This is a genomic window from Nonomuraea sp. MTCD27 (assembly GCF_041950495.1).
Taxonomy (GTDB): Bacteria; Actinomycetota; Actinomycetes; order Streptosporangiales; family Streptosporangiaceae; genus Nonomuraea.
In genome coordinates this window covers 721,986-777,145 of the sequence record NZ_JBGNUW010000004.1, presented here as the reverse complement: position 1 = coordinate 777,145, position 55,160 = coordinate 721,986, and the positions used below count along the sequence as shown (strand labels likewise).

At 71.5% G+C, this 55,160-nt stretch carries 48 protein-coding genes (1 of these 48 only partly in view); 19 read left to right on the top strand and 29 right to left on the bottom strand.

Annotated features, from left to right (window positions below; all coding sequences use genetic code 11):
* Nucleotides 1-102: 102 nt before the first annotated feature.
* Nucleotides 103-2,010 carry a hypothetical protein gene (locus ACBJ59_RS15790; protein ID WP_375110925.1) on the bottom strand — a complete coding sequence of 636 codons (1,908 nt, stop codon included), beginning with the start codon at nt 2,008-2,010 and terminating at the stop codon, nt 103-105.
* A 175-nt stretch (nt 2,011-2,185) separates the two neighbouring features.
* Here ACBJ59_RS15790 and ACBJ59_RS15785 point away from each other — a divergent pair, with 175 nt between their 5' ends.
* Nucleotides 2,186-3,412: a cytochrome P450 gene (locus tag ACBJ59_RS15785; protein ID WP_375110924.1), complete on the top strand. Its 1,227-nt coding sequence runs from the start codon at nt 2,186-2,188 to the stop codon at nt 3,410-3,412.
* Between the two features lie 12 nt (nt 3,413-3,424).
* On the opposite strand, the gene ACBJ59_RS15780 is transcribed toward ACBJ59_RS15785, so the two are convergent.
* The 6 genes from ACBJ59_RS15780 to ACBJ59_RS15755 form a co-directional block, all read right to left on the bottom strand.
* Complete coding sequence (locus tag ACBJ59_RS15780) at nt 3,425-4,345, bottom strand: RNA polymerase sigma-70 factor (RefSeq protein ID WP_375110923.1); 921 nt, start codon at nt 4,343-4,345, stop codon at nt 3,425-3,427.
* 94 nt (nt 4,346-4,439) lie between these two features.
* On the bottom strand, nt 4,440-5,609 hold the full coding sequence (locus tag ACBJ59_RS15775; RefSeq protein WP_375110922.1) for a serine hydrolase domain-containing protein: 1,170 nt from the start codon (nt 5,607-5,609) through the stop codon (nt 4,440-4,442).
* Nucleotides 5,610-5,653: 44 nt separating this feature from the next.
* Nucleotides 5,654-6,031, bottom strand: coding sequence for a hypothetical protein (locus tag ACBJ59_RS15770; RefSeq protein ID WP_364122915.1), 378 nt, complete (start codon nt 6,029-6,031; stop codon nt 5,654-5,656).
* Nucleotides 6,032-6,185: 154 nt separating this feature from the next.
* Complete coding sequence (locus tag ACBJ59_RS15765; protein ID WP_375110921.1) at nt 6,186-6,785, bottom strand: TetR/AcrR family transcriptional regulator; 600 nt, start codon at nt 6,783-6,785, stop codon at nt 6,186-6,188.
* Nucleotides 6,786-6,857: 72 nt separating this feature from the next.
* A complete protein-coding gene (locus ACBJ59_RS15760) occupies nt 6,858-7,715 on the bottom strand; it encodes a helix-turn-helix transcriptional regulator (RefSeq protein WP_375110920.1) in 858 nt (285 codons plus the stop codon).
* Between the two features lie 204 nt (nt 7,716-7,919).
* Nucleotides 7,920-10,247 carry a DUF4132 domain-containing protein gene (locus ACBJ59_RS15755; protein ID WP_375110919.1) on the bottom strand — a complete coding sequence of 776 codons (2,328 nt, stop codon included), beginning with the start codon at nt 10,245-10,247 and terminating at the stop codon, nt 7,920-7,922.
* Between the two features lie 109 nt (nt 10,248-10,356).
* Here ACBJ59_RS15755 and ACBJ59_RS15750 point away from each other — a divergent pair, with 109 nt between their 5' ends.
* The 6 genes from ACBJ59_RS15750 to ACBJ59_RS15725 all read left to right on the top strand — a co-directional run bounded on the left by ACBJ59_RS15750 (nt 10,357) and on the right by ACBJ59_RS15725 (nt 19,282).
* Complete coding sequence (locus ACBJ59_RS15750) at nt 10,357-11,016, top strand: TetR/AcrR family transcriptional regulator C-terminal domain-containing protein (protein WP_375110918.1); 660 nt, start codon at nt 10,357-10,359, stop codon at nt 11,014-11,016.
* Nucleotides 11,017-11,078: 62 nt separating this feature from the next.
* A complete protein-coding gene (locus ACBJ59_RS15745; RefSeq protein WP_375110917.1) occupies nt 11,079-13,583 on the top strand; it encodes an ABC transporter ATP-binding protein/permease in 2,505 nt (834 codons plus the stop codon).
* Nucleotides 13,580-15,289 carry an ABC transporter ATP-binding protein gene (locus tag ACBJ59_RS15740; protein WP_375110916.1) on the top strand — a complete coding sequence of 570 codons (1,710 nt, stop codon included), beginning with the start codon at nt 13,580-13,582 and terminating at the stop codon, nt 15,287-15,289. Before ACBJ59_RS15745 ends, ACBJ59_RS15740 begins: the two co-directional genes overlap by 4 nt.
* 80 nt (nt 15,290-15,369) lie before the next feature.
* The gene (locus tag ACBJ59_RS15735; RefSeq protein WP_375110915.1) at nt 15,370-16,206 is read left to right on the top strand and encodes an ABC transporter ATP-binding protein; all 837 of its coding nucleotides are present in this window, start codon (nt 15,370-15,372) and stop codon (nt 16,204-16,206) included.
* An 11-nt stretch (nt 16,207-16,217) separates the two neighbouring features.
* Nucleotides 16,218-17,198, top strand: a complete 981-nt coding sequence (locus tag ACBJ59_RS15730) for an ABC transporter substrate-binding protein (RefSeq protein ID WP_375110914.1) — start codon at nt 16,218-16,220, stop codon at nt 17,196-17,198.
* Nucleotides 17,195-19,282 (top strand): iron ABC transporter permease, encoded by a 2,088-nt coding sequence (locus ACBJ59_RS15725; RefSeq protein ID WP_375110913.1) that lies wholly within the window; start codon nt 17,195-17,197, stop codon nt 19,280-19,282. Before ACBJ59_RS15730 ends, ACBJ59_RS15725 begins: the two co-directional genes overlap by 4 nt.
* A 33-nt stretch (nt 19,283-19,315) precedes the next feature.
* Here ACBJ59_RS15725 and ACBJ59_RS15720 read toward each other — a convergent pair whose 3' ends face one another.
* The 7 genes from ACBJ59_RS15720 to ACBJ59_RS15690 form a co-directional block, all read right to left on the bottom strand.
* Nucleotides 19,316-20,110 (bottom strand): hypothetical protein, encoded by a 795-nt coding sequence (locus tag ACBJ59_RS15720; RefSeq protein WP_375110911.1) that lies wholly within the window; start codon nt 20,108-20,110, stop codon nt 19,316-19,318.
* Entirely contained in the window at nt 20,107-20,931 is an 825-nt protein-coding gene (locus ACBJ59_RS15715; protein WP_375110910.1) for an inositol monophosphatase family protein, read from the bottom strand. The genes ACBJ59_RS15720 and ACBJ59_RS15715 overlap by 4 nt, the downstream gene beginning before the upstream one ends.
* A gap of 7 nt (nt 20,932-20,938) precedes the next feature.
* Entirely contained in the window at nt 20,939-21,931 is a 993-nt protein-coding gene (locus tag ACBJ59_RS15710; RefSeq protein WP_375110946.1) for an NAD-dependent epimerase/dehydratase family protein, read from the bottom strand.
* 392 nt (nt 21,932-22,323) lie between these two features.
* Entirely contained in the window at nt 22,324-23,151 is an 828-nt protein-coding gene (locus ACBJ59_RS15705; protein WP_375110909.1) for a glycerophosphodiester phosphodiesterase, read from the bottom strand.
* Nucleotides 23,152-23,309: 158 nt separating this feature from the next.
* On the bottom strand, nt 23,310-24,143 hold the full coding sequence (locus ACBJ59_RS15700) for a discoidin domain-containing protein (RefSeq protein WP_375110908.1): 834 nt from the start codon (nt 24,141-24,143) through the stop codon (nt 23,310-23,312).
* Nucleotides 24,144-24,155: 12 nt separating this feature from the next.
* The gene (locus tag ACBJ59_RS15695; RefSeq protein WP_375110907.1) at nt 24,156-25,742 is read right to left on the bottom strand and encodes an alkaline phosphatase D family protein; all 1,587 of its coding nucleotides are present in this window, start codon (nt 25,740-25,742) and stop codon (nt 24,156-24,158) included.
* A 93-nt stretch (nt 25,743-25,835) separates the two neighbouring features.
* The gene (locus ACBJ59_RS15690) at nt 25,836-26,573 is read right to left on the bottom strand and encodes a DeoR/GlpR family DNA-binding transcription regulator (RefSeq protein WP_375110905.1); all 738 of its coding nucleotides are present in this window, start codon (nt 26,571-26,573) and stop codon (nt 25,836-25,838) included.
* A gap of 259 nt (nt 26,574-26,832) precedes the next feature.
* Here ACBJ59_RS15690 and ACBJ59_RS15685 point away from each other — a divergent pair, with 259 nt between their 5' ends.
* The 4 genes from ACBJ59_RS15685 to ACBJ59_RS15670 are packed head-to-tail and all read left to right on the top strand — an operon-like array spanning nt 26,833 to nt 33,363.
* Nucleotides 26,833-28,137, top strand: a complete 1,305-nt coding sequence (locus ACBJ59_RS15685; protein WP_375110903.1) for an extracellular solute-binding protein — start codon at nt 26,833-26,835, stop codon at nt 28,135-28,137.
* Nucleotides 28,134-29,012: a carbohydrate ABC transporter permease gene (locus ACBJ59_RS15680; RefSeq protein WP_375110902.1), complete on the top strand. Its 879-nt coding sequence runs from the start codon at nt 28,134-28,136 to the stop codon at nt 29,010-29,012. The genes ACBJ59_RS15685 and ACBJ59_RS15680 overlap by 4 nt, the downstream gene beginning before the upstream one ends.
* On the top strand, nt 29,009-29,821 hold the full coding sequence (locus ACBJ59_RS15675; RefSeq protein ID WP_375110901.1) for a carbohydrate ABC transporter permease: 813 nt from the start codon (nt 29,009-29,011) through the stop codon (nt 29,819-29,821). Before ACBJ59_RS15680 ends, ACBJ59_RS15675 begins: the two co-directional genes overlap by 4 nt.
* Nucleotides 29,818-33,363 carry a hypothetical protein gene (locus ACBJ59_RS15670; protein ID WP_375110900.1) on the top strand — a complete coding sequence of 1,182 codons (3,546 nt, stop codon included), beginning with the start codon at nt 29,818-29,820 and terminating at the stop codon, nt 33,361-33,363. Before ACBJ59_RS15675 ends, ACBJ59_RS15670 begins: the two co-directional genes overlap by 4 nt.
* Here the strand turns inward: ACBJ59_RS15670 and ACBJ59_RS15665 are convergent.
* From ACBJ59_RS15665 to ACBJ59_RS15635, 7 genes are all read right to left on the bottom strand, one after another.
* Nucleotides 33,360-34,253, bottom strand: a complete 894-nt coding sequence (locus ACBJ59_RS15665) for a sugar phosphate isomerase/epimerase family protein (RefSeq protein WP_375110899.1) — start codon at nt 34,251-34,253, stop codon at nt 33,360-33,362. The genes ACBJ59_RS15670 and ACBJ59_RS15665 overlap by 4 nt on opposite strands.
* Nucleotides 34,254-34,261: 8 nt before the next feature.
* Nucleotides 34,262-36,364 (bottom strand): PQQ-dependent sugar dehydrogenase, encoded by a 2,103-nt coding sequence (locus ACBJ59_RS15660; RefSeq protein WP_375110898.1) that lies wholly within the window; start codon nt 36,362-36,364, stop codon nt 34,262-34,264.
* A 191-nt stretch (nt 36,365-36,555) separates the two neighbouring features.
* Nucleotides 36,556-37,770 (bottom strand): S1C family serine protease, encoded by a 1,215-nt coding sequence (locus tag ACBJ59_RS15655; protein WP_375110897.1) that lies wholly within the window; start codon nt 37,768-37,770, stop codon nt 36,556-36,558.
* Nucleotides 37,771-37,918: 148 nt separating this feature from the next.
* Nucleotides 37,919-38,233: a hypothetical protein gene (locus ACBJ59_RS15650; RefSeq protein WP_375110896.1), complete on the bottom strand. Its 315-nt coding sequence runs from the start codon at nt 38,231-38,233 to the stop codon at nt 37,919-37,921.
* Nucleotides 38,234-38,395: 162 nt separating this feature from the next.
* The gene (locus ACBJ59_RS15645) at nt 38,396-39,064 is read right to left on the bottom strand and encodes a response regulator (RefSeq protein WP_375110895.1); all 669 of its coding nucleotides are present in this window, start codon (nt 39,062-39,064) and stop codon (nt 38,396-38,398) included.
* Entirely contained in the window at nt 39,061-40,269 is a 1,209-nt protein-coding gene (locus tag ACBJ59_RS15640) for a sensor histidine kinase (RefSeq protein WP_375110894.1), read from the bottom strand. The genes ACBJ59_RS15645 and ACBJ59_RS15640 overlap by 4 nt, the downstream gene beginning before the upstream one ends.
* Nucleotides 40,270-40,292: 23 nt before the next feature.
* Nucleotides 40,293-40,895, bottom strand: coding sequence for a hypothetical protein (locus ACBJ59_RS15635; RefSeq protein WP_375110893.1), 603 nt, complete (start codon nt 40,893-40,895; stop codon nt 40,293-40,295).
* 159 nt (nt 40,896-41,054) lie between these two features.
* Here ACBJ59_RS15635 and ACBJ59_RS15630 point away from each other — a divergent pair, with 159 nt between their 5' ends.
* On the top strand, nt 41,055-42,257 hold the full coding sequence (locus ACBJ59_RS15630; protein WP_375110892.1) for a serine hydrolase domain-containing protein: 1,203 nt from the start codon (nt 41,055-41,057) through the stop codon (nt 42,255-42,257).
* A 333-nt stretch (nt 42,258-42,590) separates the two neighbouring features.
* On the opposite strand, the gene ACBJ59_RS15625 is transcribed toward ACBJ59_RS15630, so the two are convergent.
* Entirely contained in the window at nt 42,591-43,280 is a 690-nt protein-coding gene (locus ACBJ59_RS15625) for a hypothetical protein (protein WP_375110891.1), read from the bottom strand.
* Between the two features lie 306 nt (nt 43,281-43,586).
* Between ACBJ59_RS15625 and ACBJ59_RS15620 the strand changes: the two genes are divergently transcribed.
* On the top strand, nt 43,587-44,645 hold the full coding sequence (locus ACBJ59_RS15620) for a trypsin-like serine peptidase (RefSeq protein WP_375110890.1): 1,059 nt from the start codon (nt 43,587-43,589) through the stop codon (nt 44,643-44,645).
* A 7-nt stretch (nt 44,646-44,652) separates the two neighbouring features.
* On the opposite strand, the gene ACBJ59_RS15615 is transcribed toward ACBJ59_RS15620, so the two are convergent.
* Nucleotides 44,653-45,489 carry an alpha/beta hydrolase family protein gene (locus tag ACBJ59_RS15615; RefSeq protein WP_375110889.1) on the bottom strand — a complete coding sequence of 279 codons (837 nt, stop codon included), beginning with the start codon at nt 45,487-45,489 and terminating at the stop codon, nt 44,653-44,655.
* 153 nt (nt 45,490-45,642) lie between these two features.
* On the opposite strand from ACBJ59_RS15615, the gene ACBJ59_RS15610 reads away from it, so the two are divergent.
* From ACBJ59_RS15610 to ACBJ59_RS15600, 3 genes are read left to right on the top strand one after another with little or no spacing between them, the layout of a single operon-like run.
* On the top strand, nt 45,643-46,092 hold the full coding sequence (locus ACBJ59_RS15610; protein WP_375110888.1) for a hypothetical protein: 450 nt from the start codon (nt 45,643-45,645) through the stop codon (nt 46,090-46,092).
* Nucleotides 46,093-46,105: 13 nt separating this feature from the next.
* Nucleotides 46,106-46,705 carry a cell wall protein gene (locus ACBJ59_RS15605; protein ID WP_375110886.1) on the top strand — a complete coding sequence of 200 codons (600 nt, stop codon included), beginning with the start codon at nt 46,106-46,108 and terminating at the stop codon, nt 46,703-46,705.
* Nucleotides 46,706-46,716: 11 nt separating this feature from the next.
* A complete protein-coding gene (locus ACBJ59_RS15600; RefSeq protein WP_375110885.1) occupies nt 46,717-47,472 on the top strand; it encodes a MauE/DoxX family redox-associated membrane protein in 756 nt (251 codons plus the stop codon).
* On the opposite strand, the gene ACBJ59_RS15595 is transcribed toward ACBJ59_RS15600, so the two are convergent.
* The 4 genes from ACBJ59_RS15595 to ACBJ59_RS15580 are packed head-to-tail and all read right to left on the bottom strand — an operon-like array spanning nt 47,469 to nt 51,363.
* A complete protein-coding gene (locus ACBJ59_RS15595) occupies nt 47,469-48,305 on the bottom strand; it encodes a sugar phosphate isomerase/epimerase family protein (protein WP_375110884.1) in 837 nt (278 codons plus the stop codon). The genes ACBJ59_RS15600 and ACBJ59_RS15595 overlap by 4 nt on opposite strands.
* A 12-nt stretch (nt 48,306-48,317) precedes the next feature.
* Nucleotides 48,318-49,154: a carbohydrate ABC transporter permease gene (locus ACBJ59_RS15590; protein ID WP_375110883.1), complete on the bottom strand. Its 837-nt coding sequence runs from the start codon at nt 49,152-49,154 to the stop codon at nt 48,318-48,320.
* The gene (locus ACBJ59_RS15585) at nt 49,148-50,035 is read right to left on the bottom strand and encodes a carbohydrate ABC transporter permease (protein ID WP_375110882.1); all 888 of its coding nucleotides are present in this window, start codon (nt 50,033-50,035) and stop codon (nt 49,148-49,150) included. Before ACBJ59_RS15585 ends, ACBJ59_RS15590 begins: the two co-directional genes overlap by 7 nt.
* Before the next feature lie 11 nt (nt 50,036-50,046).
* A complete protein-coding gene (locus ACBJ59_RS15580; RefSeq protein WP_375110881.1) occupies nt 50,047-51,363 on the bottom strand; it encodes an ABC transporter substrate-binding protein in 1,317 nt (438 codons plus the stop codon).
* Between the two features lie 263 nt (nt 51,364-51,626).
* Between ACBJ59_RS15580 and ACBJ59_RS15575 the strand changes: the two genes are divergently transcribed.
* From ACBJ59_RS15575 to ACBJ59_RS15565, 3 genes are read left to right on the top strand one after another with little or no spacing between them, the layout of a single operon-like run.
* Nucleotides 51,627-52,631, top strand: a complete 1,005-nt coding sequence (locus tag ACBJ59_RS15575; protein WP_375110880.1) for an SIS domain-containing protein — start codon at nt 51,627-51,629, stop codon at nt 52,629-52,631.
* A gap of 3 nt (nt 52,632-52,634) precedes the next feature.
* Entirely contained in the window at nt 52,635-53,504 is an 870-nt protein-coding gene (locus ACBJ59_RS15570) for a PfkB family carbohydrate kinase (protein WP_375110879.1), read from the top strand.
* Between the two features lie 30 nt (nt 53,505-53,534).
* Nucleotides 53,535-54,626 carry a LacI family DNA-binding transcriptional regulator gene (locus ACBJ59_RS15565; RefSeq protein ID WP_375110877.1) on the top strand — a complete coding sequence of 364 codons (1,092 nt, stop codon included), beginning with the start codon at nt 53,535-53,537 and terminating at the stop codon, nt 54,624-54,626.
* 30 nt (nt 54,627-54,656) lie between these two features.
* Here the strand turns inward: ACBJ59_RS15565 and ACBJ59_RS15560 are convergent, their stop codons facing one another.
* The gene (locus ACBJ59_RS15560) at nt 54,657-54,995 is read right to left on the bottom strand and encodes a chorismate mutase (protein WP_364122992.1); all 339 of its coding nucleotides are present in this window, start codon (nt 54,993-54,995) and stop codon (nt 54,657-54,659) included.
* Between the two features lie 48 nt (nt 54,996-55,043).
* Nucleotides 55,044-55,160 carry the 3' portion of a 4-hydroxybenzoate 3-monooxygenase gene (locus tag ACBJ59_RS15555; RefSeq protein WP_375110876.1) on the bottom strand. 1,056 nt of this gene lie beyond the right edge of the window, so the window shows 117 of its 1,173 coding nt (coding positions 1,057-1,173); the start codon falls outside the window, past its right edge — the gene reads right to left on this strand; it ends in the stop codon at nt 55,044-55,046.

The window sequence follows — 55,160 nt, the reverse complement described above, 5'->3', positions numbered from 1 at the left end:
TGTCGTCGAGGCGGCCGTCCCCCTGACCAGCCTCGGCCTCTCGCCGGGGCAGCGGCTCAGGATCGGCTTCATCCGGAACAACTCCGCCACCGCCCGCCTGCCTCAGACGTCCGGAACCCTGCCCGCCATGGACTCGGGGAAGACGTGCTCCCTGGCGAACTCCAGCTCCGCCCGGTTGCCCGACTGCACCACCCGTACGGGCCATCCCCGGTTCGCCGGCGAGCCCGTGCTGGAGAACCGGAAGACGTCGCCCTGACCGGCCCCCGCGTGCGGCAGCAGGTACGCCTGGTTCAGGGACTCCAGGTAGACCCGCGCGTCCGGCGAGGTCGGCCACCACGGCTGCCACCCGGACGGCCCGTCCCGGTCGTGGTCGAAGTAGATCATCTCCTGGGCCAGGTTGAGCGCCTGCCTGGCCTCGACCATCATGAAGAACCGGTCGCCGACGAACCTGGTGAAGACCTTGGTGATCCCCTTGCCGTTGGCGCCGGCCGGGTCGTTGAAGACCGGGGTCTGCGCGGACCACTCGCCGAACGAGCCGTCCGCCAGGAAGCCCCCGTACAGGTCGGTGGGGTGCGCCCCCGCCTGGCCCGGCGCGGTGAGCCCCTGGGCGTCCAGCCAGTTCCTGGCGTCGTCGTAGATCGCCGAGTTGAAGTGGTTGGCGCCGCTGACGTCGTAGCCGAGGTAGCCGCTGCGGGTCACCACCTCGTTCATCCACTTGTGGGTGCCGGACGCGGGCACCCGGAAGTCGATGATGACCACGTTGAAGCCGTCGGCGGCGCCGGCCTGGGCGTTGACGTAGTCCTTCCAGAAGCCGCCGAAGTTGTCGCGGCTCCGGTACGTCGGCGAGCCCGGGTCGGTGTTCCAGTTGTCGGCGTATCCGGGGCTGGTGTCGTAGAAGCCCGGTATGTAGGTGTTGTAGTACCAGGACTCGGTCACGAAGACGTTGATGGCGTGGCGGTAGCGGGCGGCGAACTGGGAGGTGCCCTCGTCGGGGTTGAAGTACCAGTAGCCGCGGTTGGCCGCCACCACCTTCGACGGATCCACCGCCTTGATCTTCTCCACGAGCTCGACCATGCCCTTGGCGGTGAACCCGAAGTTGCCCCGCGGCCCCCAGGACACCGACGGCCCGGCCCCGCCGACCGGGTCGGGGGTGTCGACGGTGTCCAGGAACACGCCGTCGTACTCGCCGTCGTGCACGATCTTGTCCACCTGGTACGTGACGAACCGCTGCCACGCGGGATCGCCGCCGTTGATGTACCCGCCTCCGTACGTGCGGTTGACGTCCACGACGCCGTCGCCGTCCTTCCAGTAGCCGCCGTACGGGTAGCGCGCGTCGGTCACCCAGGTGCCCTGCTGGTCGAGGTACCAGGGCATGACTCCCTTGCCGGCCCAGCGCAGCCGGTTGCCCCAGGAGGAGTGGTCAGCGGCGATGGAGACGCCCTGGTAACCGGCGTAGTCGTCGCCGTAGGTGCCGTCGGGCGTCGCGCCGTGCTCGACGTCCACGTACCCGCCGGAGGCGGTGTAGTTCCACGGGTTGGGGCCGTGCAGCGGCCCCGACGGGCCCTGGTAACCGGCGGGCAGCAGGCCCAGCTCGATGCCCTTGGCGACGGTCATGTGCCCGGACGACCCGGGGATGATCGTGGGGAGCATCTCGCCCACCGAGAGGTAGCCGAGCACGATCACGTCGTCCGCCGTGCCGAGCGCGCCGTCCAGGCCGCGCTTGATCTCCTGGACCTGGGCGCTGGTGACCGACTCGAAGTAGAAGTGGTCGGCGGTCACGTTGAGCACGCGGAGCGTGGGTTCGAGCACGACGAGGTCGTAGCCCTTGAGCTGGTTGGTCTTGGCCTGGTCGAGCTGGCCGTACCAGAAGGCGACGCGGCTGTTGCGGTCGAGCGTGGGGACCTTGCCGTGGAACGGCGTGCGGCCGAGCTCGAACTGCGCCGCCGAGGCGGTCTGCAGCGGGAACAGGATCGCGGCGACGAGGAGGAGTAACAGGGGCAGGAGTCTCATGGGGGCTCCTCAGGGGCTGGATCTTGAGCTTAATAATGGAGTCCATGGAAATTAAGTCAAGACCTCAGTGCGCCGATCAGGCTGATCGGTCCTGATATCAGGGAAACCTGGATAAATATCCATTACGGGTTATAGTCAGGGCAAAATTGCCAACCTCCGGGCAAAGGTGATGGGCATGTCCCTGGGCGATCTCTACGACCCGCTCCGTACGCACCTGAACGATCCCTATCCCTTCTACGAGCGGGCACGGCGCGAGGAGCCGATGTTCTTCTCCCCGGCGATCGGCGCCTGGGTCGTGACGAAGATGGCCGACGTGCGCAAAGTGCTGCGCGACGGGCAGACCTACTCCTCGGCCAACACCCTGCGGCCGTACGCGCCGTTCCCCCCGGCGGTCCTCCAGGAGCTGGCCAAGGGCATACCGCCGCGGGAGAACTTCATCACGATGGACGGCGAGCCGCACCGGCGGCTGCGGGCGCCCGGGGCGGCGGCCCTGTCCCCCGAACGCGTCACCGCGGCCGAGCCGTACATCACCGAACGCGCCGGGCAGCTCATCGACGGTTTCGCCAAGGACGGCCGCGTCGAGTTCATGGCCGGGTACGCCAACCGGCTCCCCGTCGACGTGATCGCCCGGCTGACCGGCTTCGCGGAGGAGGACAGCACCGCGTTCGGGGACGACAGCCGGGCCGGGGCGGCCATGAGCATGGGGCACCAGTTCAGGTCGGACGAGGAGCAGATCGAGTGCGCCCGGGCGTGGGTGCGCTTCCAGCGGCTCATCGAGCGGTACGTGACCGATCGCCGCGCGGCGCCCCGGGACGACCTGATCAGCGACTACATCGCCGCGTACGCCCCGGGCGACGGACCGCTCACCGACGATCAGATGGCCGGACTCGTCGGCCTGGTCCTGGGTGTCGCCCTGCCGGGCCACATCACCACCTCGGCGCTGCTCGGCAACGGCCTGCTCCGGCTGCTGTCGCACCCCGAGCAGTGGCGGCTGCTCCGCGAACGGCCCGACCTCGTGCCGAACGCGGCCGAGGAGATCGCCCGCTTCGACACCCCCACCCACATGTTCCTGCGGGTGGCGACCGCCGACACCAGCCTCGGCGGACGAGACCTCCCGGCCGGCACCGAGGTCGCCCTCTGCCTGGCCTCCGCCAACCGCGACGAGGAGGCCTTCGAGCGGGCCGAGGAGTTCGACATCGCCCGGCCGCTGCGGGCCAACGTGGTCTTCGGCCAGGGCGCCCACTACTGCCCCGGTGCCGGGCTGGCCCGCCGCCAGGTCGAGATCTCGCTGCGCCTGCTCACCGAACGCCTGCCCGATCTGCGCCTCGTACCGGACCAGCGCGTCGAGTACCGCGGCACGCTGGATCACCGTGGCCCCTTCGAGCTCCACCTCCAGTGGTGAGCCCGCGCCCGGTCAGCCGGGCGCGGCGGCCGGACGCGGGCGTGACCGTTCGAAGGCGTCGAGCTTGACCGGGTTGACGATCCACATGACGTGATGGATGCCCTGCGGCGAGGCCTCGACGGTGAGCATCGTGACCCCGCTGCGGCCGCGCGGGACGATCGCGGCGGTGAGCCCGTTCACCTCGACCCACTCCATCTCGGCGCCCGGCCAGAACCTCGGGGCGAACGCGGCCAGGAACCGCGCCACCCGGAGGCTGCCCAGCAGCGGGAAGCGGGCCGCCCCTCTGAGCCCGCCGCCGTCGGAGGAGCTGACGACGTCCGCGGCGAACAGGTCCTCCAGCGCGGCGATGTCCCCCGTCCGGGCGGCGTCGATGAAGGCCCGCAGGAGACGCCGGTGCTCGCTCTTGTCGATGGGCTCGCGCCGTGCGGCGGTCAGCCGCTTGCGGGCGCGGCTGACGAGCTGGCGGACGTTGACCGGGGTGAGCTGGAGGATCTCCGCGATCTGGTCGTAGGGGTAGACGAAGGCTTCGCGCAGGACGTACGCGGCCCGCTCGGTGGGGTTGAGCCTTTCCAGCAGGAGCAGGAAGGCGAGCTCGAGCGCCTCCCCGCGTTCGGCGCCGAGCGCGGGGTCGAGGCTGGTGTCGACCGGCTCGGGGAGCCAGGGCCCGATGTAGGTCTCGCGGCGCGCGCGGGCGGAGGTGGCGACGTTGATGGACAGGCGGGTGGTGATCAACGCCAGGTAGGCCGAGGGATTGTCGACGGCCGCCCGGTCGGTGCCCTGCCACCGCATCCAGACCTCCTGCAGGACGTCCTCGGCCTCCGACGCGCTGCCCAGCATCCGGTAGGCGATGCCGAACAACCGCGGGCGCAACTCGACGAAGGCGGACGCGGCCTCGTCGAGCGCGCTCGCATGGTCCAGGAATTCTGTCTGCATGTCCACCCGTACCTTCGCCGACCCCGTCGTCAGCTAAGACAAGGCAGACTCCCCGCTTTGTGACGGTTTTGGGGAAATTTCTTCGCCGCCGATCTCAGAGGGCGCTCCGGACCGCGTCGAAGAGCCTGGCCGCCCTCGGGTCCGGCACGCCTTCCTGGATGTGGTTCATGACATAGCCGAAGGCGAGGCCGGTGGCCGGGTCGGCGAAGCCGAGCGAGCCGCCGTAGCCGCCGAACCCGAAGGCGGTCGGGCTGTACCAGAACATCCCGGGTGTGGGCAGGCCGAAGCCCGTGCCGATCCGGACCGGCATGCGCAGGACCCGGTCGACGCCGCTGACCTGTTCGGCGGTCGCGGCCGCCAGCGTGCCGGGCGACAGGATGCGGTGCCCGTCGACCTCGCCGATGAGCGCGGCGTAGAAGCGGGCCAGGGCGCGGGCGGTGCAGATGCCGTTGGTCGACGGCAGCTCGGCGTACTGCTCGGCGGGGTCGTCGTGGTTCAGCGGCGGCGTGACGACGCTCATCGCGCGTACGGTCAGCGACGTCGGATCGGCGAAGGCGGCCATCACGTCGCGCGTGGCCTCGGGGAGGGTGTCCAGGTCGGTCCCGGTCAGCGCGTCCAGGTCGACCTTCGGGACGACGAGCCGGCTGACCCGGTGCTGCTCCGCTTCCGGCAACCCGATCCACAGGTCCAGGTCGAGCGGTGCGGCGATCTCCTCGGCGAGGAACGTGCCGATGCTGCGGCCGGTCACCCGGCGGACGACCTCGCCGACGAGCCAGCCGTACGTGAGCGCGTGGTAGCCGTGCTCGGTGCCCGGCTCCCAGCACGGCCGCTGGGCGGCCAGCGCGGTCACCATCGGCTCCCACGCCAGCGCCTCGGCCGGGGTGATCGGCCGGTCGAGCACCGGCAGCCCGGCCTGGTGGGTGAGCAGCCAGCGGACCGGGAGGCGCTCCTTCCCGTTCGCCGCGAACTCGGGCCAGTAGTCGGTGACGGGCGCGTCGAGGTCCAGCTCGCCCCGCTGGGCCAGCAGGTGCGCGCACGCGGCGGTGACGCCCTTGGTGGTGGAGAACACGACCTGGAGGGTGTCGCGCTCCCAGCGGCGGCCGGTGCCCGGGTCGGCGACGCCGCCCCACAGGTCGACGACCTTGCGGCCGTGCAGGTAGACGCCGACCGCGGCGCCCACCTCCTGGCCGCCGGCCAGATTGGCCGCGAACGCCTCCCGCACCCCTTCGAACCCCGGTGCGGTCTCCCCGCCGATTTCGAGCATGCGTCATCGCCTTCCGTTGCAGCTGTGGTGTGCCGCCGGAGGCGCTAGCCGCGCCAGTGCCCGATGAGCCAGGCGCAGACCTCCGGCTCGGTCATCTCGGGAAATTCCTCGGTGAACGTGGCGAGCGCGCGCAGGGCCTCGTCCCGGTCGAGGCCGCGGATGGCGGCCGCCTTGAGGTATTCCTGGCGCGCGGCGGTAGGACGGCCTCCACCGGCGCCGCGGCCCGGCAGGCTGTCGCGCCACCGGACGATTTCCGGCAGCCGCTCGGGCCGCCAGCCGGGAGCCCCGTCGATCTCGACGTCGGGCTCGGGAAACGGGTGAGTCGAATCACCCGGGTGGCGGGAGCGCCACTTGTGCACCGCGTGCCGGCTCACCCCCAGCGCTTCGGCAATGCCGAGCACGCCGAGGTAGGACACGGTCATGGCGCACCAACTTGTCTGTCTGGCCTCCTCAGGGATCTCATTACTACCACGCCGCCGGCAGACGATACGTGGCAACGTCGTCTCGACTAGAGACGACGTTAGTGGTCCCATCAAAGGTCGTCAACAACGTGGACAAAGATTCAGCGGGCACCCGTCAGAGCAGGCGCCGCTGCACGACGTCGGCCATGACCGTGGCGACGACCCGGTCGACGGCCCCGGTCTCCGGCGGGGCGCCCTCCCGACCGGCGAAGAGCAGGTGGGCGGCGCCGATCAGCGTGAGGGCGAGCGTATCGACGTCGGCGTCGGCGGCGATGCGGCCCATCGCACGCTCCTCGGTGAGATAGGAGGCGATCATGGCCGCCCCCTCCGTCAGGATGGGAATGCCGGCCGGCGTGGTCTGGCGGAGCCGGGCGCGCAGCTCGTCCCGGAAGATCAGCAGGCCGACGATCGCCACGCCGACCGACTCGAACAGGTCGATCAGCGCGCCGGTGAGGTTGGCCGTGACGGTGCCGGTGCCGGCCGCCCCGCGCAGGGCGATCGTCCGGGCGTCGATCCGGCCGATGCGATCGCGTACGAGCTCGGCCAGGAAGGCGTCGAAGTCGGCGAAGTGCCGGTGCAGGACCCCCTTGGCGCAGCCCGCCTCCGTGGTGACGGCCCGGCTGGTCAGGGCGTTCGGCCCGTCGCGGAGCAGGACCCGCTCGGCGGCCTCGAACAGCTGCCGGCGCGCGTCGCGCATGGCCACCCCTGTCGGCATACGCGCCTTCCTTCTCCTGCCGTGCCCGTTGACGAGTGGGCGCACGCCCACTAAGGTGGGCACACGCCCACCCTAACCGAGAACGGTCCTGGGTATGTCCGGCGTGCGCGCCCAGGTGGCCGGCAGCCGGACCGCGGCCTCGGTGGTGCCGCCCTCGACCGGCACGAGCACGGCCAGCCGCTGCCGGGAGTCGCCGGTCGGGATGAAGTGCTCATAGGCGAACGTCACGGTGCCCAGGGCGGGATGCCGGAAGCTCTTCACCCCGTGCGTACGCACGCTGACGTCGCGGGCGCTCCACAAGCCGCGGAACGCCTCGCTGCCGTCGTGCAGCTCGCCGATCAGCTCGGCCAGCTCGGTGTCCCTCGGGTACAGCCCGCGCGTGACCCGCAGCTGCCCCGCGGTCAGGGCGGCCATCTCCTCCCACTCGACGTAGAAGTCCTGGCCGGCAGGATCGAGGAACAGCCGCCTGGCCAGGTTCGGCCGCTGCCGTGTGCCCTCCAGGGAGAACAGGCGGGCGGCCACGGCGTTGGCCGCGAGGACGCCGAACCGGTCGTCGATCACCATGGCGGGCGTGTGGATCAGGTGCAGCATCCGCACCAGGTCCGGCCGGACGTCCTCGGCCCGTGAGCCGGGCGCCGGGAGGGGGCGCTCCCGTACCGCGAGAGCCAGCGAGCGCAGGTGCTCGCGTTCCACGTCGTCGAGGCGGAGCGCGGCGGCGATGGCGTCGAGCACCTCGGGCGACGGATGCGCGGCCCGCCCCTGCTCCAGCCGCTGGTAGTACTCCACGCTGATCCCGGCGAGCTGGGCGACCTCCTCCCGGCGCAACCCCGCCACCCGGCGTCGCGCCCCGCCGCCGGGTCCGGCGTTCTCGGGGGCGACCCGCCCCCTACGGGAGCGGAGGAATCCGGCCAGCTCGTGTCGATCTGCCACGAGGCCCAGTATGTCGGGTTTCATCGACTATGGGCAGCGCTGACCACCACCTTCCACCGGGCCGGCAAGCCCTATGAGGCACACGTGTACGAGGGCACGCCGCACGCGTTCCTCGACCGCCTGGCACCGCGTCCCCGCCTGCACCGGCAGCCGACGGCGTGAACGGAGAGGCGACGTCGGCGACCAGCCGCGTGCGGGGGGTGGTCAACCCTTGATCTGCCTGACGATGCTCTCGTCGGTGATCTCGGTGTCCCTGGCGAGGAGCAGGGCCTTGCTGAGGATGAGCGCCAGCCGGTCGTCCTCCTCGAAGGGCAGGAACAGCCGCTCGTCGCGGTCGCGTGCGGACACGATGCACAGGTAGACGTCGCCCGGCTCCATGAGGATGTTGCCGCTGCCCAGATGGATCTTGTAAGTGCGCAAGTCACCACGCACGACCAGGAACCGATCGCCCAGGACGCAGCGGTCGGCGACGGACGTGCGCGGCAGGATGCGGGCCAGCGCGTCGCGGCGCACCTCGCCCGAGGGCTGCAGCGGGCCGAAGGAGGTCTCACGCCAATAGTCGAGATGGCGGTCGTGCCCGCGATCGGCCCACTCCGGATCGGCCGCGATCGAGGTCACCGCCACGAACAGGTCCACGTCGCGCATCGCCTCGCTGAACACCAGCGGGGGCACCTCCGCCAGCGGCGCCTCCTGCCAGCCCTCGGCGCCGCGCCGGTGGAAGCGCACCTGGTCGGTGGTGGCGTATTCGCCCGGTTCGTCGTACAGGTAGTCGTGGTAGAACGACACCCGCCACCGGCCCTCGGCCAGCACCCGCCTGGCCTCCCCCGCGTCGCCGCCGTCCCACGGGCCGAGCATCCGCGTCTCCCAGGCGCGTGCCTTGAACATCGCGTACAGGCGGCGGTAGTCGACGACGTGGGCGGCGAACCGGTTGGAATAGGCGGCCGTCTCCTCCTCCGCCGGGGTCAGCGGGTAGACCTCGCGGAACGCCTGCTTGAACGGCTGCCTGAGCCGCCTCTCGGTCACCGCCTCCCGCCAGCGGCCCACCTCCGCCACCGTCGCGCGCGCCGGATGCCACAGCCGCACCCGGTCGCCGGTCACCTCCAGCGCTTCCGGGCCGCCCAGCACGGCCCGCCACTGGCCGGGCGCCACCTCGACCTCCCAGATCAGCCGCGCCGCCATCGAGCCGGCGATCGGATGCTCGGCCACCTGCCCCCGCCACATCGCGTACGGCAGCGCGCTCTCCCCCGCGAACCCCGCCTCCAACGCCCTGGCCAGCGTCGTCAGCTGCCGCCGCATCTGCTTGACCAGCTCGCGCAGTCGCTTGACCTCCTCGGGATGCTCCTTGCGCACCGCCGCGGGCACGCCCTTGAGCTGCCGGTCGCCCTGCCACCAGGTCAGCGCGAACTCGCCGCCCTCGCCGGGCGCCACCACCGCCCGGTGCTCTCCCAGCGGCACCTCCAGCCGCCCGCCCGGCCCGAACCCCAGGTCCGGCATGCGGAAGGCCACCTCGACGCGGTCGGCCAGCCCCGGCTCGGCCCGCTTGATCATGCGGTCGAGCTGCTTGACCACCCCGGCGTGCCGGGTGGCCGCGCGGGCCGCGCGCAGCGCCGTGAGCGCCTCCGGGGTCGGGAACCGCTCGACCGCGCGGCCGATCTCGAACAGCAGCGCCTGCGACGGCAGCGTCTTGGCCGCCGTCGGCGCGACCGCGACCCGGCTCAGCAGGCTGCCGATCAGCTCGGGCAGCCATGGCTCGTCGCGGAACAGCGCCAGCCGTGCGGCCCGGCCGAGCGCCGGCACCTCCGCCGCGGTGAACGCCTTGTCGGCGCGGTAGGGCAGCTCGCCGGCGTGGATCGCGGCCAGCCTGGCCTCGGCGGCCTCCAGCGCGGCGCGGGCGAAGCTCACGTAGGCGGGCAACTCCGTCAGCCGCTCCCAGGCATCGGGGAGCTCGGGCGGCGACCCGTAGGAGCGGGGCCCGATCTCCGCGACCAGCGCCCGGCCGGCCGGATCGAGGCCCAGCACCAGGTCGCGCTCGGCCACCGCCAGCGAGGCGGGCTGCTCGTCCGTCATCACCGTCACCTCTTCCATCCCGGCCACCCCGGCCACGGCCAGCAGCGCGTACGGCGTCTCGAGCCGCTCGTTCGCGACCATGAATTCGGTCAGGACGCGCGCGAGACCGGCCAGCTCTCCGGTCTCCTCCCCGCCCGGCGTCCGCAGCAGCGCCCCCGCCGCCAGGCACATGTCGGCCCACTTGCGTTTCTCCAGGCGGTCGACCAGGGCTTCGTAGAGCGCGCGGCGCGACTCCCGGGTGAACTCCGGCTGCCGCTGCCTGACCTCGTCCTCCACGGCGCACCGCATCGAGAAGGCCGGGCTCCCGGTGCCCGGTGTGCGGTAGGCGAGGGGCAGCAGGTGGCCCAGGTCGGTGGCGGTCAGCCGGGAGGGCTGCGGCCACGGGTCGGGATGGCCGAGATCGGGCTCCGTCAGATAGCGGTGCACCCGCCGGGCCTCGGGGGAAAGCGCGTGTGTCACGTCCACGGGTCAGCAGCCTGCCGCATGCCACCGACAAATCCCAGGGGCGCGCGACCCTTGCGCCCCCCGGATCGTTCTTCTAAGTTAGGGCCCGTAACTAAGGGAAGGCTAACCAATGAAAACCGGCGGACGCACGGCCAGTTTCACGCTCCAGGACGTGATCGAGGCGGGCGTGCGGATCGGCCTGACCGACCTGTCCATGCAGGGCGTGGCCGACGCGCTCGGCGTCACGGCCGCCGCCGTCTACCGCCACGTACGGAGCCGCGCGGCGCTGGAGAGCCTGATCGGCGAGGCGATCCTCGAGGACCTGCACCTGGTCGACGACCCGGCGGAACCGGCCGCTCGCCACCTGGTCGGCTTCGCCGTGCAGCTGCGCGGCTTCACGCTCGCCCACCCGGGCACGGCCCGCTATCTCCAGCGGCTGTTCCCGCGCGGGCCGTCCGGCATCCGGCTCCTCGAGCACGAGATCACCGCCCTGGGCAGGCGCGGCTACGACCCGGCCGCGGCCACCGCGCTCACCTCCGCCGTCGCCACCCTCACGATCGGCGCCACCGTGGCCGAGCAGGAGCGCGCGGCGGCCCACCTCGAGACCGAGGCCACCGACGCGGCACTGGCCGCGATGGCGGGCTCGGCGCTCATCCGGCAGGCGCAGGCGGGCATCCCGGCACACACCCCGGAGGACTACTTCGTGTTCATGCTCACCGCGACCGCCGAGGGGCTGGTCGCCCAGCTGCCGCCCGGCAAGCCGATCACGATCCCGAGGATGTCGTCCTGAACGCCAGAGGGTACGGCGGCGCGATCGCCAAGGCGTTCGGGGCCCAGGATCACACGATCACCGTGGCGGCCGTCCGGGACGTCACCCCGCACTTCCGCCGCATCACGTTCGACGCGCCGACGTTGTTCGACGAGCATCCGATCGAGCCGGCCGCCTGGGTACGCCTCTGGGCGCCCGACCCGGACCGCCCGGGCCGCGAGCACCAGCGGGGCTACACGCTCGTCGACCCCGATCCGGACCTGCGGCAGGTCACCCTGGAGTTCCTGCTGCACGAACCGGCGGGCCCGGCCTCGGCGTGGGCGCGCGGGGCCGGCGTCGGTGACACCGTCTCCGTGACGAGATGGGCCTCCACCCACTTCGCCGCGCCCGACCCGGCCCCCGAGGGTTACCTGCTGATCGGCGACGCGGCCTCGCTGCCGGGGATCAACGCGATCCTCGCCGCCGTACCGGACACGACACCGGTCGAGCTGCTGCTGGAGCAGTTCCACGAGGAGGACCGGGAGATCCCGATCACCCCGCACCCGGCGTGCGCCGTCACGTGGTTACCGTCCGGCGGCGACCCGGCCACGCTCGCCCGCGCGATCGGCGAGCGGGACTGGTCGAACTGGTACGCCTGGGTCACCGGCGAGACGGCGACCACCAAGCAGGTCCGGGCCCGGCTGAAGGAGCTCGGCTTCCCCAAGCCGGACGTGCACGGCCGGGCGTACTGGACCAGGGGCAAGGCCATGGGCGTCGACCGCGAGCGCCCCGCCGAACCGGAACGCGCCGTGCTCGGCACGCGACCGGACGAGCAGGCTCGCCCTGAGGAGCGGGGTCGGCCTGAGGAGCGGGGGCCCTCGCGGAAGCCGGGCTCGGGCCGGTGGCGGTCGCGGGCGGGGGCGCGGCTGCTGGCCCCGCTGCGGACCCGCCTCCTGGCGGCCGGCCTCCTCCAGGCCGTGATCTCCCTGCTCCAGCTCGCCCCCTACGTCCTGCTGGCCGAGCTGTGCCGCAGGCTGCCGGCCGGCGAGGGCGGCCTGTCGGAGCTGGGCGTCCTCGCCCTGATCCTGATGGGCGCGGGGACGACCCTGGCGGGCCTGCTGGTCGTGGCGATGCACGTGCTGGACGCCCGGTTCGGCCACCAGGTACGCACGCAGGTGGTGAACAAGCTGTCCCGCCTCCCCCTGGGCTGGTTCAGCGCCCGCAGCTCCGGCCGGATCAAACAGGCCGTCCAGGACGACGCGGCCGACCTGCACTACCTGGTGACCCACGCGGTGCTCGACGTCGTGGCCGCCCTGGTGACGCCGCTGGCCGTGCTGGCCTACCTGTTCTCCGTCTCGGGCTGGCTGGCGGCGACCCTGCTGGTCCCGCTGCTGGTCTTCTTCGTCCTGACCGCCCGCATGGTCCAGAGCTCGACCGCGCAGCTGGCCCGGTTCACGGAGTGGGAGGCGCGGGTCGGCTCGGAGGCCATCGCCTATCTCGACGGCCTGGCCGTGGTGCGGGCCTACGACTCCGGCCCGGCGGGCGGGTTCCGCGCCACCCTCGCCGAGCGGGCCCGCTTCCTGGACGCCTGGCAGCGACCGCTGTCGAGCCGCAAGACGCTGGTCGAGCTGGTGACCCGCCCACTCACCTCGCTGGTGCTGATCATCGTGGCGGGCGGGCTGATGCTGGCGGGCGGCCTGCTGACGGCGGTGGACCTGCTGCCGTTCCTGCTGCTCGGGGTGACCTTCGGCAGCCAGTTGCTGGCGGCGGCGTACGGGATGGGCTCGGTCCGGGAGGCGCAGGCGGCCGCCCAGCGGATCGGCCTGCTGCTGGACGCGCCCGAGCTGACCGAGCCGGACCGGCCCCGCTCCCTGGCGGGCGATCGCCACACGGTCCGGTTCGAGAACGTCGGGTTCGGTTACGACGGGCGGCCGTCCGTACTGGAGGGCATCGACCTGGAGCTGGCGCCCGGCACGGTGACGGCGCTGGTCGGCCCGAGCGGCGCGGGCAAGTCCACCCTCGCCGCGCTGCTGGCGCGCTTCCACGACCCGGCCGAGGGCCGGATCACGCTCGACGGCGTCGACCTCGCCGACCTTCCCCTGGCCGAGCTCTACCGCAAGGTCGGCTTCGTCTTCCAGGACGTCTCCCTGGTCCAGGGCAGCGTGTACGACAACATCGCGCTGGCCCGGCCCGGGGCGAGCCGCGAGGAGGTGGAGCGGGCGGCCAGGGCGGCCGGGATCCACGACCGGATCACGCGGCTGCCCGAGGGCTACGACACGCACGCCCGGCTGTCCGGCGGCGAGGCGCAGCGCGTCACCATCGCCCGGGCGCTGCTGGCCGACCCCAGCGTGCTGGTGCTGGACGAGGCGACCGCCTTCGCCGACCCGGAGTCGGAACACCAGGTGCAGCGGGCACTCAGCCACCTGGTGGCCGGCCGTACCGTCCTGGTCATCGCGCACCGCCTGCACACGATCGCCGGCGCCGACGCCATCGTGGTGCTCGACGGCGGGCGCGTGGTGCAGCGGGGCACGCATCCCGAGCTCCTCGCCGTGCCGGGGCTCTACCGCGAGCTGTGGCTGGCCGCCCAGCCGAGTGAGGTTTCCACGTGATCCTGGACCTGATCGACGACCGCCGTACGGTCACCCGCTACGCGGCCCTGCTCGCGGCGAGCGCCGTGATCCGGGCCGGGGCCATGCTGAGCCTGGTTCCGCTGCTGTCCGCGCTCTTCTCCGGCGGCGCCGCGCTGCCCTGGATCGCCACGCTGGCGGTGCTGGTGGCCGCGGGCTGGGTGCTGGACCACCGCGTGGCGGACGCCGGGTTCACCATCGGGTTCCAGCTGCTGGGCGGCCTGGAGCAACGGCTGGTGGACCGGCTGCGGCGGACGCCGCTGGGCTGGTTCACCGCCGAGCGGAAGGGGGAGGGCCGGCGGGCGCTGACGTCGTCCGGCCGCGAGCTGTGCCAGGCGATCGCCTGGCTGGTCACCCCGGCCGCCAACGCGCTGCTCACCCCGGCGCTGATCGGGCTCGGCCTGCTGCTGGTCGCCCCGGCCCTGGGGCTGGTCGCGCTGGCGGCGGTGCCGCTCCTGCTGGGCACGCTCTGGGCGAGCATGCGGCTGGTCCGGGCCGCGGACGACTCCTACGCCGCGGCCTCGGCGGAGGCGGGGCAGCGCATCGTCGAGCTGGCCCTGGCCCAGCGCGCGCTGCGGGCGGCCGGCCGGGCCGGCACGGAGGGGACGGCCATCGGCCGCGCCCTGGCCAGGCAGCGCACGGCGGCGCTGCGGCTCGTCGGGTACGGCGTGCCGGGGCAGCTCATGTTCGGCCTGGCCACGCAGGCGGTCCTGCTCGGCCTGGCCGCCACCGCCGTGCTGTCGGAGCTGACCGCGCCCGAGGTGGTCGGCCTGGTCATCGTCGCGGTCCGGTTCATCGAGCCGTTCACGACCCTGGCCGAGCTCTCCCCGGCGCTGCAGAACCTGCGCGGCACGCTCGCCCGGGTGCGGGCCCTGCTCGGCGCGCCCGTGCTCGACGGCTCGGTGCTCGCCCCCGATCCGGGCGCGCCCGCGCTGGAGCTGCGCGACGTACGGTTCGGCTACGAGCCGGGGCCCGCCACGATCGACGGCGTCTCCTTCACCGTGGAACGCGGGACCACCACGGCCGTCGTCGGCCCGTCCGGCGCGGGCAAGAGCACCCTGCTGGCGCTCATCGCCCGCTTCCACGAGGTGGATGCCGGCGCCATCCGGGTCGGCGGCCACGACGTGCGCGACTACGACCCGGGGGCGCTGATGGCCCAGCTCGGCATCGTCTTCCAGGACGTCTACCTGTTCGAGGCGAGCCTCCTGGACAACGTCCGGCTGGGGCACGCGCGAGCGAGCGACGAGCAGGTCCGGGCGGCGGCCTCGGCGGCCCGGCTCGACGAGCTGGTCGAGCGCCTGCCCGACGGCTGGGAGACCCGGGTCGGCGAGCGGGGGGCCACCCTGTCCGGCGGTGAGCGCCAGCGGGTCAGCATCGCCCGCGCCCTGCTCAAGGACGCGCCCGTCCTGCTGCTGGACGAGGCCACCGCCGCGCTGGACACGGGCAACGAGCGGGCCGTCGTGGGCGCTCTGGAGGCCGGCGGGAAGGAGCGGGCGACGCTGATCATCGCGCACCGGCTGAGCACCATCGCGCGCGCCGACCGGATCGTCTTCCTGGAGGGCGGGCGCGTGGTGGAGTCGGGGACGATGGCCGAGCTGCTGGCCCAGGAGGGCAGGTTCGCGGCCTACTGGCGGCAGCGCGAGCAGGCGGCTGGCTGGACGCTCACCGAGGTCCCCGTCGCCGAGTAGGAGGGCCCGCCGGACTCGATCCGGCCGATCGGGCATACCCGCCATAGCGTCCGAAGCAAGGTTAGCCTAACCTAAGCTCCATGACCGAGGAGATCTCCCTCCGCGGCACGGAGCTCTGCCTCAGTTACCACGGCACCACCGTGGTCGAGGACGGCCGCATCGCCCTGCGGCCGGGCCACGTGACCGCCCTCGTGGGCCCGAACGGCAGCGGCAAGTCCACGCTGCTGCGCGCTCTGGCCAGGCTGCACCGCCCCGACAGCGGCGCCGTGACCCTGGGCGACGGCGCCGGCGCGCTGGACCTGTCGGCGCGCGACTTCGCCCGGCGGGTGACGCTGCTGGCGCAGAGCCGGCCCACGCCCGGCGGCGTGCAGGTGCGCGACGTCGTCGAGTACGGCCGCCACCCCTACAGGCGGCGGTGGAAGGCCGCGGACCCCGCGGGCGCCGCGGCCGTCGCCAGGGCGATGGAGCTCACCGGCGTGACCGCGATGGCCGACCGGCCCGTGGACGAGCTGTCCGGCGGCGAGCTGCAGCGCGTCTGGCTGGCCACCTGCCTGGCCCAGGACACCGGCGTCCTGCTGCTGGACGAGCCCACCACGTTCCTCGACCTGCGTTACCAGGTGGAGCTGCTGGAGCTCGTCCGCGACCTGGCCGACGACCACGGCGTCGCGATCGGCGTCGTCCTGCACGACCTCAACCAGGCCGCCGAGATCGCCGACCACGTCGTCCTGCTGCACCGGGGCCGGGTCCGCGCCGACGGCCCGCCCGCGCAGGTCCTCACCGAGAGCCTGCTCACCGAGACCTACGGCCTGCGGATCGAGGTCAGCCAGGACCCCCGGACGGGCACCGTCATCACCCGCCCCGTAGGCCGCCACACCAGAAGCATTTCCACCAGTTCGACCGTCCCAGCAACAACATGACAGGAACCAGCATGCGCAGTGCCCTGACGGCCATCGCCGCAATCGTCGCCCTCGCCGCCTGCGGCACGACCGAGGCACCCGTACCCGAGCAGGCCCCGTCCAGCGGCACGGCGTCGGCCGCGCCCGCGGCGGTGACCGTGACCGACGGCCGCGGCAAGGAGATCAAACTCGACGCCCCGGCCACCCGGGTGGTCAGCCTGGAGTGGGGTGAGACCGAGATGCTGGTCAGCCTCGGCGTCATGCCCGTGGGCGCGGCCGACGTGAAGGGGTACGCCACCTGGGTCACCGCCGCCGGGCTCGACTCCTCGGTCAAGGACGTCGGCACCCGGCAGGAGCCGAGTGTCGACTCCATCAGCGCGCTCCAGCCCGACCTGGTCGTCATGGAGTCCGACGACGAGGAGCTGGCCGCCCAGCTCGAGAAGTTCGTGCCGGTGCTCGTGGCCAAGGGCAGCGACGCCACCGACAACCTCAAGCGCATGCGCGACGACCTCACCATGATCGCCACGGCGGTCGGCAAGACGGACGCCGCCGCCAAGCTGATGTCCGACTTCGACGCGGCGATGACCGCCGGCAAGGAGAAGATCGCCGCCGCGGGTGCCGCGGGCAAGCCGTTCGTCATGGCCGACGGGTGGAAGCAGGGCAGCACGATCTCCGTCCGCACGTTCGGCGAGGGCTCGCTGGTCTCCGAGGTCGCCACCCGGCTCGGCCTGAAGAACGCCTGGACGGGCAAGGTCGACGACCAGTGGGGCCTGGGCACCACCGACGTCGAGGGCCTGTCCGTGCTCAAGGACCCCGACATCCGCTTCTTCTACAACGCCTCGGACGGGGTCGACGTGTTCGCCGACGGGCTGGCGGGCAACGCGATCTGGAAGTCGCTGCCGTTCGTGAAGAACCAGCAGGTCACCAAGATTCCGAACGGAATCTGGACCTTCGGTGGCCCGCTGTCCTGCCGGCAGTTCGCCGACGTGATGGTGAAGGCGTTCACGGGTTGAGCACGGACGTCCTGGCCCCGGCACCGCCCGGGACGCCGCTGCGGCGGCTGGGTACCGCCGGGGTCTTCCTTCTCGCGCTGGCCGCCACCCTCCTGGTGGCCGCCGTGCACGTGACGCAGGGGACGTCGTCGGTCGGCGCGCTGGACCTGCTGGCGCTGCCGTTCGGCGGCAGCGACGAGGCCGCCCGCGTGCTGCTGGCCTCCCGGCTGCCCCGCCTGCTGGCCGGCGTCTGCGTCGGCGTCGCGCTCGGCGTGGCGGGCGCGCTGCTGCAGGCCATCGCCCGCAACGCGATGGCCTCGCCGGACACGCTGGCCGTCAGCTCGGGCGCCTACCTGGCGGTCGCCGCCGCGGCCGCGTTCGGGCTGACGCTGCCGGTGCCGGTGTCGGGCGCGCTCGCCCTGGTGGGCGGGCTGGCCGCGGCCGCGCTGGTGATGGCGCTGTCGGCGGGCGGGCGTACCGGGACGACCCGGCTGATCCTGGCCGGCTCGGCCACCGCCCTGGCGCTCAGCTCCCTGACGAACCTGCTCATGATCCTCTTCGAGCAGGAGACCACCGGGCTGTTCGCCTGGGGCAGCGGCTCGCTCGTGCAGAGCGACCTGGACGCCGTCACCCAGCTCGGCCCGTTGATCGCGCTCGCGCTGGCCGCCGCGATGGCGGCCGGGCCCCGGCTGGACATCCTCGGCCTGGGCGACGACACCGCCACCGTGCTCGGGGTGAACGTGCGGCGGCTGCGCCTGTGGCTCACCCTGCTGTCCGTGCTGCTGGCCGCCGCCGCGGTGACGATCGCGGGGCCGATCGGGTTCGTCGGGCTGTGCGCGCCGGTGATCGTCCGGCTGCTGCCCAGGTCCGTCCCCGGCCTGCACCGGAGCCGCACGATGGTGCCCCTGTCGGGCATCGCGGGCGTGCTGGTCGTGCTGGGCTCCGACATCGCGCTGCGCGCCGCGCTCGGCGCGCAGGCGGGGGTGGAGGTGCCGCCCGGCGTGGTGACCACGGTGCTCGGCGCGGCGGTGATGATGTGGCTGGCCCGCCGCTATCGCGACGCCGGGCCGACGCGCCGGCCACCGGCCGTGCGTACGGGCGCGACCCGATCGCGTACGGCCTTCCTGTCCGTGGTCGCCGTCTGCGCCGCCCTGCTCGCCGGCGCGCTGCTCCTGGGCCTGCTCGGCGGGGACCGGTGGCTGCTGACCGGCGACGTGGTCAACTGGCTCCAGGGGCGCAGCGGGCGGGCCCTGACCTTCGTGCTCGACCAGCGCTGGCCGCGCGTGCTCGCCGCCGTACTGGCCGGGGCGGCGCTGGCGGTGGCCGGGTCGGCCGTGCAGGCCGTGTGCCGCAACCCGCTCGCCGAGCCGGGCGTGCTGGGCGTCACCGCCGGTGCGGGCGTGGGCGCGGTCCTGCTGCTCACGCTGGTGCCGCTGGCCGGCATCTGGCCGATGTCCGTGGCGGCCGGCCTGGGCGCGCTGATCGCGTTCGCCGTGGTGTACGGGCTGTCCTGGCGCGGCGGGCTGGACTCCGACCGCCTCGTCCTCATCGGGGTCGCGGTGCAGGCCGCCTGCACCGCCATCACCGTCCTGATCATCGTGCTGTCCGACCCCTGGAACACCGCCAAGGCCCTGACCTGGCTGTCCGGCTCCACGTACGGCCGCGTGCCGGCCCAGCTCGTCCCCGTCGCCCTGGCGCTCCTGCTCACCGTCCCGCTGCTGGCCTGGCTGCGCCGGGACCTCGACCTGCTGTCGCTGGACGAGGACACCCCGCGCATCCTGGGCGTCCCCCTGGAGCCGGTCCGGCTCGGCGCCCTCGCCTGCGCCGTGCTGCTCACCTCGACGGCGGTGTCGGCGGTCGGCGTGATCGGGTTCGTCGGCCTGGTGGCCCCGCACGTGGCCCGCGCGCTGGTCGGGACCCACCACGTCAGGGTCCTGCCGGTGGCCGCACTGCTCGGCGCGCTCCTGGTGAGCCTGGCCGACACCCTCGGGCGCACGGTGATCGCCCCCGCGCAGGTGCCGGCGGGGCTGGTGACGGCGCTGCTCGGCACGCCGTACTTCGTCTACCTGCTGTGGCGCGCCCGCGCCCGGAGCGAGGCGAGCTGAACCCGGCGACTGCCGGCCCGGCGAAAAGGGGAATCATCTCGCTTCTTCGCGCCTCCGCAACGCCTGACCGAAAACGAGACGCACTTCCGTGCACTCCCCTCGCGAGAACCTGGCCGAAACGATGACCACGAAGGCACGAGAGCGCCGCGCGCACCGGATCCCGGTGCGTTTGACGAACTTCCGCGTGGACAGCCGAACCAGGTCGCCGAACAGATAGTCCGCGGTCGCCGCTGTGCCATATGTGGTGAACCCTGCGCACAGGATGGACCGGTAACGCCGGCCACTCTGCCCATAGTGGTACGTGACGATGATCAAGCCGTGGTCGGTGGCCGGATATCCGTCGGCGATGTGCGGATCGAAGTCCTTGACCTCGAACCTTCTTCCGTCGTGGTCGGCGATCTCCAGGGTGTCGGCCACGTCGTCGAAGGAGAAGCGCTGTAGATCGTGCACCAGCAGGAAGTCGTCCAGCATGGCCACGGCCGCCTCGTTCTTGGCCGGTCCTCCGAGGATCACGAGGTCCCGGTCGAGCCGGTTACGGATGAACCCGCTGAGATGGATGTTCACGTTCTTGCGAGGGTAGAGCGAGGCCAGCGCACGTACGCAGCTCGCCACCGCACGCACCTGTCCATATCCCGTCAGCGGGCGACTGGCGGGCACCCCGTGTACGGCCTCGGTCACCGACGAGGTCGTCAGGACCAGATCGATGGGCGCGGTACGGGAGAACTGCAGGAGCCTGCGCCCCCGCTGGAAGCGCTCCAGCCAATACCAGACCGCCGCGGCGACAGGTAAGACGCCGAGCACGGAAAGGATCAGGCTGGCAGTGGTCATCGCCCCTCACGCATGCCGTCCTGCGGCCGGAGGTTGACCGCGGTCATGACTTCCGCGAGCAGTTCCGGTGTCCGGGCCACCACGAGGTCGAACTCGATGGGGACGATGTCCGCCGGGCCGGTCTCGCACGGAACGGCGTACACCGAACAGCCGGCCTCCGATGCGACCAAGGCCGCGGCCGCGAAGTCCCAATACATCAACCCGTACTCGAAGAAGGCCGCCCAGGACCCTGTCGCCACCCGGCAGATGTCCACGGAGGCAGCGCCCTGCTGCCGAGTGACCCAGCCCGTGGCGAAAAGGTTGTGCAGGGCGTCGGACATGCGGCGGGCCACCGCCTGCCCGTCTTTGGGAACTCCGAATGCGGCAATCCGTTGAACGGCGGGCGGACTCTCGCCGACGATGGCGCGTTTGTCCAACAAATCGCCGTTCTGGTATGCACCCTCACCGGCCACGGCCTTGAAAAGCTGCGTCAAACGAGGCAGGTAGACCATGCCGATCAACGACTGCAGGGTCGCCGCGTTCACCAACGACACGCAGATCGCGAAATCCCCGGCCCCGGCGATGACATTGATGGTCCCGTCGATCGGATCGACGATCCAGCACAGACCCGAACGCCCCAGAACCCTGCCCGGATCCTCTTCGGACATTATCGGCACATCCAGGATCGCCGGCAGCGCTTCGGCCAGGTAGGCGTCTATGCTCTTGTCCATATTGGTCTGTGGATTGTCGGTCGCCCGCGTCACCCGCACATCGGCCACCCGGCCGGTGGGCGCCTCGGCCAGCACCTCTTCCAGTTCCTTCGCGATCCGCAGCAAGTTCATCGTTGCTCTATCTCCGTCGTTTCCCTGCAAGAACCTGTCGTGTATCCGCGGCACTCGATTGACCTACCTGATCGTGAATCCACCGGTACGTGAATCGAATGCCGTCCAGGAGAGAGACCGAAGGCTGCCAGCCCAGCCGCCGCGCTGCACGGGAGATGTCGGGGACTCGGGCGTGTACGCCAGTGGGTTGCGCTTCGTCGTACCGAAAGGGCGCCTCCAGGCCGGCCACTGCCGAGACGAGCTTCGCCAGCTCCGCCACGGTCACGAGTTCGCTGCTCGCCAAGTTCGTCGGTTCGGCATCGCCCGACTCGGCCGCCGCGGCCAGCCCACGTACACAGTCGTCGATATAGAGGAAGCTCCTGAGCTGCGCACCCGTGCCCCACACCACAACGTGGTCCGACCTTCCCAGGGCCACTTCGGCGACCTTACGGCAGATGGCGGCCGGAGCCTTCTCCCTGCCTCCGCGCCAGGAGCCGTGCGGTCCGTAGACGTTGAACAGCCGGACCATCCTGACTCCGAGATCGCTGGATCGGGCCGCATAGCGACATAATCGCTCGGAGAACAGCTTCTCCCAGCCATACCCTCCTTCCGGGTCAATCGGATGCGCCAGCTCCTCGCTCAGCGGCGACGGGGTGAGGCCCTGCAGTATCGCGGGATAGACGCAGGCGGAGGAGGCGTAGACGAAAGACCGCACCTCGCCTTCGATGGCAGCCCGCAACAAGTTGACCGTCATCACCACGGATGAGGCGCAATCCCAGTCGTTTCTGCTGATGTAGGCGATGCCACCCATGTCGGCAGCGAGATGATAAATCACATCGACGTCACGAGCGAGGTCCCTGCACACGGCCGGATCTCTGAGATCCGCCACGACATTGCGAATGTCGAACCGTTGCCACCAATTCGCCAGCGGCTTGATGTCGGCCCCTGTTACGGAGTAACTGGAATCCAGTAGCCTCCTGACCATATGTCCACCAATGAAGCCTCCAGCCCCTGTGACCAAGGCTTTTCCGCTCAAGGTGGGCCCCGTCCTCGTCGTCTGCCACGCGACCGTACCGCCAGCATACGCCGCACAGTGAAGCCGTCCAATTTTCGCGATCAATTGGACGGGATACCGCTTTTCGGAGGGTCCGCATAATCATCGGCAATCCGAATTAAAGGACCGATCGGGGCGGGCTTTGGGGTGGCGGATGGCATGGTCCAGCCGTCGGACGAGCGCGTCAGCTCGAGGGCTACCGCGCTCACCTCCGCGAAGAGCTCGTCGCTGGCTCACCGGCCGATCTACCTGTCCGGCCGACGAACACGGGCGAACTCCAGCGGGGCCGCGACGAGGATCTGCTCCTGCTCCTCTTCGCCGGGTGGCAGCCTGGCAATCGGCGCAAGATTGTCAGAGTGTCAAAGGGCGTACCGCTTGACGTCGGCCAGGCGGTCGGGCCGGTTGGTCATGATGCCGTCCACCCCGTACGAGATCAGGCGCCCCATGACGGCCGGGCGGTCCGCCGTCCAGGTGTAGACCCGCATGCCCCGGTCGTGCACCTTCTTGACGTATCGCGTGGTCAGGCCGTCGTGCGGGAGGGTGATCCCGTCGGCGTAGCGGGCCAGCTCGGCCAGCCGGGCGGCGGGCGGCTTGCCGAGCAGCGCGATCGGGACGTCGGGCACCATGTCGTTCAGCACCCGCATCGACGGCCAGCCGAACGCCTGCACGGTCAGCCGGTCGGCGCTCCACGACTCGCGGTTCTCCTGCAGCTCGGCGGCCACCCGCCGGTCGATGTCCGGGCTGCGCGGGGCGTGCTTGATCTCCAGGAGCAGCCTGGCCCCGGTGCCGCGGACCTTCTGGAGGGCCTCCAAAAGGGTGGGCACCCGCTCGCCCCGGTAGCGCTGCGAGAACCACGAGCCGGCGTCCAGCCGCTGGATCTCCGCGAGCGTGAAGTCGGAGACCCGCCACGGCGACCGGCGGGGGAAGACCTTCTCGACGTCGGTCGTACGGGCCAGCGTCTCGTCGTGCATGAGCACGAGCCGGTGGTCCTTGGTCTGCTGGACGTCGAACTCGCACACATCGGCCCCCCGCTTCCGGGCCACTTCGCAGGCCGCGATAGTGTTCTCTGGCGCGAGCGCGGAGCCGCCCCGGTGTGCGATGTTGTCGACCTGCGGCGGCGCGGCCCAGGCGGGCCGCGCCATGACGGCCAGGGTCGCGATGACGGCGATGCCGAGCGAGCGGTACATGTTCCTCCTCAGGCGGGGCCCGACCCGACAAAGACCTCTTATGTCGGAGTTATGGAGAAAAGTGCCCACAAGGGATAGCAACGACCGTTATCGTCCGGCGTGTCGGTCCTTTTGCGACGAACATTTTGGCAGCCGGAAAGAGCCGTTTGGCGTAGCCGTCAGCGGACCTCCACCTCGATGATCCGGGTGTAGTCGTTGGCCCCGTTCGAGGCCAGGGCGACGATGCGGACCGCGTCGGCGCCGACGGGGGCGAAGTCGGAGCGCGCGTTGCCCGCGGTGTTGCCGCGTACCTGCGCGACCGTCTGCCACTGGCCGCCCACCTGCGCCTGCACGTCCCAGTCCCGCAGCCCGAAGGTCGCGGCCGGATAGCGTTCGGTGTCCAGCGTGTACAGGTCCACCCGGGAGACCTGCCGGGTCCCGCCCAGCGCGATCGCCACGGTGTCCGGCCAGGCCCGGCCGGTGGCGTCGTTCCAGCCGTTGCCGCCGGCCCAGCCGTTGGACGAGCGGTCGCCGTCGGCGATGCTGCAGGGCGGGTAGTTGGCGTTGACGTGCTGGGAGGAGGCGGTGACCGGGCGGCGGAGCGCGAAGTTGCCGCCGTTGTCGAGCCGGTCCACGGGCACGACCTCGACCGGCACCGACAACGTCCGGGCCGGGGTGCGCAGGCGCAGGCCGTACTCTCCTTCCGTGGCCCCGGGCGGGACGGCGACCAGCAGCTTCGCGCCGAGCTCGTAGCCGGGCGGCAGGTAGCTGGTCAGCATGGAGCGGGAGGCGGTCAGCGGCGGGTCGATCTCCACGTTCATGGTGGCGTACTGGGGCTTCTTCGCGTCGCTGCGCATGCCGATCTCGATCTTGGCGGGGCAGGCGGGGTCCACGCCGAGCGGGGCGATCAAACGGTCGGCCCCGGCGATCGGGGTCACGTCCCCTGGCCTGGCGGCGCCGGTGGTGGCGATGACCAGGGCGGCCATGGCGAGCGCGGCGGTGAGGTGGCGCATGGTCGTTCCTTCCTAGAGCGCTTGCAGGCCGGGGACGCCGTCGAGGGTGACCAGGCTCGCCCTGGTGGAGACCGGGGCGCCGGGCCGGTCCACGTACGGGACGACCTTGAAGTCGGCCCGCCACTGACTCCTGGTGACCTCGCACGAGACGTAGCCGCGCTGATAGCTGGAGAACCGGAGATGCGGGTTGACCGGGTCGCTGCCGCCCGGCGGCAGGCCCGTGTTCGCGTTGCCGTTGCCGCCGCTGCTGACGGACGTGCCGACGAACTCCACGCCGATCGCGGGCGAGGCCGGGTCGTCGAAGTTCGTCCGCAGCTCGCCGGCCAGGTTGTAGTGGAGGTCGCCGGTGAGCACCACGGGATTGCTCACCTGGCGCTCGACCATGCCGTTGAGCACGCGGTCCTTGGCCGCCTTGTAGCCGTCCCAGAGGTCCATGCTGAGCCGCTGCGCCGGGCCCGGGTCGTAGTCGAGCTGGATCATGGCGATCTGCTGGGCCAGGACGTTCCACCTGGCGCGGGAGGCGTCCAGGCCGTCGAGCAGCCACTTCTCCTGCTCGGCGCCGAGCATCTGCCTGGCCGGGTCGAGCCGCTCGGCGCAGTCCACCTGCTGGCCGTCGCCGCAGACCTGGTCGTCGCGGTACTGCCGGGTGTCGAGCACGTTGAACTCGGCGAGGTCGCCGAAGGCGAACCTGCGGTAGATCCGGGCGTCCGGTCCCTGCACCTCCGGCACCCGGACCGGCATGTTCTCCCAGAAGGCGCGGAAGGCGTTGGCCCGGATGACCAGGTAGTCCTGCTCGGTCACCTCGCCGCCGGGGCCGTTCGGGCCCGCCCAGTTGTCGAGCACCTCGTGGTCGTCCCAGGTGACGATCCACGGCGCGCGGTGGTGCGCGGCCTGGAGGTCGGGGTCGCTCTTGTAGAGGCCGTACTGGACGCGGAAGCGGTCGAGGGTGTCGCACTGCACCCGGAACTGCTCGGGCACCGGCGTGTTCCGCAGGCCGCCGGTGGGCACGATGCCGTACTCGTAGATGTAGTCCCCGAGGTGGAAGACCACGTCGGGCTCCTCCTCGGCGAGGTGGCGGTAGGCGCTGTAGTAGCCGTCCTGCCACAGCGCGCACGAGGCGAAGGCCAGGCGCAGCGCCTCGGGGCTGCTCCCGGGCGCGGGCGCCGTCTTGGTGCGGCCGACGGGGCTGGTCTCGCCGCCGGCGCGGAAGCGGTAGAAGTATTCGCGGCCCGGCCGCAGGCCCTTGGCGTCCACGTGGACGGAGTGGCCGTACTCGGGGGTGGCCCAGGTGGAGCCGTGGCGGGCGCGCCGGGTGAACGCCTCGTCCTCCGCGATCTCCCAGTCGACCCTGATCCTCGCGTACGGCAGCCCGCCGAGCGGCTCCAGCGGGTCGGCCGCCAGCCGCGTCCAGAGGATCACCCGGTCGGGCAGCGGATCACCGGAGGCGACGCCCAACCGGAAGGGATAGCCGGCCCGGAAGGGGTCGTCGCCCTTCACGCCGGCCCGTGCCGTCCACGGGTCGGCCAGGTCGGTGGTGAAGGCCAGGGCGAGCGCGGCGCTGCCGAGGCCGAGGAACGATCGGCGCGAGGGAGGGCGCATGTTGCTTCCTAAGCTGGGGGGCGAAAGCCCTCACTTTGTAGCAAGCAGGCAACCTCTTAACAAGATGCAAGTTACAAATCACGCCGATTAGCGTTACAACTGGGCGACCCGAACGTCCGGGTGGTGGTCGCGCAGCCGCTGGAGGAGCTCGCCCGGAGCGTTGGCGTCGACCACGACGACGTCGAAGTCGTCGAGCGGCGCGACCCGGTGCAGCGCCACCCGGGCCAGCTTGGAGCCGTCCACGGCCAGGATGCGCCGGGCGCCGGCGCGCAGCATCGCCCGCTTCACCAGCACGATCTCCTGCTCCTGGTGGAAGGCGTACTTCTCGGAGATGGCCGAGGTGGAAACCACGACCACGTCCGTGCTGACCGCCTCGACCGCGTCCACGCAGCCGAGCCCGAGGAAGGAGTCGTGGGTGGCGTGATATTCGCCGCCCAGCGCGATGAGCCGGACGTCGGGGCTGCCGGCCAGCAGCCTGATCGCCTCCAGGAAGTTCGTCACCACCGTCAGCGGACCCACCTCGGCCAGGTGGCGGGCCACGGCCAGCGCGGTCGTGGAGTCGTCGAGCATGACCGAGCTGCCCGGCTCGATCAGCTCCGTGACCAGGCGCGCGATGGCGTCCTTCTCGGCCGTGTGCGCCTTGAGCCGGTAGGCGATGTTGCTCTCCCACACGTTGCTGGCCTGGGCGGTGGCGCCGCCGCGGACCTTGCGCACCATGCCCTGGCGCTCCAGCTCGTCGAGATCACGGTGGACGGTCATCACGCTGACCCCGAAGCTCTCGGCGAGCTCCGTGACGGAGGCGGAGCCCTGCCGCACGATGTGCTCGGCCATGCCATGCCAGCGCGCTGACCTGCTGGAGGTTTGCTGCCGGGAATTCACTCTGGGTCTCCACCCTCTCGGACGGCTGCGCATCCTACCCTTGACACCCGTCTCGGGCGACTCATACCCTCCCCACATCTACCACTTTTAACAAGATTGATTGTTAACTTAACAATCCAGTCACGGGGAGCGCGCCGAGCGCTTCCGGCCGGCCTTCATTAAAACGTTCGCATTGCTGTTCCTCGGGGGATCGGATCTTAGGAGACGTAGCATGACCGACCTGCTGCACGACGCCCGGGTGAGTCGCGGCCAGTTCCTTCGCATGATGGGCGGTTTGGCCGTGGCCGCGGCCGCCACCGCGTGTTCGACCCGCCCCGAGACCACGGCCACGACCGGTGGCGGGCAGGCCACGACCGAGCTGAAGTTCATCGGCGTGGCCGACCAGAAGACGCCGATGGACGAGCTGGTGACCGCCTACCAGAAGGTCAAGCCCACGGTGCGGCTCACCGCGTCCTACGCCCCCACCGACCAGGTGCAGACCTCCGTACGCACCCAGCTCGGCGCCGGCAACGCCCCCGACCTGCACGTCGTGTACCCGGGCAACGGCAGCGCCATGTCCATGAGCCAGATCGCCAAGGCCGGGCTGCTGGCCGACCTGTCGGCCCAGGCGTGGACCCAGACGATCCCCGCGGGGTTCAAGCCCGCCTTCCAGCTCGACGGCAAGACCTACATCTACTCGGCGGGCTCGTCGGTCATCGGGGCGGTCTACAACAAGAAGGCGTTCGAGCAGGCGGGCATCGACGCGCCGCCGACGACGTGGACCGAGTTCCTCGCGGTCTGCGACAAGCTGAAGAAGGCCGGGATCGTGCCGATCGCGCTGGGCGCGCAGACGCCGTGGGTCACCCAGCTCATCACGTACGCGCTGGTGCCCTCCACCGTCTACGCCAAGGACCCCACGTTCGACGACAAGCAGCTCGCCGGGCAGACCACGTTCGCGCAGTCCGGCTGGCGCCAGGCCATGGAGATGTACCTGGAGCTGCAGAAGCGCGGCTTCTTCAACGACAAGCCCAACGGCACCACGTTCGAGCAGCAGACCTCCATGGTGGCCACCGGCAAGGCCGCCATGGCCGTGCAGGTGTCGGCCGTGCTGCCGGACTTCCGCAAGGCCGCCTCCTCCCCCGACGACCTGTCGATGTTCCCCCTGCCGGGCGCCGACGACGCGGCCTCGGTGTGGATCCCCGCCGGCGTCGTCGTCGGGCTCGGGGCCAGCGCCAAGGGCAAGAACGTGGAGGAGGCCAAGGCGTTCCTCGACTTCCTCGGCAAGCAGGAGAACATCAACGCCTGGGCCAAGGCGATCGCCGCCATCCCGCTCACCCAGGACGCCTCCTCGACCATCGACCCGGCCGTGCAGTCGTTCCTGCCGTTCACCAAGGACCGGGCCGTGCCCTTCATGGACCAGCGCTGGCCCAACGCCGAGGTGCAGCCCGTGCACTTCGCGGTGATCCAGGAGCTGCTGGCCGGCCGGTCCACGATCGACGAGGCCCTGAAGAAGATGGACGAGGCGTACCAGAAGTGACCCCGCTGACCGCCTCCCGTGCCCGGCCCGCACCGCCCTGGCTGTTCGCCGCGCCCGCCCTAGTGGTGTACGCGCTGGTGGTGCTCTATCCCGCGGTCAGCGGCGTGGTCTACGCGTTCACGGACTGGAGCGGGATCGGCCAGGACATGTCGTTCGTCGGCCTGGCCAACTTCCGCACGCTGCTGGGCGACGAGCAGGCCATGGGCTCCATCGGCAACACGCTGCTGCTCACCGTGGCGATCGTGGCCGTGCAGAACGGCGTCGGCCTGCTGCTGGCCCTCGGCGTGCACGCGAAGCTGAAGAGCCGGGCGCTGCTGCGGGTGATCTTCTTCGCGCCGGTCGTGGTCAGCCCGGTCATGGTGGCGTTCCTGTGGAAGTACATCTACAACCCCGACCCGGCCGCCGGGCTCAACGGCCTGCTCGGCCTGGAGGTGGACTGGCTCGGCGACCCGTCGATGGCGCTGTGGTCGATCGCCGGCATGGTGGTCTGGCAGTACGCCGGATACTCCATGGTCATCTTCCTGGCCGGGCTGGAGGGGGTGCCCAAGGAGCTGCACGAGGCGGCCATGATCGACGGCGCGGGCACCTGGCAGCGCTTCCGCTACGTCACCTGGCCGCTGCTCGCCCCCGCCGTGACGATCAACCTGATGTTGTCCACGATCGGCGGGCTCAAGCTCTTCGACCAGATCTTCGCCGCCACGAACGGCGGCCCCGGCTACGCCACGGAGACGCTGTCCACCGTGCTCTACAAGCAGGCGTTCGTGTTCGGCAAGTTCGGCTACAGCACGGCGATCGCGCTGGTGCTGGCCCTGTTCGTGGCCGCGGTGTCCCTCGTACAGGTCTATTACCTGCGCGGCCGGGAGGTGACGGCGTGAGAAGGACCTTCCTGCTGGAGATCGTGATGATCGCGGTGGCGGTGGCGTTCCTGTTCCCCGTCTACACGCTGGTCTCCCTGTCGCTGAAGGATCCGGCGCAGATCTCCCAGTCGCCGCTGGCGCTGCCGAACCCGCCCACGTTCGGCAACTTCGCCGACGCGTGGTCGCTGGCCGCGCTCGGCCCGTCCCTGATGAACAGCACGGTGATCACGGTGGTCAGCCTGGTCGCCCTGATCGCGCTCGGCTCGTTCGCCGCCTACTTCCTGGCCCGGGTGCAGACCCGCCTCGGGTACGGCCTGTACGTGCTGTTCCTGCTGGGCATCGTGCTGCCGTTCCAGCTCGGCATGATCCCGCTCTACGAGCTGGTGACCGACCTGGGGCTGATCGGCACGCACGCCGGGATGATCCTCTTCTACACCGGCATCCAGCTCCCGTTCACGGTGTTCCTCTACACCGGGTTCATCAGGGCGCTGCCCCGCGACTACGCCAGCGCCGCCCAGATCGACGGCGCCACCCACTTCGTGGCCTTCACCCGCGTCGTCTTCCCGCTGCTGCGCCCCATCACCGGCACGGTGCTGATCCTGAACGCCGTCTTCATCTGGAACGACTTCTTCACCCCGCTGGTCTACCTCGGCGGCTCCGGCTTCGAGACGGTCCCGGTCAGCGTCTTCGCCTACGTCGGCCAGTACGTCTCCCAGCACGGCCTGGTCTTCGCCGGCCTCGTGCTCGGCGCGCTGCCGATCGTGCTGGTCTTCCTGGCCCTGCAGCGCTACGTCATCAAGGGCTTCTCCACCGGACTCAAGGGATGAACGTGCTCGACCTGCTCAGGGAGCCGCCCCGTCAGTACTCCCCGGCGGCCATCTGGTGGTGGAGCGGCGAGCCGCTGCGCCGGGACCGGCTGCGCTGGCAGATGGAGCGCCTGGTCGCCGGGGGCGTGCACAACCTGGTCATCCTGAACCTCGCGCCCTCGGGGCCGACGTTCGGGGCGGACGCCGACGACCCGCCGTTCCTGTCGGAGGCGTGGTGGGAGTTGCTCGACGGGGTGTGCGCCGACGCGTACGAGCTGGGCGCGTACCTGTGGTTCTACGACCAGCTCGGCTTCTCCGGCGCGGACCTGCAGGCCCGGCTGGTGGTCGAACGCCCGGAGTTCGCCGGGCAGTGGCTGGCCCCGGACGGGTCCGTGTCGCTGCGCGGGTTCGACTACCTCTCGCCCGAGGCGTGCGCGGTGCTGCTGGACCGGGTGCACGGCGAGTTCGAGCGGCGGGTCGGGAAGTGGTTCGGGCGGGTGATCGCCGGGTCGTTCCAGGACGAGCTGCCCACCCTGCCCACCTGGTCCGCCCGCTTCGCCGAGGAGTACCGGGCCCGCCGGGGCGCGGAGTTCTCGCTCGGCGACCCGGACTGGCGGGCGTACCAGCGGACCCGCGCCGAGCTGGCCGAGGAGGCGTTCTTCCGGCCGCTGGCCGAGTGGCACGAGCGGCACGGCCTGCTGAACGGCTGCGACCAGCAGGACCCGGCCCGCGCCGGGCACCCGGTGGAGGGCGTGCAGCTCTACGCCGACTACGCGCGCACCCACCGCTGGTTCGGCGCGCCCGGCTCCGACCACCACGGCGACGCCCGCCTGCACGCCTCCCTCGCCCACCTGTACGGGCGGCCGCGCACCTGGATCGAGGCGTTCCACTCCAGCGGCTGGGGCGGCACCCTGGAGGAGACCCTCGACTGGCTGCTGCCCTGGTTGCGGGCCGGGGCGACGCTGTACAACCCGCACGCGGTCTACTACACGACCCGGCGCGGCTGGTGGGAATGGGCGCCGCCGTCCACCGACTGGCGGCAGCCGTACTGGCGGCACCACCGGGTCTTCGCCGACGCCGTCACCCGGCTGTGCGCCGCGCTGTCCCAGGGGCGGCACGCCTGCGACGTCGCGGTCCTGCTGCCCACGGCCACCGCCCAATCCGGCATCGGCCTCGACCGGGTGGACCCGGCCGCCGCGCGGGCGCAGGAGGTCTACCGGGAGATCGTGGGCGACATGGCCTGGTTCGCCACCGTGCCCGGCGTGCTCGACCGGCTGTGCCTCGACGCCGACGTGATCGACGACGACTCGGTGCGCCGGGCGGCGGTCGCGGACGGGCGGCTGGCCGTGTCCACCGAGGCGTACCGCGCGATCGTCCTGCCCGCCGTCACGACCCTCGACGAGGACGTCGCCGCCCGGCTGGCCGAGTTCGCCGCGCACGGCGGGCTGCTCGTCGCCGTCGGCACACTGCCCGACTCCCTGCGCGGCCTGGCCTCCTACGTGGCCGCCCCGGACCGGCTCGGCGAGGCGCTGGCCGGGCTGCCCCGCCGGGTCGAGGCGCCGGTGCCCGCGCTGGTGCGCGAGGTGGGCGACACCACGCTGGTGTTCCTCACGGCGGCGCACCCCATGGCCAGCAGGATCGGCGTGGGACGGCCCGAGGAGCGCGGCGTCGAGCTCGGCTGGCTGGACGCCGTCATCGACTTCGACCCCGCCCGGTACGCCCGCGACATGCGGATCACCGTCAGGGGCGTCTCGGGCACCCCGCTGCTGGCCCGCCTCTTCGACGGGGGCGAGCCCCGGCCGCTGCCGCACACGCGTGACGGGGACGACGTGGAGGTCGTCGTGCCGTTCGACGACGGGCCGGCCGCGCTGCTGGTGTTCGACGGCACGACCGCCGAGCCCGCCCCGCCGCCCGAGCCGCTCCCGGTGGAGGTCGATCTCGGGGACGAGTGGGACGTCGAGCTGGTGCCCACCCTTGACGACACGTGGTCCGATTTCGGCGGGTCCGATTTCGGCGGGTCCGATTTCGGCGGGTCCGGCGTCGGCGGGTCCGGCGTCGGCGGGTCCGGCGTCGGCGGGTCCGGCGTCGGCGGGTCCGGCGTCGGCGGGTCCGGCGTCGAGTGCTGGACGCTGCGGACGCCCGGCGGGGAACGGGTGGACGTGACGTTCGGGCCCAGGGGCGAGCAGCGGACGGGCGACGGCCCGTGGACGCCCTCGGTGTGGTCGGCCTCCCGGGGGCTGCGCAAGGACCCCGTCCATCGGGAGACGCTCGGGCCGAAGGGGCACGTGCCCATGGAGTTCCTGGCGTTCGGCCGCGTCGGGGCGGGCGTCGAGGCCCGCTTCCGCACCGTGCTCACCGTGCCGCCCGGCCCGCCCGCCTGGCCGGCCATCGGGGCGGGAGCGGCGAAGACCCTCTGGCTCGACGGTGAGCGGCAGCCGCTCGCCGACCGCGGTTACGCCGCCGTCGCGCTCTCGCCCCTCGCGCCCGGCGAGCATCTGGTCGAGCTGCTGCTCGTGCCGGACGAGGAGCTCGACCTGCGGGCCTACGTGTGCCTGGTGGCCGACCCCGACGACGCCGTCCGCCCCGAGTGGATCGCCGGCACGCCGCTGGAGACCGTCGTGCGCGCCGGAGCGGAGCCGCCGGAGCTGTTGCAGGTGGCCTCCACCGCGGCCTGCCAGGTGCTGGTCAACGGCACGGAAGTGGGCCGGCAGGGCGGTTTCGACCCCTACGCCGAGGCGGACATCCCCCGGGTGCGCAGGTATGACGTGTCCCACGTGCTGCGCCCGGGCGACAACACGATCAGGATCGAGTCGGACGGCTGGGTGCTGGTCGACGGTCTCGCGGTCTCCGGTCCTGGCTGGTCGCCCGGTCCCCGGGTGCGCCGCCGCCAGCACGGCGACCCCGCCGCCCTCTACCTGCGCCCCCGCCCGCACCCGCTGCCGGAGGCGGGCTGGCTCGACGGCCGCCCGGCCGCCCTGCCCGCCGTCTTCGCCGTCCCCGGCGCCCGCCCGCGGACCGAGACGTTCCTCCTGGACCCGCCGCCGGGGGCGACCGGCATCGAGGTGGGCGGCGACGTGGAGGTGCGCGGGAAGTTGCCGGGGACGATCGAGCTGCATGTCGCCACGGTGCCGGGAGCGCAGGCGGGGGCGGCGTTCGCCGGGCCCGTCCGGTTCACCTGCGGGCCCGGGCGGATGCGGCTCGGGAACTGGGAGGAGCGCGGCCTGGCCGGGTACAGCGGCGGCGTCCGGTACCGCACCACCGTTTCCGCCGACGCAGCCGGGCCGGGCGTGCTGGACCTGGGGCGGGTCCGGGGCACGGCCGAGGTGACGGTGAACGGGCGGGCGTGCGGGGTGCGGGTGTGCTCGCCGTACACGTTCGAGGTCGAGCTGGCGGAGGGGGTCAACACGGTCGAGATCCTGGTGCTCGGCACGCTGGCGCCGTACTTCGACGAGGTCAGCCCGACCCACTTCGTCTTCCCCGGACAGCGCACCACCGGCCTGTTCGGCCCCGTACGGCTGCGCACCCGCCGGGCCCGGACCGGGCCCGGCGGGGCACCGCGCTAGAACCGCAGCTTGCGCAGGTAGCGGTAGCCGACCTCCGAGGTCTGCCGGGGCGTCACGTCAGGGGTGTCGTTCTCCACGATGTACTCCCGCACGCGGTGCGCGTCGAAGACGCGGCGGAAGTCGATCGTCCCGGTGCCGAGGTCGGCCATGTCGCCGTCCAGGTGCCGGTCCTTGACGTGGTACTGCAGCACGCGCTGCGGCGCCCTGCGGATGACGTCGATCGCGAACTTCACCGGGTCGCGGGCGCCGCGCCCGACGCCGCCGGTGACCGCCCAGTAGATGTCGATCTCCAGGTGGACCAGGCGCGGGTCGAGCTCGGCGGTGAGCACGTCCCACGGCGTCTTCCCGCCGCCGAGGTCGGTCGTGAACTCGTGGGCGTGGTTGTGGTAGCCGTAGCGCAGGCCGGCCGACCGGGCGGCCCGCGCCTCGACGTTCATCCGCTCGGCCCAGCCCTTCCACTCGTCCAGGCTGGTGGAGTTCAGGTAGGGCACGACCATGTACGTCTGGCCGAGGGTCAGCGCGTTCTCGATCTTCGTCTCCAGCGCGGCGTCATCGGGGCTGATGCCGTCGTGGCTGGAGCTGGCCTCGAGACCGAGCCCGTCGAGGAACTCGCGCAGCTGACTCGCCGTGCGGCCGAAGTAGCCGAGCGCGAGCTCGACCTTCGGGTATCCGATCTCGGCCAGGTAGGCGAGCGTGGTGTCGTAGTTCTGGGCGAGGTCGTCACGTACGGTCCAGAGCTGGATGCTGATCTGGCCCGGCGGGACGCGCTCCCCGCGCGGGTGGCCCGTCGACGCCGCGGCGGCCGGGGAGGCGGCGGCCAGGGCGGCCGCGCCTAACCCGAGGCCCGCGGCCAGCAGGGAGCGCCTGCTGGGGCCGTAGCCGTAACACATGGGATCTCCTAACTCGTGGGCTGGAGCACCACCTGGGTGCTGCCGGTCAGCGGCGGCAGGCCGCCGGTGCCGGGGTCGGTGTAGCTGGCGACGAAGACGCCGGTGAGGTCGTCCGTCTCCGGGTCGTGCCCGCTGGGGACGGTGGTCTGGATGGAGCCCGTGCAGCCGCGGGCCGTGGTCTGCGGATGGCCGTGGTCGGCGTGGCCGAGGATGTAGTCCACGGTCACGTTGGCGCAGTTCACCGGCTGGTCGTCGGTGACGCGCACCTCGAACTCGACGACGTCGCCGAACGTGAACTGCTGCCCGTTGACCGGCCGGACCAGCTCCACGACCGGCGCGGCGTTGCCGACCACGATCCGCACGGACGTGGCCGCCGACATGCCGTCGGGGTCGGTGACCCGCAGCGTGGCGTTGTAGAGGCCGTTCTCCCGGTAGGTGTACGACCCCGAGGGGCTGCGCGAGTCGACCCTGCCGTCGGCGTTGAAGTCCCACGCGTAGCGGAGCCGGTCGCCGTCTGGGTCGCTCGTGCCGGTGCTGGTGAAGTTGACGGTGAGCGGCGCGTGGCCGGCCGTCACCGACGCCTGGGCCGCCGGGATCGGCGAGTGGTTGCCGGTGTATCCGATGTAGTCGATCCGGGAGAGCTGGGCGTCCGGGTTCTCGCTGAAGAAGCCGTCGCCGTACTCCAGCACGTAGAGCGCGCCGTCGGGGCCGAACTCCAGGTCCATCGGGTTGTCGAAGACGAACGAGGACAGCACGTCCTCGATCCGCCCGTCCCGGTGGAACGCCTTGACGTAGTCGCGGGTCCACTCGTAGAAGAGCGGCACGCCGTCGTAGTACCTCGGCCAGGCCACGGGGGCGCGGCCGCGCGTGTCAGCCGGGTCGAACTCGTACGCGGGCCCGGCCATCGGCCCGATCCCGCCGGTGCCCAGCGCGGGGAACTCGGGTGACGGCCCGTACGAGTACCACACGTCCGGCTGCGTGACCGGAGGCAGCTCGCGCAGGCCCGTGTTGCGCGGCGACTCGTTGACCGGGGCCGCGCAGTTGAACGCCGCACCCGACGCGCCGGTCGCGAAGTCGTAGTCCACGTACGGCAGCCGCGCCGTCGCGCAGTACGGCCAGCCGTAGTTCCCGGCCTTGCGGATGACCGTCCACTTGCCGGTGCCCGACGGGCCGCGCTGGGGATCGGCCTCCCGCTGGTCGGGCGAGTAGTCGCCGACGTACAACTCGCCGGTGGAGCGGTTCAGCTCGATCCGGAACGGGTTGCGCAGGCCCATCGCGTAGATCTCCGGCCGCGTACGCGCCGTGCCGGGCCGGAAGAGGTTGCCGCGGGGGATCGTGTAGGAGCCGTCGGCCCGCACGCTGATGCGCAGGATCTTGCCCCGCAGGTCGTTGGTGTTGCCGGAGCTGCGCTGGGCGTCGAAGGCGGGGTTCCGGTCGGGCCGCTCGTCGATCGGGGTGAAGCCGTCGGAGAAGAACGGGTTCGTGTCGTCGCCGGTGGACAGGTAGAGGTTGCCCGCGGCGTCGAAGACGATGTCCCCGCCGACGTGGCAGCAGATGCCGCGGTCCACCGGCACGTCGAGGATGCGCTGCTCGGTGCGCAGGTCGATGGTGGCGCCGGTGAAGCGGAAGCGGGACAGCCGGATCAGGCCCTTGAAGGGCGCGAAGTCCTGCGGCGTGCCGGTGAACGGGGCGTCGCCCTCGTTCACGTCCGGCGTGGCCGGGTCGTCGACGGGAGTGTCGAGCGGGGGCGAGTAGTAGAGGTAGACCCAGTCGTCCTTCTTGGAGCCCTTGCCGAAGCCGGGGCTGAGGGCGATGCTCTGGAGGCCCTCCTCGTCGTGCTGGTAGACGTCGAGGCGGGCGGCCAGCGTGTTGAGGCCGGTCTTGGGATCGTGTAACCAGACCTCGCCGGGCCTGGTGGTGTGCAGGACCCTCGAATCCGGTAACACCGCCAGGTCCATCGGCTCGCCCGGGTTGTCGTTGAGCGTCACCTTCTGGAACTGGTCGTCCGGCGGCGGGGCCGCGGCGCCCGCGGTCCCGGAGGCTTGCGCGGCGGCCGCCGGCATGAGGATCGCCGCAGCTGTAAGGGCCGCGATCGCGGTTCTCGCTCTCATGCCTCTCTCCTTCGGTCTACTCGGGGAATAAGAGAGGGCAAATTAACGTGAATGTATCCTGGCTTACGCCGATCGAGGAGGGCCTAATCACGCATGATCGGGCACCTTTCGCCTCCAATCGGACTAAGTACGCCGGACAGCAAAGCGCCTCCCACCCGCGGGGAGCGGGCAGGAGGCGCTTTGACGTGGGCTTACTTCTTCTCCTCCATGGTGAGGGTCACGGTGCCCGGCTTGCCGTCTCGCTGGTAGGTGATCTCGACCTGCTGGCCGACCTTGTACCCCCGCACCTGGCCGACGACGGTGTCCCCGCCCTGCACCGGCGTCCCGCCGATCTTCGTGATCAGGTCCCCCTGCTTCAGGCCGGCCTTCTCGGCCGGGCCGCCCGCGGTCACCTGGCGGACCAGCGCGCCGGGCACGTCGCCGGTGGCGTCGGCGAGGCTCACGCCCAGGTACACGTGGCTCACCGTCCCCTTGCTGATGAGCTGCTCGGAGACGTGCTTGGCGGTGTTCACCGGGATCGCGAAGCCGAGGTTGACGCCGTCGGCGGCGACCGCGCTGTTGATGCCGACCAGCTCGCCGGCGGCGTTCACCAGGGCGCCGCCCGAGTTGCCGGGGTTGATCGCCGCGTCGGTCTGGATCATGCCGCCCAGCGTGGTCGTCTCCGCCGCCTGCTCCTGCCCGCCGAAGCCGGGCGGGAGCTGCCGCTCGTCCGGCCCGCTCCCGGAGGTCACGGTACGGTCCAGCGCGCTGACGATGCCCGAGGTCACCGTCCCGTCCAGGCCCAGCGGGCTGCCGATGGCCAGCACGTCGTCGCCCACCTTGAGCTGGTCGCTGTCGCCCAGCGCCACCTTGGCCAGCCCCGACACGCCCTGGGCCCGGATGACGGCCAGGTCCGTCGCCGGGTCGGTGCCGGCCACGCTCGCCTTGGCCGTCCTCCCGTCGTTGAACTTGACCGTGAGCGGGCTCTTCTGCCCGGACACCACGTGGTTGTTGGTGAGGATCAGCCCGTCCTCCGACAGCACCACGCCGGAGCCCTCACTGGTCTGCCCCTGGATCATCACCACGGACGGCTGCACCTTCTCCGCCACCTGCGCGACCGTGTACCGGTCCGCGGCGGTACGGAACACGGGGCTGGCACCGGCGGGCGTGGCGGTCGCCGCCGGCCGGCTCCCCTCGGCCAGGTACGCGCCCATCGCGCCGCCACCCAGCGCCGCCGCCGACAGGGCGGCCACGGCCGCCAGCGCGAGCCCGGCGATCGCCTTGCGGGTCAGCACGAACCCGGCCCGCCGCGGCGCGGGGGGCGGGGGCGGCGTGACCGTCGGGCCCGGCCGGGTGAACCCGCCAGCGGCGGGCGGCGTCTCGCCGAACTGGCTCCAACCACCGGTGCGAGGTTCGTTCGCGTCCATGTCATCTCCTAGTGTCCCGATGACACAAGAGTGACCAATGGTGGGTAAATGCCAGCTAAGCCGTTGATCGCCGCCCTCCGCAGCCCCTCATTTCGGCCTTATCCCCCCTGGCTGGGCATGCCGCCCAAACCAGGAAATTTCTCGAAATTCACGGCGCAGTGTCGCAGTACGGCCCCGGCGGCACGCCCATGCCGTAGAACGACATGCACATCACGTCCCCCGAGACCAGCGGCGGGAACGGCTGGTACCAGCCCCGCAGGTAGCCGGGCCCGGTGACGTAGGACATGCTCCCGGTGGCGGGCGCCCCGTTGGCCGTGGCGCTCACCGACAGCGTGGCGGGCGCCGGCTGGACCGTGAAGACGAAGCGCCCGTTGTCGAGGCCCGCGCACACGGGCGCCTCGGGAATGCAGAACGGCGCGGCCTGCGCCGGCTGAGCCGCCACGAGCAGGGCGAGGGGCGTCAAGAGCCCCAGGACGATGCGGGTGACCAGTTTGGCGTTGATGACGCACCCCCGTCGGGTTGGTGGGTACTCGCGAAACGACCTGACAGTAACCCGATCACCCGGTCAGGTCCATGGGTGATCCGCGGGCTCCCGGGACCCGTCGGCGGGCGCCGGCCGGGCGGATCAGCGGGTGTCGCCCGGGACGGTCAGGCCGGTCTCGTACGCGACGATCACCGCCTGCACCCGGTCGCGCAGCCCCAGCTTGGTCAGCACGTTGCTGACGTGCGTCTTCACCGTGTGCTCGCTCACCACCAGCTCCCGCGCGATCTCCGCGTTGGACAGCCCTCTGGCGATCAGCCGCAGCGTCTCCTGCTCGCGCCCGGTCAGCACCGACAGCCGCTCCGCGGGCGGCGCGGCGGGCCGGGGGGCCGCCCTGGAGGTGAAGTCGGCGATCAGCTTCGTGGTGACCGAGGGGGCGAGCAGGGACTCGCCGGCCGCGACCACCCGTACGGCGTGCACGAGGTCGTCGCGCCGGACGTCCTTGAGCAGGAACCCGCTGGCCCCCGCCCGCAGCGCGTCGTAGACGTAGTCGTCCAGGTCGAACGTGGTCAGCATGAGGACCCGGCAGTCCCCGTCCGCGCACACGATCCGGGCGGCCTCGATGCCGTCCATGACGGGCATCCGGATGTCGAGCAGGAGCAGGTCGGGGCGGTGTTCGCGGACGGCGGCGACCGCCTGCTCGCCGTCGCCGGCCTCGGCGACGACCTCGATGTCCGGCTGGGCGTCGAGGATCATGCTGAACCCGGCGCGTACCAGCTCCTGGTCGTCGGCCACCACGACGCGGATGGTCATGACGCCGCCAGCGGGAGCCGCACGAGGACCCGGAAGCCGGGGCCGTCCGGGCGCGGCCCGGTGACGGCGGTGCCGCCGCAGGCGGCGGCGCGCTCGCGGATGCCGATGAGGCCGTTCCCGCCCGAGGGGAGGCCCGACGGGAGGCCCGCGGGGGTGCCTGTGGGGATGCCCGCGGGAAGGCCCGGGTCGCGGCCCCGGCCGTCGTCGGTGATCTCGATCATGAGTGCGTGGTCCTGCCAGGCGAGGGCGATGCCGGCGCGCGTGGCGCCCGCGTGCTTGACGATGTTGGTGAGGGCTTCCTGGGTGATCCGGTACGCGGCCACCTCCGCGTCGGGAGACAGCGGCCTCGGCTCGCCCGAGGTGGAGTATGTCACGTGGAGTCCGGTTGCCCGGACCTGGTCGGCCAGGGTGGGCAGCGTGGCGATGGTCGGCTGGGGCCCGCGTGGGCCCTGCTCCTCCTTCAGGACGTTCAGCATCCGGCGGAGCTGGTCCATGGCGTCGCGACCGGCGGCGGCGATCGCGTCGAAGGCGGCCACGGCCCTGGCCGGGTCGCTCCCGACCGCCACGGGCCCGGCCTCGGCCTGGACCACCATGACGCTGACCGCGTGGGCGAGGATGTCGTGCATGTCGCGGGCGATCCTGGCCCGCTCGCGCTCGGCGGCCCGCTCGGCCTCGGCCTCGCGCTCGCGGGCGAGCTGGGCGGCGCGCTCCTCCAGCGCGGCGGCGTGGGCGCGGGAGGCGGCGGCCGCCCGGCCGATGGCGTACGCGGCGACGAACAGCACGACCCCGCGCAGCGCGGTCTCGGCCGAGCCGACGATGAGCAGGCCGCCGGCGAGCGTGATGGCGAACATGACCCAGCGGATCCACCTGGTGCAGTAGACGGCCACGGTGTAGAAGGCCACCAGTCCCCCGTACCAGATCGGCTGGGCGGGCACCTGGTCCACGATGTCGTAGAGGGTGGTCGGGAGGAGCGTGCCGAGCAGGACGGCCACCGGCGCCCGGCGCCGCCAGACCAGCGGCACGCACGCGGCGACCACGACGACGTAGCCGAGCCAGTGCCAGGGCCCGCCCCACGGGTTGTCCCGCGAGACGAACGGCCACAGCTGCACGACCAGCACCAGCGCCGCGAGCGCGGCGTCCACCAGGATCGTGGGCAGCGAGGCCCACCAGCGGCGGAACCGCGTGACATACCGTGGCTCGGACATGGGACCCCATCTTGCCCTGCGCGTCATGACACGGTCGCGGCGGGCCGCACGGTCGCGGCAGCGGGGACCTCGCGGCGCGCGAGCGGGGCGAACGAGACGAGCAGGAAGAGCGCGCCGAGCGGGATGAGGTCCTTGTCGGCGAACGGCAGGGCGAGGTCGATCAGCACCAGGACCGGCGTCCACGGCCGGACCCGGCGCATGACCGCGAGCTGGATCACCAGGGCGAGCTGGGCCAGGTAGAACAGGAACGGTCCCCCGTCGTAGACGGCGATGGCCACGCCCGGGACGCTCTGCACCCGGTCGAACAGCACGCTCATGCCGGCGTGGTCGGCGGCCAGGAACCCGACCACGACGTCGATGCCGAACTGCGCGAGCAGCGCGGCGATCCCGGCGGTGCCGGCCACGGCGCTCACGGTGGACAGGGTGTCCCGGCCGGCCATGGCGCGCAGTTGCCAGAAGATCCCGGCGAACAGCACGAGGGCCGCCATGAAGGCGAGGTGGCCCGTGGTCCAGGCGAGGCCGGGCCCGCGGCTGCCGTCGAGACCGTCGAGGATGCGGATCACGCCGTAGGCGAGGACGAGCAGGGGCGCGGCGATGAAGGCGAAGCGAGCGTTCATGGGGTTCATGGAGAGAATCCTCGGCCCGGGGAGGGAGGCCGGGCATCGCCGGTGCGAGGGATTCGGGGGCTCCCTCTCGGGAGCGAGGAGAGATCGGTCGTACCGGCGATCCGCTGAGGGGGCTGTCCGCAGCAGGATTGCCGCATTCCCGAAACCTGGAGAAACACCATGATGAAGACCGCCGTCGCCTGCCTCGCCCTCGCCACCCTGCTCGTGGGGGCGCCCGCGCAGGCGGCCACGCCGACGCCGAGCCCCTGCCCGACGCCGCCGGCCGTCCAGGCTCCGCAGGACGGCCGGCAGATCCCGCCGATCAACGAGGCGGCGCTGCGCAAGTCCATCGCGGGCCTGCCGGCGGCCGACGCCACCGCGGCGGTCGTGCGCGTGGGCGGCACGAAGGGCTCGTGGCGAGGGGTGACCGGGGTGGCCGACCTGCGCACGGGGCGCAAGGCGTCCGAGCACGTACGCTTCCGCGCGGGCAGCGTGACGAAGATGTTCACCACCGCCGTCGTGCTGCAGCTCGTGGCCGAGGGGAAGGTCTCGCTCGACGGCACCGTGCAGGACGACCTGCCCGGCCTGCTGCCTGATTCCTACCCCGACGTAAGCATCGGCCAGCTGCTGAACCACACCAGCGGCCTGCCCGCCCCCGACCTGCCCGACTCGTTCGAGTGGGTCTACGAGACCCGGTTCGAGAAGTGGACGCCCCGCGAGTACGTCGCCCTGGCCGTGCGCAACCCCATCGAGTTCGCCCCCGGAACCAGGCAGCACTACCTCAACATCAACACGTTCGTGGCGGGGATGCTGATCGAGAAGGTCACGGGCAGATCGTACGAGCACGAGGTCGCCAGCCGGATCCTGCGCCCCGTCGGCATGCGGGACAGCTATCTGCCCGGCACGTCGGTGCGCATCAAGGGCGCGCACCACCAGGGTTACCAGTCCGTGTCCGCCGGCTTCCCGAACGCCGTCCCCTACGAGGGCGGGCACGTGGTGGACATCACGAACACGAGCGTCACCTCGACCTGGGCCTCTGGCGACCTCGTCTCGACCGCCGCCGACCTGGAGAAGTTCGTCAAGGCGCTGTTCTCCGGCAAGGTGGTGCCGCCGGCGCAGCTGGAGCCCATGTTCACCGTCCCGGACGTGATGACGTACGGCAAGTGCGAGCCCGCGAGCTACACCTCGGGGATGTCCAGGCTGGTGCTGCCCGGCGGGATCGTCGCGTACGGCAAGACCGGTGCCCGCTGGGGCTACGCCGCCGGCGTCGGTGCCACCCGGGACCTGTCCCGCACGGTGGTCTACTCGGTCAACTCCACCGACGCCAAGGCCTCCGGCCAGAACCAGCGGACGCTGGGCATCGCGCTGGCGTCCTTCTCCTGACCGTCACGTACTCGTGGACGCCACGCGAGATGTGAGGGTGGACGCCCTCACATCCCGGGGACGATCGCTCATCGGCGGTGGCGCCGCCTGCGGCGGCGTGCGCGGCTGCTGGTGTCGCCGTTGCCGTGCGGAGGCTTGGGCTCTGGGCCGGGAATGCGGAGGAATGGCATGCGGAACGATGTCATTCCCAGATATCGCAGGATGCTCATGGTGTCCCCCTCGTCGAAGCCTAGGAGGCCCCGCGCACCGGACGGCTGCGCGTCCGGGCACAGCCGGACCGGACCCATCCCATACCCGGCGAATCAGTCCGGAACCCATCTGACCTGGGATTCTCTACTTCACCGACAGAAGGCGGCGCTTGAACATCGGGTGCTTGGTCTCCCAGTAGCGCCAGCCCTCGACCCGGGAGGGCACGTTGGCGATGCCGGAGTCGACCGGGTGGCGGTCGCAGGTGCCGAGCACCGACCAGGCGGACCAGCCGACGCGATAACCGAAGACCCGGTACCACATGTTGCCGTATTTCCCGTCGCTGATCTCCCGGGTGTATTCGTGCCCGGTGAAGACCATGTGCCGCTCTTCGAGGTGCGGCAGACCGAGCCGGCGCAATTGTTCGAGCACCGTCTTGGTGTCGAGATTCGTCTCGTCGTCCTCCTTGGTGAATGTCTTCGCCAGTTCCTTGGTCTTCTCGTTCTCCGACTCGAGGAAGGCGAGGACCTCGTGCTCGCGCGTGACCGACACCGTCATCGAGCCGCCGGGGCCGTCGGTGTAGCGGGTGCGGGGCACGAAGAAGTTCCGCGGCGAGAGCTTGTGGATCCGGAAGAACGTGTGTGGCCTGCAGTTCCTGCCACCGTCGTCGCCGTGGTGGTCGGTGCGGAAGCCACGGTCGCTGTGGATTCCCTTGAAGTGCCGGTCCTTGTCGGGGTCCGAGGCCGCGCTAGCCGCCGGCGCCATGGTGACCGCCAGCGTCACCGCGAGAAGGCCATGCGTGGCGGGCCTCGCTATTTTCCTGATTGGGGTGAGCATTTTACCGTTCCTTTCGGAATGCGACCCATAGTCGCCAGACCGGTACGATGCTTACAGTTGCCGCGAGCGAGATGACAACGCCACGCCGAAGTCGAATTTCCCTTAACGGGAAAGAACCGGTGAAAGAGCGTCAATATCCGGTGCCTATTCCACAAAGGGCCCGCCAAAACCATCCCCCTGTGACACTCCGTGGCCTGTCGCGTTCATCCCGTAATAGCGCCATATCCAAATGCACAGGCATTGAGGAAGACGGACCGCTCCGCGCGTACCTCCCTACGGCAGATTCCGGGTTTCGGGAGGTACGCAATGCACCGCAGAGTCGCCCTGCTCTCCACCGTCGCGCTCGCCCTCGCGGGCGCCCTGGTCCCCGCGGGCGCCGCGCAGGCCGGCACCGCGAACGAGCTCGACCCCAGGCGGCCCGCCGGGTGGACGGCCACGGACTCCTGGTCGGAGCGCAGGACCGTCTCGCAGTACTGGACCACGCGGCGCATGCTCGCCGCCGAACCACTGCAGGCGCCCGCGCCCCGCCGCGGCACCCAGTCGCGCGGGCCGTCCCAGGGCACCCCGTGGGCCACCCGCGGCGCCTCGGCCACCACCACCCAGCGCTCCCCGTGGAGCACCCGCGGCGCGTCATGGGCGAGTTTCACCACCGCTCGGACGCGGGCCCTGGTGCCCAACAGCCCCGGCCTGCAGTGGACGGACGGCGGCGCGGTGGTGCGCACCGTCGGCCGGGTCTTCTTCACCACCGCGGACGGCCGCAACTCCTCCTGCTCCGGCACGGCCGTGACCAGCGCCAACGAGAGCGTCGTGATGACCGCGGGGCACTGCGTGAAGCTGAACGGCGCCGCCCACCGCAACTGGATGTTCGTCCCGGCGTTCGACGACGGGCGCGCTCCGTTCGGGGCCTGGGTGGCCACGAGAATGCTGACGACGCAGCAGTGGAACGCCAGGGAGGACATCAACTTCGACGTGGCCGCCGTCGTGGTGGCGCCGCTGAACGGCCGCACGCTGACCGACGTGGTGGGCGGGCAGGGGGTGGCGTTCAACCAGCCAAGGCAGCGGCAGAACTTCGCCTTCGGGTACCCGGCGGCGGAGCCGTTCGACGGGTCGGAGCTGATCTACTGCAGCGGGCGCGCGTTCAACGACACCGTCATGACGAGGGACCAGGGGCTGCGCTGCAACATGACCGGCGGGTCCAGCGGCGGGCCGTGGTTCCAGGGGTTCGACGAGTCGACGGGGCTCGGCTGGCTGAACTCGGTCAACAGCTTCACCTACAACTTCGCCCCGAACTTCATGTTCGGCCCCTTCTTCGGGAACGAGGCCATGGCCGTCTACCAGGCGGCACAGAACGCCGACGCCGCCTGATCCGCGCTCAACCCACGGGGACGTGCCGGCCGAGGAAGGCCAGCACCGCGCGGGTGAGGGCGACGCGGTGGTCGGACAGGGCGTGGTCGGTCGGGAAGAGGTGGTGTTCGAGGCGCTCGACCGGCTGCGCCCGGTAGGCGGCCAGCACGGGCTCGTAGTGCGCCGGCGCCGGGGTGACGTCGTCGCGTCCGGTGCCGATCAGCAGGACGGGCCGATCGGCCAGATGCCGGGCCAGCCCCGCCAGGCTCCAGCGCTCCCCCGCCGCCTCCATCTCGGCGACCAGCGCCTCGCCGCTGGTCCCGCGCAGGGGCAGCAACTCGCCGTCGAACGCCTCGACGTACGCGGCCCGCGCCCCGGCACTCGTGCGGCAGGCCGCGGCGGCGACCCCGAAGTCGAAGGCCGCGATCGAGGCCACGGCGGCGATCGACGGGTCCGCCGCCGCGGTCATCAGCGCCGCGAACCCGCCGAGGCTGTGCCCGGCCAGCGCCACCCGCCCCGGGTCCAGCCGGTGCGCCGCCGCCGTCCCGGGCTCGCGCACGGCGGCGACCGCGGCGGCGGTGTCCTCCAGGACGTTCGCCCACGAGTACGAGCCCCCGACCCCCCACGAGCCCCGGTAGTGGAAGACCAGCGCCGCGTACCCGGCCCGCCGCAGCGCCTGCGCCAGGTCGAAGTTGCGCTCGTTGCCCGGGAAGCCGTGCGCCAGCACGACGACGGGATGCGGCCCCGGCCCCGCCGGGACGTGCAGCACGCCGAGCAACGGCACACCCCCGATGGCCAGGGAAGGAGTGCTGGCCGGGGGCACGAGGCCGCCCGGCGGGTCGGTGACGAGAGGGTCCACGCTCACGACTGCTCCAGCTGAGATCGAACCGATCGGTACGACCTCACCATCCCACAAATCGGCCATTGACGAAAAATCCTTACATGGTACTCATAGATCGAGTCGGAAAGCTTCAACCCCTCGCTGAGATCGTCCAGAGCTCACCCAAGGAGGACGCGCATGGCGCGTAGCAAGTCCACCGGCCCGCCCGCCGACTTACTCGGCCCCGTCCAAGGAGAGGTCTCCTGGTTCTGCTGCGGCACCGCCTGGGGACCGTGCAGCAGCACCGGCAAGGGAGCCTGCGGCACCTGCAACTCCGGGAACCTCCAGCACGCCTGGCCCAACACCTCGGACGCCTGCTGGGCGATCACCCGCCCCGACAGCTGCGGCGTCGGCCTGTCGCGCCGGACCTGCGGTTTCCGCCACCGCGTCACGGCACTGTGCAGCGGCACCAGCGTCGTCACCGCCATCGCCGACTGCGGCCCGCAGACCGACCTGTTCTGCGGCGAGCGCAGCTGCTGCGGCGCGACCTGCGCGAGCAACCGGCTGATCGACCTCACCCCGGCCGCCTACAGCCAGATCGCCAGCCTCTCGTCCGGCCTGCGGCCGGTGGAGATCTCGACGGCCTAGAAGGGGGCGACCGATGCGCAGCAGAAGGGACATGCTCAGGTCCGCCGTGCTCGGCGGGGGCGCCGGCGTCGTCGCCGCGACCGCGCTGGGCTCGCTCGGCCCCGAGGCGGCCTTCGCCACCACGACCGCCCAGAAGGTCGAGCCGGGCGCGCCCGACCCGGACTTCGCCGAGGGCCGGATCCGCTCGATCAAGGACAACACGCTGCTCGTCCTGGGCTCGAACATGGTCTTCCACACCATCAGGGTCGTGGACGGCACGAGCCTGTGGAAGCTCGGCCCGGTGCCGTTCGACCAGGCCAGACCCGGTGACGGCCTGTACGCCAGGGGCGTGCGCATGCCGGACGGGATGCTGGCCGCCGAGTCGGTGTGGCTCAACATCGTCAACATCAAGGGCCACATCAAGAACATCACCACCCAGACCATCCACCTCGACCACAACGGTCACGAGGTGCTGTGCCACGTCGTGGCCGGCAGGTCGGTCGCCATCCACTCCGAGTCGCCGCCCACCGCGGACCTGTCGATGCTGAAAGTGAGCCAGCACGTGCAGATCCTCGGTGCCTGGCGCCCGGACACCAACGAAGTGGACATCGCCACCGTCTTCTCCCCTCACTAGGAAGGAAGCAGATGCACGGGATCGCCGCGTCGCAGCCGTACGTGATCGCCCTCTTCCTCCTCTGGGCCGGCCTGACGAAGCTGCTCAACCGCCGGATGCGGGCGCAGGCCGGGCAGACCGCCCTGGCCCGGCTGACCGGCCCGGCGCGCGCGGTCCCCGCATTGCGGCTCGTCGGTCTGGCGGAGCTGGCTGTGGCGGCCGCGCTGCCGCTGCCCCCGCTCCACCCCCTGAACGCGACGGCCGCCGCGGCGCTGTCGGCCGGGTTCCTCGTCTACCTCACCTACGCGCACGTCGCCGCGCCCACCTCGTCGTGCGGCTGCCTGGGCGCCCACTCCCGGCCCGTGGACGCGCGCGCCTTCGCCCGCGCCGGGCTGCTGCTGGCCGCCGCCCTGATCGCCATGACCGGATCGGGGCAACCGCCGCTCCCCGCCGTCGTGCTGGTGGAGGTCCTGGTCCTGCTGACCCTCTCGGCCGAGCTGGACCGCCACTGGCTCACCCCGCTGCGGCGCCTCCTGGTCCGCCTGCGCCGCCCCCTCGCCGGCCCGGCTCCCGCGGCCGTCCCGCTGGAGTCCTCCCTGCACCTGCTGCGCCGCAGCCCCGCGTACTGCTCGGCGTCCGCCCAGCTCACCTCGGACGTGCGCGAGACGTGGGACGAGGACGGCGTGCGGTTCGTGGTGTACGGGGCCCGCGAGCGCACCGCGGTCTTCGCCGTCCCCCTGTCCGGCGACGACCCGGGAGCCGTACGGGTCGCCCTGGTGGACGCCTAACCGGGCAGCGCGGCCCGCACGGCGGCGAGACAGCGCTCGACGGCCGCCCGGGGGCCGAAGGCGTACGTGCCGTCGCCGAACAGCTCGAACGTCAGCTGCCCCCGATACCCCCGGCGGTCCAGGGCCGCCAGGTAGCCGGCCAGCGGCAGCTCCCCGTCGCCCCAGGCCAGATGGCCGGCCGGGCGCCCGTCGATCAGGTGGACGTGCCGGACGCGGTCACCGAGGGCGTCGAAGTAGTCGTCCACCGACTCCCCCGCGACGGCCATGGCCACGGTGTCGAGAACGGCGCCCAGGTTCGGCGCCCCGATCTCGCCGATCATCCTGGCCAGCGCCCGCGAGTCGTTGACCAGGTTCGACTCCACCCGCTGGAGCGCCTCCAGCACGCACGTCACGCCGAGCGTCCGCGCGTACTCGGCGATCTCGCCGATCGCGTCGGCCGAGCGCCGCCACCCGGCCTCGACCGGCTCGTCCTCGAAGCCGCGTCCCGGCGTGAGCAGCAGCAGCTCCGCCCCGAGTTCGGCGCTCAGCTCCGCGGCCCGGCGGAACACCGCCACGCTCCGCGCGCGCAGCCAGGTGACCGGGGAGGCCAGGTTGACCGGGTACATCACCTGCTCGGGGGTGAGGCAGTGGACGGCGAGCCCGCGCGACTCGACGCGGCGCCGGATCGCGCGCGCCTCGGCGTCGCTGAGCCGCGGGACGTGCAGCTGGGGCGCGATGCCCCACAGCTCGACCCGCTCGCGGCCGAGCTCGGCCGCGTCGTCCAGGAAGCGGTCGAACGGCAGGTGCTGGTAGGCGAAGTTCGAGCCGGTGACCTGCCGGAGGGAGAGTGCCATCTTCGGAGCTCCTTACTTGCCCATGCCGTCGGCCAGGCCCTTGACGATGTAGCGCTGGCCGAGAAAGAACAGCAGCACCACCGGGAGCGCCGCGATCACCATCCCGGCGAAGACGACGGGATATTCGGTGCCGTGCTTGCTCATCAGGCTCGTCAGGCCCACCGGGAGGGTCTGCACGCCGGTGCCGCTGGTGAAGACCATCGCGAAGAGGTACTCGTTCCAGGTGAAGAGGATCTGCAGCAGCACCGTCGAGGTGAGGATCGGCTTGCACATCGGCAGGATGATCCGCCAGAACGCCGTCCACCTGCCCGCGCCGTCCATCTCCGCGGCCTCGTCCACCTCACGCGGCAGATCGATCATGTACGCGCGGATGAGGAAGGTCGTGAACGGGATGCGGAAGGCGGTGTACAGGATGAGCAGCGCCCAGAACGTGTTGTACAGCCCCATGGCCTGGAACATCTTCACCAACGGCACGAGCGCCACGGTCGGGGCCAGCATGAGCCCGCCGAGGATCGCCGCCGTGAGGGTCCTGTTGAGCGGGATGTTCACCCGGGTCAGGCCGTAGGCGGCCCACGCGCTGACGAACACGGTGGCGACCGTCGAGGTCAGCGTGACCAGCACGCTGGTGGTGAGATAGTCGCTGACGCCGCGGTTCCACGCCTTCTGGTAGTTCTCGAAGCTCCAGTACAGGGGCAGCGCGAACGGGTCGCCGAACAGCTCGGCGTTGGTCTTGAACCCGTTGAGCGTCATCCACAGCAGGGGATAGAGCACGACCACCGCGAGGGCCAGCAGGAACGCCCACATGAAGACCCGGGCGATCACCCCGAGGAAGCTCAGGCGCGTCACCATTCCACCCTTCTCCTGCGGGTGACCCAGAGCTGCGCCACCGCGATGCCGAGCGTGATCACGAACAGGACGGTGGCGATGGCGGCGGCGTAGCCGAAGTTGTTGCGGACGAACCCGCTGCGGTACAACCAGGTGCCCAGCACCTGCGTCGAGTTGTTCGGCCCGCCCGCGGTCATCACCATGACCTCGTTGAACACCTGGAACGCGCCCGAGATCGTGACGATGGCCATGAGCCCGGTCATCTCCCGCACGAGCGGCACCGTCACGCCGAAGAAGCGGCGCACCGGGCCGACGCCGTCGATGGCGGCGGCCCCGTAGATCTCCGTGGGGATGCGCTGGATGGCGACCGCGAACAGCAGCGTGGAGTAGCCGAAGCCCTGCCACTGGCTCATCGCGATGATCGCCGACATGGCCGTGCTCTCCTGCCCCAGCCACGCCTGGGCCAGGTCGCCGAGGCCGGCCGCCTTGAGCGCGTGGTTGAGCGGGCCCAGGTTGGGCTCGTAGACGAAGTAGAACAGCAGGCCCGCCACGGTCAGCGAGATCGCCGACGGGATGAAGTAGACCGCCCGCAACACGCGCTGCCACCGCTCGCCGCGCACCCCCTCGATGATCGCGGCCAGCAGCAGCGCGCCGAACACCTGGAACACGATGGAGACCACCGCGTACAGCACGTTGTTGCCGAACGACGACCAGAAGACCGGGTCCTCGACGAGCTTCGTGTAGTTGGCCAGGCCGACGTACTCCTGGCTGCCGCTGTAGATGTCCCACTTGAGCGTGCTGAACTGAAGGTTCTGGACGAGCGGCAGGTAGACGAACGCTCCGACCAGCACGAGGGCGGGCAGGACCCACGCCAGGCCGAGGGTCCTTCGCAGGGTGGCGCGCACGGAGGGCCTCCCTACCTGGCCTCGGCCGAGGCCTGACGCACGCTTTCGAGCACCTTCTCGGCCGTCATGCCGCCGCTGATGATCGCCTCGCCGCCGGCCAGCCACGCGTCGGCCACCTCGGGCACGGTGACGGTGTCGAGCCAGATGGCCAGCTTGGGCGCCTTGTTGACGAGTTGCACGCCCTCGTAGACGGCCTTGCTGGAGGTCTCGGGCGTGACCGCGCCGACGACCGTGCTGGGCTGCCCGTACGGCGGGGAGGACAGGGTCTTGGCGTTGTCCAGGCTCGTGGCGAACTTCATGAAGTCCACGGCCAGCGCGACCCGGGGCGACCTGGCGTTGATCAGGTAGCCCTCGGGCGAGCCCTCCAGCACCGCCGGGTCACCCGCGGCGCCCTGCGGGACCGGGAGCTGGAAGATGCCGAAGTCGTCCGGCTTCACCCGGGCCGACGTGGCGTTGTCGAACTCCAGGATCTCCTGGTAGTACATGGCGGCCTTGCCGTTGGCGAACGCCTCCTGGGCGGAGCTGTAGAGCACGCCGTTCGTGCCGTCGCGGGTGTCGGTGCACTGGTCGACCAGGGTCCTGAACTGGCCGAGCGCCTTGACGTAGCCCGGGTCGTCGAGCTTGGCCGTGGCCGGGTCGAAGTCGGCCTGGAGGGTGGCCTCGGGCACGTTGTAGGCGAAGAGCTGCTGCAGGTAGTGCAGGGCGGGCCAGCCGTCCTTGTTGCCGAAGGCGATGGGCTCGTACCCGGCCTTGCGCAGGGGGCCGCAGGCGGCGATCAGCTCCTCGAACGTGCCGGGCACCTTGACCCCGGCCTTGTCGAAGGCGCTCTTGCTGTAGCCCATGAACTTGCCGTTGCCGTAGAGCGGGATCCCGTAGTTCTTGCCGTCGCGGGCGAAGGCGGCCAGCGAGCCCGGGCTGAAGGTCCGGCCCCATTCGGTGTCCGGGCCGATCACCTTGGTGAGGTCGGCCGCGCGGCCCCCGCGGATGTAGTTGTCCGCCCAGTTGCCGGTCCAGGTGAAGTAGACGTCGGGCAGCGCGTCGGAGGCGGTGAGCGTCTTGAGCTTGTCCTTGATGCTCTGGTCGGTCTCCTGGATGAGCTCGATCTTCACCTGCGGGTGCTGCTTCCGGTACGCGGCCGCGAGGTTCTCGAAATAGGGGCCCGTGGGCTCGCCGGCGAACTTGGTGAGGATGCTCAGCGTGCCGGAGAACTCCGGTTTGGCCGCGGCGTCGGCCGCCGGGGCCGGTGCGGCGGCTCCGCCTCCGGAGCAGGCGGCCAGCGTGAGGGTCCCGAGGAGTGCCGCGAACGTCGACAGTGCGCGAGGGCGCATGGGCTTCCTTTCTCTTCCAGGAGCCTTGGTGTTGGCCGACCATACAGCTCGTCTGATACCGGTACCAGACCCGTAAGCCAAGATCTTTCTTTCGTTAACCCCGCGTGACCTCGCAGAGCTCGAACAAATCCCTGCTCAGCTTAGGTGTGGAGGCGGGCGAGGTTGACGGCGCGCGGCGCGCTGTGCCAACGTGACTGCCGCGTGATACCGGTATCAGACCGCATGGACGGCGCCGGTCGCGGCATTTCCCCGGAAAGGATGCGATGATGCTCGGATTCGACGAGCCGGAATTTGTCTCCCAGGTGGCGAGCGCGGTGGCCCTGCGCCCTGAGATCGAGGAGCTGGTCGACCGGCTCGTGGACCGCGGGTTCGATCAGCTGCTCCTGGTCGGCGCGGGCGGCACATATGCCCAGATGTGGCCGTACGAGCACCTCGCCCGGCGGCTGTCCACGCTCGACGTGCGCGCCGCGATCGCGGCCGAGCTGATCGTCTCCGGTGACGCCCGGCTCGGCGAGCGCACGGTGGCGGTCTTCACCTCCGTCTCCGGCACCACCGACGACAGCGTCCGCGCCATCGAGTACTGCAGGTCCAAGGGCGCCTACACGATCGCCTTCACCGGCCACGCCGACTCGCCCATCGCCGAGAAGGTGGATGCGGCGCTCGTCTCCAAGCCCAAGACCTGGCCGTTCGACATGCAGCTGCTGCTGTTCACGGGCCGGCTGCTCGCCCGCAGGGGCGAGTTCGACGGTTACGGGAAGCTGGCCGACGAGCTGGCCGGGCTGCCCGGGATCCTGGTCGAGGTGGCCAGGCAGGCCGAGCCGGTGGCCGCCGCGTTCGCCGAGGCCCACAAGGACGCCGGCTACCACTTTCTCATCGGCGGCGGGAACCTGTGGGGCTTCACCTACCTCTACTCCATGTGCATCCTCGAGGAGATGCAGTGGCTGCGCACCACCAGGGTGCACAGCGCGGAGTTCTTCCACGGCTCACTGGAGCTGCTGGAGGAGGACACGAGCGTGATCGTCTTCCAGGGCGAGGACGAGACGCGGCCGCTCACCGACCGCGCCGAGGCGTTCGCCCGCCGCGTCTCCAAGGACGTCACCGTCTTCGACACGCGTGACTACCCGCTCACCGGGATCAGCCCCGAGTTCCGCGGCCTGCTCGCGCCGCTCGTGCTCGACACCGTGATGAGCCGGGTCAGCAAGCATCTGGAGCGGGTCCGCGAGCACTCCCTCGACCTGCGCCGCTACTACCGGGTCATGGACTACTGAGCGATGAGAGTGCTCGGCTTCGGCGACAACATCGTCGACCGGTTCGGCGACCGGGGCATCGACTACCCGGGCGGCAACAGCGTCAACGTCGCCGTCTACGCCCGCCGCCTCGGCGCCGAGGCCGCCTACCTGGGCGTCTTCGGCAACGACGACCTGGGGCGCTTCCTGCGCGAGTCGATCGCCGCCGAAGGGGTGGCCGTGGAGCGCAGCGTCGTACGGGCGGGTGAGAGCGGCGTCTCGCACCTGCGCGTCGACGACGGCGACCGCGTCTTCCTCGGCTGGAACGGCGGCGGCGTCACCGTGCGCGAGCCTCTCGTGCTCGACGACGACCTGCTCTCCTACGTGAGCGGCTTCGACCTCGTGCATTCGAGCGTCTACTCCCGCAGCGAGCCCGAGCTGCCCAAGCTGGCCGCGCTCGGCACGCTGGTCAGCTTCGACCTGTCCAGCGAGGAGGACTACCGCGACGCCGGCTACCTCGACCGCGTCTGCCCGCACGCCGACCTGGTGCTGCTGTCCTGCTCCCACCTCGACGAGGAGGCCACCGCCGGCCTGCTCGCCGAGGCGGTACGGCGGGGCGCCCGGCTCGCGCTCGGCACCCGGGGCGTGCACGGCGCGCTCGCCCACGACGGCCGGGTCACCCTGTCGGCCCCGGCCCGCCTGGCCGAGGACATCGTGGACACGATGGGCTGCGGCGACGCCTTCCTCACCGGGTTCGCCGTCTCGCTGCTGCGCGACGGCTGGGCCGCCGGCTCCCCCGCGGGGCCCGCCATGATCGAGCGGGCCCTGCGGCAGGGCGCCGAGGCGGCCCGGGATCAGTGCTTCGTCGAGGGCGCCTTCGGCCATGGCCGGCGGGCTCCCGTGACTAGCATGTGATGGGCCGAACAGGAACGAGGGACGGGATCCATGCCAGCTGACCGTGGCCAGGCGGGGCCGACCATCTCCGAGGTGGCGGCGGAGGCCGGCGTGGGCCGCGCCACGGCGGCCCGGACGCTGGGCGGCTACGGATACGTCAGCCCCGAGCTGCGCGCGCGGGTGCTCGCGGCCGCCGAGAAGCTCGGTTACCGGGCCAACGCCCTGGCGCGGAGCATGTCCACGGGCGTGAGCCACACCCTGGGCGTGATCGTCGCCGACATCGGCAACCCGTTCTTCGCCGGGCTGCTGCGGGGGATCTCCGACACCTCGCGGGCGCGGGGGTTCGACGTGATCGTGCTGAGCACGTACGAGAACCTCCAGGAGGAGGTGGCGGCCACCGACGTGCTCATCGACAAGCGCGTGGACGGCATGATCGTCTCCTCGGCGGCCCTCGACCGCAACCAGGTCGCCCACCTCAGGGCCGCCACGGACCGGGGCATCCCGATCGTGCTGGTCGACCGCGCGGTCGCCGCGCTCGACCTCGACGCGGTGGTCATCGAGAACCGGGAGGCGGCGCGCGAGGCGGTCGAGGTGCTCATCGCGGCCGGGCACCGCCGCATCGGGTTCGTCTGGGGGCCACCGGTCGCGAAGGTCCCCTCGACCAGGCGGGAGCTGCTGGCCGCCGCCGCCCACAACCTGTGGACGGACGGGGAGCGGCTGCGCGGATACCTCGACGCGCTCGACGACGCGCACATCCCGTTCGATCCGGAGCTGGTGATGGTGGGGCCCAAGACCGAGGAGCGGGTGGTGGGCGAGGTCGGCCGCATGCTCGCGCTGCCCGACCGGGTCACCGCCGTGTTCTGCACCGAGACCGACGGCATGACGGGCACGCTGCGCGCCCTGCGGAAGGCGGGGCTGTCCTATCCGGACGACGTGGCGCTGATCGGGTTCGACGACAGCGCGTGGGCCGCCGTCATGGAGCCACCGCTGACGATGATCGCCCAGCCGGTGCACGAGCTGGGCGCGAAGGCCGCGCAGGTGCTCCTCGACATCCTCGGCGGGGCCGCGCCCGCCCGCGAGATGCACACCCTGCGCTCACGCCTCATCCAGCGCGCCTCGGTGGCTGCTCCTCGGGAGGTCTGACCTGCCGGCGTGCTCGTTCTCCCGGCGGCCTCAGGTGGCGCGGGCCGCGGCCCTGCTGCTGGCGATCAGCTCGTGGTGCCGGACGACCTCGGCGATGATGAAGGTCAGGAACCGCTCGGCGAAGACCGGATCGAGCTTGGAGTCCTCGGCGAGCGCGCGAAGGCGGCGGATCTGGGCCGCCTCCCGCTCGGGGTCCGCCGGGGGGAGCTGATATTCGGCCTTGAGCCGGCCGACCTCCTGGGTGCACTTGAACCGCTCGGCCAGCAGGTGGACGAGGGCGGCGTCCAGGTTGTCGATGCTCGCTCGGAGCCGCTGCAGCTCCTTGCGGACGAATATCTCCTCATCAGGCCGATCTTCAGAGGCTTTCACCACAAAAATGTCCCCCTTGGGCGGTATATGGCCTTTGAAGGGGAAATGTTACCCGCCAGCCATCAGGTCGGCGAAGGCACGAGCCGCCGCGCCCGAGGCGAACAGCCGCTCCAGCCGCGCCCTGGCGAGCTCACGGCGGAACGGCCCGGCCAGCGTGGCGTCGCC

What these genes read in the sequence shown, in the direction of transcription:
- ACBJ59_RS15785 (WP_375110924.1), top strand. Translation starts at nt 2,186, where the DNA reads ATGTCCCTGGGCGATCTCTACGACCCGCTCCGTACGCACCTGAACGAT.
- ACBJ59_RS15600 (WP_375110885.1), top strand. Translation starts at nt 46,717, where the DNA reads ATGCACGGGATCGCCGCGTCGCAGCCGTACGTGATCGCCCTCTTCCTC.
- ACBJ59_RS15620 (WP_375110890.1), top strand. Translation starts at nt 43,587, where the DNA reads ATGCACCGCAGAGTCGCCCTGCTCTCCACCGTCGCGCTCGCCCTCGCG.
- ACBJ59_RS15660 (WP_375110898.1), bottom strand. Translation starts at nt 36,364, where the DNA reads ATGAGAGCGAGAACCGCGATCGCGGCCCTTACAGCTGCGGCGATCCTC.
- ACBJ59_RS15605 (WP_375110886.1), top strand. Translation starts at nt 46,106, where the DNA reads ATGCGCAGCAGAAGGGACATGCTCAGGTCCGCCGTGCTCGGCGGGGGC.
- ACBJ59_RS15610 (WP_375110888.1), top strand. Translation starts at nt 45,643, where the DNA reads ATGGCGCGTAGCAAGTCCACCGGCCCGCCCGCCGACTTACTCGGCCCC.
- ACBJ59_RS15640 (WP_375110894.1), bottom strand. Translation starts at nt 40,269, where the DNA reads ATGTCCGAGCCACGGTATGTCACGCGGTTCCGCCGCTGGTGGGCCTCG.
- ACBJ59_RS15645 (WP_375110895.1), bottom strand. Translation starts at nt 39,064, where the DNA reads ATGACCATCCGCGTCGTGGTGGCCGACGACCAGGAGCTGGTACGCGCC.
- ACBJ59_RS15685 (WP_375110903.1), top strand. Translation starts at nt 26,833, where the DNA reads ATGACCGACCTGCTGCACGACGCCCGGGTGAGTCGCGGCCAGTTCCTT.
- ACBJ59_RS15695 (WP_375110907.1), bottom strand. Translation starts at nt 25,742, where the DNA reads ATGCGCCCTCCCTCGCGCCGATCGTTCCTCGGCCTCGGCAGCGCCGCG.
- ACBJ59_RS15625 (WP_375110891.1), bottom strand. Translation starts at nt 43,280, where the DNA reads ATGCTCACCCCAATCAGGAAAATAGCGAGGCCCGCCACGCATGGCCTT.
- ACBJ59_RS15575 (WP_375110880.1), top strand. Translation starts at nt 51,627, where the DNA reads ATGATGCTCGGATTCGACGAGCCGGAATTTGTCTCCCAGGTGGCGAGC.
- ACBJ59_RS15750 (WP_375110918.1), top strand. Translation starts at nt 10,357, where the DNA reads ATGAAAACCGGCGGACGCACGGCCAGTTTCACGCTCCAGGACGTGATC.
- ACBJ59_RS15775 (WP_375110922.1), bottom strand. Translation starts at nt 5,609, where the DNA reads ATGCTCGAAATCGGCGGGGAGACCGCACCGGGGTTCGAAGGGGTGCGG.
- ACBJ59_RS15570 (WP_375110879.1), top strand. Translation starts at nt 52,635, where the DNA reads ATGAGAGTGCTCGGCTTCGGCGACAACATCGTCGACCGGTTCGGCGAC.
- ACBJ59_RS15700 (WP_375110908.1), bottom strand. Translation starts at nt 24,143, where the DNA reads ATGCGCCACCTCACCGCCGCGCTCGCCATGGCCGCCCTGGTCATCGCC.
- ACBJ59_RS15590 (WP_375110883.1), bottom strand. Translation starts at nt 49,154, where the DNA reads ATGGTGACGCGCCTGAGCTTCCTCGGGGTGATCGCCCGGGTCTTCATG.
- ACBJ59_RS15765 (WP_375110921.1), bottom strand. Translation starts at nt 6,785, where the DNA reads ATGCCGACAGGGGTGGCCATGCGCGACGCGCGCCGGCAGCTGTTCGAG.
- ACBJ59_RS15690 (WP_375110905.1), bottom strand. Translation starts at nt 26,573, where the DNA reads ATGGCCGAGCACATCGTGCGGCAGGGCTCCGCCTCCGTCACGGAGCTC.
- ACBJ59_RS15565 (WP_375110877.1), top strand. Translation starts at nt 53,535, where the DNA reads ATGCCAGCTGACCGTGGCCAGGCGGGGCCGACCATCTCCGAGGTGGCG.
- ACBJ59_RS15730 (WP_375110914.1), top strand. Translation starts at nt 16,218, where the DNA reads ATGCGCAGTGCCCTGACGGCCATCGCCGCAATCGTCGCCCTCGCCGCC.
- ACBJ59_RS15735 (WP_375110915.1), top strand. Translation starts at nt 15,370, where the DNA reads ATGACCGAGGAGATCTCCCTCCGCGGCACGGAGCTCTGCCTCAGTTAC.
- ACBJ59_RS15780 (WP_375110923.1), bottom strand. Translation starts at nt 4,345, where the DNA reads ATGCAGACAGAATTCCTGGACCATGCGAGCGCGCTCGACGAGGCCGCG.
- ACBJ59_RS15770 (WP_364122915.1), bottom strand. Translation starts at nt 6,031, where the DNA reads ATGACCGTGTCCTACCTCGGCGTGCTCGGCATTGCCGAAGCGCTGGGG.
- ACBJ59_RS15670 (WP_375110900.1), top strand. Translation starts at nt 29,818, where the DNA reads ATGAACGTGCTCGACCTGCTCAGGGAGCCGCCCCGTCAGTACTCCCCG.
- ACBJ59_RS15790 (WP_375110925.1), bottom strand. Translation starts at nt 2,010, where the DNA reads ATGAGACTCCTGCCCCTGTTACTCCTCCTCGTCGCCGCGATCCTGTTC.
- ACBJ59_RS15720 (WP_375110911.1), bottom strand. Translation starts at nt 20,110, where the DNA reads ATGACCACTGCCAGCCTGATCCTTTCCGTGCTCGGCGTCTTACCTGTC.
- ACBJ59_RS15635 (WP_375110893.1), bottom strand. Translation starts at nt 40,895, where the DNA reads ATGAACCCCATGAACGCTCGCTTCGCCTTCATCGCCGCGCCCCTGCTC.
- ACBJ59_RS15655 (WP_375110897.1), bottom strand. Translation starts at nt 37,770, where the DNA reads ATGGACGCGAACGAACCTCGCACCGGTGGTTGGAGCCAGTTCGGCGAG.
- ACBJ59_RS15715 (WP_375110910.1), bottom strand. Translation starts at nt 20,931, where the DNA reads ATGAACTTGCTGCGGATCGCGAAGGAACTGGAAGAGGTGCTGGCCGAG.
- ACBJ59_RS15705 (WP_375110909.1), bottom strand. Translation starts at nt 23,151, where the DNA reads ATGTACCGCTCGCTCGGCATCGCCGTCATCGCGACCCTGGCCGTCATG.
- ACBJ59_RS15630 (WP_375110892.1), top strand. Translation starts at nt 41,055, where the DNA reads ATGATGAAGACCGCCGTCGCCTGCCTCGCCCTCGCCACCCTGCTCGTG.
- ACBJ59_RS15595 (WP_375110884.1), bottom strand. Translation starts at nt 48,305, where the DNA reads ATGGCACTCTCCCTCCGGCAGGTCACCGGCTCGAACTTCGCCTACCAG.
- ACBJ59_RS15665 (WP_375110899.1), bottom strand. Translation starts at nt 34,253, where the DNA reads ATGTGTTACGGCTACGGCCCCAGCAGGCGCTCCCTGCTGGCCGCGGGC.
- ACBJ59_RS15580 (WP_375110881.1), bottom strand. Translation starts at nt 51,363, where the DNA reads ATGCGCCCTCGCGCACTGTCGACGTTCGCGGCACTCCTCGGGACCCTC.